The sequence below is a fragment of the Streptomyces sp. NPDC030991 genome (assembly GCF_055571235.1).
The window spans coordinates 407815-465485 of sequence record NZ_JBVIFR010000002.1; the positions used below are offsets into that span (position 1 = coordinate 407815).

At 70.9% G+C, this 57671-nt stretch carries 50 protein-coding genes (2 of these 50 only partly in view); 27 read left to right on the top strand and 23 right to left on the bottom strand.

All coding sequences use genetic code 11. The features are described 5' to 3' along the window. The 14 genes in view from ACZ45E_RS05355 to ACZ45E_RS05420 are tightly spaced (at most 17 nt apart) and all read left to right on the top strand, a layout consistent with a single transcriptional unit that may run on beyond the window. Positions 1–1108, top strand: partial view of a heparinase II/III family protein gene (locus ACZ45E_RS05355; RefSeq protein ID WP_468216786.1) — the 3' portion only. Its footprint begins 893 nt before the window's first position; 1108 of the gene's 2001 nt are visible here — the last part of the coding sequence; the start codon falls outside the window, past its left edge; it ends in the stop codon at positions 1106–1108. Positions 1109–1117: 9 nt separating this feature from the next. After that, positions 1118–2662, top strand: coding sequence for a right-handed parallel beta-helix repeat-containing protein (locus tag ACZ45E_RS05360; protein ID WP_468216788.1), 1545 nt, complete (start codon positions 1118–1120; stop codon positions 2660–2662). Position 2663: 1 nt separating this feature from the next. Continuing rightward, positions 2664–3959 carry an O-antigen ligase domain-containing protein gene (locus tag ACZ45E_RS05365; protein ID WP_468216789.1) on the top strand — a complete coding sequence of 432 codons (1296 nt, stop codon included), beginning with the start codon at positions 2664–2666 and terminating at the stop codon, positions 3957–3959. A gap of 2 nt (positions 3960–3961) precedes the next feature. Next, positions 3962–5203 carry a glycosyltransferase gene (locus tag ACZ45E_RS05370; RefSeq protein WP_468216792.1) on the top strand — a complete coding sequence of 414 codons (1242 nt, stop codon included), beginning with the start codon at positions 3962–3964 and terminating at the stop codon, positions 5201–5203. Next, entirely contained in the window at positions 5200–6435 is a 1236-nt protein-coding gene (locus ACZ45E_RS05375; RefSeq protein WP_468216794.1) for a class I SAM-dependent methyltransferase, read from the top strand. The genes ACZ45E_RS05370 and ACZ45E_RS05375 overlap by 4 nt, the downstream gene beginning before the upstream one ends. Further along, the gene (locus ACZ45E_RS05380) at positions 6432–7226 is read left to right on the top strand and encodes a glycosyltransferase family protein (RefSeq protein WP_468216796.1); all 795 of its coding nucleotides are present in this window, start codon (positions 6432–6434) and stop codon (positions 7224–7226) included. The genes ACZ45E_RS05375 and ACZ45E_RS05380 overlap by 4 nt, the downstream gene beginning before the upstream one ends. After that, positions 7223–7867 (top strand): PIG-L deacetylase family protein, encoded by a 645-nt coding sequence (locus ACZ45E_RS05385; RefSeq protein ID WP_468216798.1) that lies wholly within the window; start codon positions 7223–7225, stop codon positions 7865–7867. The genes ACZ45E_RS05380 and ACZ45E_RS05385 overlap by 4 nt, the downstream gene beginning before the upstream one ends. 3 nt (positions 7868–7870) lie before the next feature. Beyond that, positions 7871–8896 carry an NAD-dependent epimerase/dehydratase family protein gene (locus ACZ45E_RS05390; protein WP_468216800.1) on the top strand — a complete coding sequence of 342 codons (1026 nt, stop codon included), beginning with the start codon at positions 7871–7873 and terminating at the stop codon, positions 8894–8896. Positions 8897–8913: 17 nt separating this feature from the next. Continuing rightward, positions 8914–10167 (top strand): DUF4910 domain-containing protein, encoded by a 1254-nt coding sequence (locus ACZ45E_RS05395; RefSeq protein WP_468217150.1) that lies wholly within the window; start codon positions 8914–8916, stop codon positions 10165–10167. Next, a complete protein-coding gene (locus ACZ45E_RS05400; RefSeq protein ID WP_468216802.1) occupies positions 10164–11459 on the top strand; it encodes a hypothetical protein in 1296 nt (431 codons plus the stop codon). The genes ACZ45E_RS05395 and ACZ45E_RS05400 overlap by 4 nt, the downstream gene beginning before the upstream one ends. Then, complete coding sequence (locus tag ACZ45E_RS05405) at positions 11456–12403, top strand: glycosyltransferase family 2 protein (RefSeq protein ID WP_468216804.1); 948 nt, start codon at positions 11456–11458, stop codon at positions 12401–12403. The genes ACZ45E_RS05400 and ACZ45E_RS05405 overlap by 4 nt, the downstream gene beginning before the upstream one ends. Then, on the top strand, positions 12400–13650 hold the full coding sequence (locus tag ACZ45E_RS05410; protein ID WP_468216807.1) for a polysaccharide pyruvyl transferase family protein: 1251 nt from the start codon (positions 12400–12402) through the stop codon (positions 13648–13650). The genes ACZ45E_RS05405 and ACZ45E_RS05410 overlap by 4 nt, the downstream gene beginning before the upstream one ends. Next, positions 13647–14198: a dTDP-4-dehydrorhamnose 3,5-epimerase family protein gene (locus ACZ45E_RS05415; protein WP_468216809.1), complete on the top strand. Its 552-nt coding sequence runs from the start codon at positions 13647–13649 to the stop codon at positions 14196–14198. The genes ACZ45E_RS05410 and ACZ45E_RS05415 overlap by 4 nt, the downstream gene beginning before the upstream one ends. A gap of 7 nt (positions 14199–14205) precedes the next feature. Further along, the gene (locus tag ACZ45E_RS05420) at positions 14206–15528 is read left to right on the top strand and encodes a glutamate-1-semialdehyde 2,1-aminomutase (RefSeq protein ID WP_468216812.1); all 1323 of its coding nucleotides are present in this window, start codon (positions 14206–14208) and stop codon (positions 15526–15528) included. A gap of 18 nt (positions 15529–15546) precedes the next feature. On the opposite strand, the gene ACZ45E_RS05425 is transcribed toward ACZ45E_RS05420, so the two are convergent. After that, positions 15547–16197 (bottom strand): phosphatase PAP2 family protein, encoded by a 651-nt coding sequence (locus ACZ45E_RS05425; RefSeq protein ID WP_468216814.1) that lies wholly within the window; start codon positions 16195–16197, stop codon positions 15547–15549. Positions 16198–16470: 273 nt separating this feature from the next. Then, a complete protein-coding gene (locus ACZ45E_RS05430) occupies positions 16471–17169 on the bottom strand; it encodes an SDR family NAD(P)-dependent oxidoreductase (RefSeq protein ID WP_468216816.1) in 699 nt (232 codons plus the stop codon). Between the two features lie 114 nt (positions 17170–17283). On the opposite strand from ACZ45E_RS05430, the gene ACZ45E_RS05435 reads away from it, so the two are divergent. Beyond that, positions 17284–18216, top strand: coding sequence for a helix-turn-helix transcriptional regulator (locus tag ACZ45E_RS05435; protein WP_468216819.1), 933 nt, complete (start codon positions 17284–17286; stop codon positions 18214–18216). Here ACZ45E_RS05435 and ACZ45E_RS05440 read toward each other — a convergent pair. Next, positions 18198–19238 carry a DNA topoisomerase IB gene (locus tag ACZ45E_RS05440; protein ID WP_468216822.1) on the bottom strand — a complete coding sequence of 347 codons (1041 nt, stop codon included), beginning with the start codon at positions 19236–19238 and terminating at the stop codon, positions 18198–18200. The genes ACZ45E_RS05435 and ACZ45E_RS05440 overlap by 19 nt on opposite strands. A 144-nt stretch (positions 19239–19382) precedes the next feature. Between ACZ45E_RS05440 and ACZ45E_RS05445 the strand changes: the two genes are divergently transcribed. Further along, positions 19383–19901, top strand: a complete 519-nt coding sequence (locus tag ACZ45E_RS05445; RefSeq protein WP_468216824.1) for a DUF1360 domain-containing protein — start codon at positions 19383–19385, stop codon at positions 19899–19901. A 76-nt stretch (positions 19902–19977) separates the two neighbouring features. Here the strand turns inward: ACZ45E_RS05445 and ACZ45E_RS05450 are convergent, their stop codons facing one another. Beyond that, a complete protein-coding gene (locus ACZ45E_RS05450) occupies positions 19978–21636 on the bottom strand; it encodes a catalase (RefSeq protein ID WP_468216826.1) in 1659 nt (552 codons plus the stop codon). A 111-nt stretch (positions 21637–21747) separates the two neighbouring features. Next, on the bottom strand, positions 21748–21990 hold the full coding sequence (locus ACZ45E_RS05455; RefSeq protein WP_468216828.1) for a DUF6480 family protein: 243 nt from the start codon (positions 21988–21990) through the stop codon (positions 21748–21750). Positions 21991–22140: 150 nt separating this feature from the next. On the opposite strand from ACZ45E_RS05455, the gene ACZ45E_RS05460 reads away from it, so the two are divergent. From ACZ45E_RS05460 to ACZ45E_RS05475, 4 genes are all read left to right on the top strand, one after another. Next, positions 22141–22950, top strand: coding sequence for an SDR family oxidoreductase (locus ACZ45E_RS05460; protein ID WP_468216830.1), 810 nt, complete (start codon positions 22141–22143; stop codon positions 22948–22950). Between the two features lie 299 nt (positions 22951–23249). Next, a complete protein-coding gene (locus ACZ45E_RS05465) occupies positions 23250–23966 on the top strand; it encodes a nucleotidyltransferase family protein (RefSeq protein ID WP_468216832.1) in 717 nt (238 codons plus the stop codon). Continuing rightward, complete coding sequence (locus ACZ45E_RS05470; protein ID WP_468216834.1) at positions 23963–24217, top strand: hypothetical protein; 255 nt, start codon at positions 23963–23965, stop codon at positions 24215–24217. Before ACZ45E_RS05465 ends, ACZ45E_RS05470 begins: the two co-directional genes overlap by 4 nt. Further along, positions 24214–24960, top strand: coding sequence for a metallophosphoesterase family protein (locus ACZ45E_RS05475; RefSeq protein WP_468216836.1), 747 nt, complete (start codon positions 24214–24216; stop codon positions 24958–24960). Before ACZ45E_RS05470 ends, ACZ45E_RS05475 begins: the two co-directional genes overlap by 4 nt. 317 nt (positions 24961–25277) lie before the next feature. Here ACZ45E_RS05475 and ACZ45E_RS05480 read toward each other — a convergent pair whose 3' ends face one another. Then, positions 25278–25640, bottom strand: coding sequence for a DUF6479 family protein (locus tag ACZ45E_RS05480; protein WP_468216838.1), 363 nt, complete (start codon positions 25638–25640; stop codon positions 25278–25280). A 346-nt stretch (positions 25641–25986) separates the two neighbouring features. Between ACZ45E_RS05480 and ACZ45E_RS05485 the strand changes: the two genes are divergently transcribed. Beyond that, positions 25987–26649 carry a hypothetical protein gene (locus ACZ45E_RS05485; RefSeq protein ID WP_468216840.1) on the top strand — a complete coding sequence of 221 codons (663 nt, stop codon included), beginning with the start codon at positions 25987–25989 and terminating at the stop codon, positions 26647–26649. Continuing rightward, complete coding sequence (locus tag ACZ45E_RS05490; protein ID WP_468216841.1) at positions 26646–27032, top strand: hypothetical protein; 387 nt, start codon at positions 26646–26648, stop codon at positions 27030–27032. Before ACZ45E_RS05485 ends, ACZ45E_RS05490 begins: the two co-directional genes overlap by 4 nt. Before the next feature lie 172 nt (positions 27033–27204). On the opposite strand, the gene ACZ45E_RS05495 is transcribed toward ACZ45E_RS05490, so the two are convergent. From ACZ45E_RS05495 to ACZ45E_RS05510, 4 genes are all read right to left on the bottom strand, one after another. Continuing rightward, positions 27205–27738 carry a DUF5994 family protein gene (locus ACZ45E_RS05495; RefSeq protein WP_468216842.1) on the bottom strand — a complete coding sequence of 178 codons (534 nt, stop codon included), beginning with the start codon at positions 27736–27738 and terminating at the stop codon, positions 27205–27207. 266 nt (positions 27739–28004) lie between these two features. Further along, positions 28005–28442, bottom strand: a complete 438-nt coding sequence (locus ACZ45E_RS05500; protein ID WP_468216845.1) for a universal stress protein — start codon at positions 28440–28442, stop codon at positions 28005–28007. Between the two features lie 205 nt (positions 28443–28647). Then, the gene (locus ACZ45E_RS05505; RefSeq protein ID WP_468216847.1) at positions 28648–29628 is read right to left on the bottom strand and encodes a slipin family protein; all 981 of its coding nucleotides are present in this window, start codon (positions 29626–29628) and stop codon (positions 28648–28650) included. Positions 29629–29855: 227 nt separating this feature from the next. Continuing rightward, positions 29856–30293 carry a DUF5994 family protein gene (locus tag ACZ45E_RS05510; RefSeq protein WP_468216849.1) on the bottom strand — a complete coding sequence of 146 codons (438 nt, stop codon included), beginning with the start codon at positions 30291–30293 and terminating at the stop codon, positions 29856–29858. A 1208-nt stretch (positions 30294–31501) separates the two neighbouring features. On the opposite strand from ACZ45E_RS05510, the gene ACZ45E_RS05515 reads away from it, so the two are divergent. After that, positions 31502–32080, top strand: a complete 579-nt coding sequence (locus ACZ45E_RS05515) for a DUF5994 family protein (RefSeq protein WP_468216851.1) — start codon at positions 31502–31504, stop codon at positions 32078–32080. A 111-nt stretch (positions 32081–32191) separates the two neighbouring features. Here the strand turns inward: ACZ45E_RS05515 and ACZ45E_RS05520 are convergent, their stop codons facing one another. Beyond that, positions 32192–33121: a LysR family transcriptional regulator gene (locus tag ACZ45E_RS05520; protein WP_468216854.1), complete on the bottom strand. Its 930-nt coding sequence runs from the start codon at positions 33119–33121 to the stop codon at positions 32192–32194. Between the two features lie 91 nt (positions 33122–33212). On the opposite strand from ACZ45E_RS05520, the gene ACZ45E_RS05525 reads away from it, so the two are divergent. Further along, positions 33213–34076, top strand: a complete 864-nt coding sequence (locus tag ACZ45E_RS05525; protein ID WP_468216856.1) for an alpha/beta fold hydrolase — start codon at positions 33213–33215, stop codon at positions 34074–34076. 73 nt (positions 34077–34149) lie between these two features. On the opposite strand, the gene ACZ45E_RS05530 is transcribed toward ACZ45E_RS05525, so the two are convergent. Both ACZ45E_RS05530 and ACZ45E_RS05535 read right to left on the bottom strand, forming a co-directional pair. Beyond that, positions 34150–35040, bottom strand: a complete 891-nt coding sequence (locus ACZ45E_RS05530; RefSeq protein WP_468216858.1) for a hypothetical protein — start codon at positions 35038–35040, stop codon at positions 34150–34152. Further along, positions 35037–35675: an ABC transporter ATP-binding protein gene (locus tag ACZ45E_RS05535; RefSeq protein ID WP_468216860.1), complete on the bottom strand. Its 639-nt coding sequence runs from the start codon at positions 35673–35675 to the stop codon at positions 35037–35039. The genes ACZ45E_RS05530 and ACZ45E_RS05535 overlap by 4 nt, the downstream gene beginning before the upstream one ends. Positions 35676–36026: 351 nt before the next feature. Here ACZ45E_RS05535 and ACZ45E_RS05540 point away from each other — a divergent pair, with 351 nt between their 5' ends. Then, positions 36027–37214 carry a flavin-containing monooxygenase gene (locus tag ACZ45E_RS05540; protein ID WP_468216862.1) on the top strand — a complete coding sequence of 396 codons (1188 nt, stop codon included), beginning with the start codon at positions 36027–36029 and terminating at the stop codon, positions 37212–37214. Here the strand turns inward: ACZ45E_RS05540 and ACZ45E_RS05545 are convergent. The 8 genes from ACZ45E_RS05545 to ACZ45E_RS05580 all read right to left on the bottom strand — a co-directional run bounded on the left by ACZ45E_RS05545 (position 37206) and on the right by ACZ45E_RS05580 (position 48171). Next, on the bottom strand, positions 37206–37376 hold the full coding sequence (locus tag ACZ45E_RS05545; protein WP_468216864.1) for a hypothetical protein: 171 nt from the start codon (positions 37374–37376) through the stop codon (positions 37206–37208). The genes ACZ45E_RS05540 and ACZ45E_RS05545 overlap by 9 nt on opposite strands. A 198-nt stretch (positions 37377–37574) precedes the next feature. Then, a complete protein-coding gene (locus ACZ45E_RS05550; protein ID WP_468216867.1) occupies positions 37575–38219 on the bottom strand; it encodes a LysE family translocator in 645 nt (214 codons plus the stop codon). A 1146-nt stretch (positions 38220–39365) separates the two neighbouring features. Next, a complete protein-coding gene (locus ACZ45E_RS05555) occupies positions 39366–41546 on the bottom strand; it encodes a hypothetical protein (RefSeq protein WP_468216869.1) in 2181 nt (726 codons plus the stop codon). A gap of 2 nt (positions 41547–41548) precedes the next feature. Next, complete coding sequence (locus tag ACZ45E_RS05560) at positions 41549–42376, bottom strand: hypothetical protein (protein ID WP_468216871.1); 828 nt, start codon at positions 42374–42376, stop codon at positions 41549–41551. Positions 42377–42393: 17 nt separating this feature from the next. Further along, entirely contained in the window at positions 42394–43230 is an 837-nt protein-coding gene (locus ACZ45E_RS05565; protein ID WP_468216874.1) for a vWA domain-containing protein, read from the bottom strand. A gap of 204 nt (positions 43231–43434) precedes the next feature. Then, the gene (locus tag ACZ45E_RS05570) at positions 43435–47124 is read right to left on the bottom strand and encodes a caspase, EACC1-associated type (protein WP_468216876.1); all 3690 of its coding nucleotides are present in this window, start codon (positions 47122–47124) and stop codon (positions 43435–43437) included. Then, the gene (locus tag ACZ45E_RS05575) at positions 47121–47519 is read right to left on the bottom strand and encodes an effector-associated constant component EACC1 (protein ID WP_468216879.1); all 399 of its coding nucleotides are present in this window, start codon (positions 47517–47519) and stop codon (positions 47121–47123) included. The genes ACZ45E_RS05570 and ACZ45E_RS05575 overlap by 4 nt, the downstream gene beginning before the upstream one ends. Before the next feature lie 19 nt (positions 47520–47538). Beyond that, the gene (locus tag ACZ45E_RS05580) at positions 47539–48171 is read right to left on the bottom strand and encodes a restriction endonuclease (protein WP_468216881.1); all 633 of its coding nucleotides are present in this window, start codon (positions 48169–48171) and stop codon (positions 47539–47541) included. Between the two features lie 574 nt (positions 48172–48745). On the opposite strand from ACZ45E_RS05580, the gene pglW reads away from it, so the two are divergent. Both pglW and pglX read left to right on the top strand, forming a co-directional pair. Further along, positions 48746–53410 carry a BREX system serine/threonine kinase PglW gene (gene pglW / locus ACZ45E_RS05585; RefSeq protein ID WP_468216883.1) on the top strand — a complete coding sequence of 1555 codons (4665 nt, stop codon included), beginning with the start codon at positions 48746–48748 and terminating at the stop codon, positions 53408–53410. A gap of 91 nt (positions 53411–53501) precedes the next feature. Beyond that, positions 53502–57179: a BREX-2 system adenine-specific DNA-methyltransferase PglX gene (gene pglX, locus ACZ45E_RS05590; protein ID WP_468216885.1), complete on the top strand. Its 3678-nt coding sequence runs from the start codon at positions 53502–53504 to the stop codon at positions 57177–57179. Between the two features lie 51 nt (positions 57180–57230). On the opposite strand, the gene ACZ45E_RS05595 is transcribed toward pglX, so the two are convergent. Next, the gene (locus tag ACZ45E_RS05595) at positions 57231–57419 is read right to left on the bottom strand and encodes a DUF397 domain-containing protein (protein ID WP_468216888.1); all 189 of its coding nucleotides are present in this window, start codon (positions 57417–57419) and stop codon (positions 57231–57233) included. Then, a protein-coding gene (locus tag ACZ45E_RS05600; RefSeq protein WP_468216890.1) for a helix-turn-helix domain-containing protein crosses the window boundary here: on the bottom strand, positions 57416–57671 show its 3' portion. It continues 599 nt past the right edge of the window; the window shows 256 of its 855 coding nt (coding positions 600–855); its start codon lies beyond the right edge, outside the window; its stop codon occupies positions 57416–57418. The genes ACZ45E_RS05595 and ACZ45E_RS05600 overlap by 4 nt, the downstream gene beginning before the upstream one ends.

Below are 57671 nucleotides of genomic sequence, written 5' to 3' on the forward strand. Positions count from 1 at the left end.
CCTGGCCGCGGTGGCCGAGGCGGACGCCACCGGTGTGCCGGTCCCCGCGACCGTCCGGCTCGTGCTGCTGCGGATGACCGACGCGCTCGCCGCCGTCGTGGACAGCCGGCTGCGGCCGCCCCGCCAGGGCGACGCGGACGACGGGCACGGTCTGGTCCTGGACGGCGCGGGCACCGAGCGCTGGGCCTCGCTCCTCGCCACCGGGGAGGCCGTCTTCGGCCGGCTCGACTGGTGGCCCGAGGTGACCGGCACCGATGTGCGCACGCCCCTGCTCGCCGCGCTCGTGCGGCCGTACGGGAAAGAGCCGCACGGGGAGGAGGGGACGCCTCCTGCCGTGGCCCGCCCCGCGCGCCGCCCGGGTCACTTCGCCGACGCGGGCCTGACGATCCTGCGCGGGCCCGCGGGGATCTGGTGCCGCTGCGACGGCGGTCCGCACGGCTTCCTGTCGATCGCCGCGCACGCCCACGCGGACGCCCTGTCCGTGGAGGTCCGGCACGACGGGGTCGAGGTGCTCGCCGACCCGGGCACGTTCTGCTACCACGGCCGGCCCGAGTGGCGGCGCTACTTCCGCTCGACCCTCGGCCACAACACGCTGGAGCTGGACGGCGAGGACCAGTCGGTCTCCGGCGGGCCGTTCCTGTGGACGCGGCACGCCCGCAGCCGCGTCCTGGTCGCGGAGGAGACCGACGCCTCCGACGGGGGCACGGCCCGCTGGTGCGGCGAGCACGACGGGTACCAGGGTGCCGTGCACCGCCGCCGGGTGGAGCTGGCGGCCGCCGGCCAGGAGCTCACGGTGGTCGACGAGATCCGCGGGCGGCAGGACCCGGCCCGCGCCGTGCGCCTCGCCTTCCACCTGGGCCCGGCGATCGCCGCGGACCTGGTGGGGAACCGGGCGATGCTCACCTGGATCCGGGACGGCGAGGGGCGCTCCGCGGTGCTCGACCTGCCCGGGGAGCTGTCCTGGCGGGCGCATCGCGGCGAGAGCGCCCCGCCGCTGGGCTGGTACTCCCCCGGCTTCGGGCGCAAGGAGCCCACCACCACGCTGATCGGCACCGGATCCGCCGGTGGCGGGTCAGGGTTCACGACCGTACTCAGGTTCCGGGGCTAGGGGGCACACGTGGGGAGCAAGTGGGGGCACTGGGCGTTACCGGTGGCACCGGTGGCGCTGGCCCTGCTGGCGGTGACCGGCTGTGAGAGCACGCCGAGCGCGGCGCCTGAGCCGGCCGCCGCGCCCTCCGCGGCCTCGTCGGCGCCCGCGACCGTGTCGACGGCGCGGGTGTGCGCCAAGCCCGCGGCCGGTCCGGCGAAGGCGCCGGCGGGCGCGGTGACGGTCGACCCCGGGGTCGTCGGCGACCTGGCCGCGAAGACCAAGAAGAGCCCGCCGAACACCACGTTCTGGCTGCGGCCCGGCACGCACCGGCTCGACCCGGACCGCTACTCGCAGGTCATCCCCAAGAAGGGGGACCGCTATATCGGTGCGCCGGGCGCGGTGTTCGACGGCCGCAAGAAGAACCAGTACGCGTTCGGCGGCAGCGCCGACGACGTCACCATCCGCTATCTGACCGTGCAGCGTTTCGTCGCGCCGCACGACCAGGGGGTGGTCAACCACGACTCGGCCGACGGCTGGGTGATCGAGCACGCGACGATCCAGTACAACTCCGCCGCCGCGCTGATGGCCGGCGCCCGCCAGCGGGTCCGCGCCAGCTGCCTGCGCGGCAACGGCCAGTACGGCATGAACGCGTACAAGGCCGACGGCCGGATCACCGGCCTGGTGATCGAGGGCAACGAGATCGTGGGCAACAACACCGGCGACTGGGAGCGGAAGCGGGAAGGCTGCGGCTGCACCGGTGGCGTCAAGTTCTGGGCCGTCGACGGCGCCGACATACGCGGCAACTGGGTCCACGACAACCGTGGGACCGGCTTGTGGGCGGACACCAACAACAACGACTTCCGCATCGAGAACAACGTGATCGAGGAGAACGACGGCGCCGCGCTGATCTACGAGACGAGCTACAACGCGGTCATCCGGAGGAACACGATCCGCAAGAACAACTGGGTGGAGGGCCGCCGGGAGGCCGACAAGGGCGACGACTTCCCGTTCGCGACCGTCTATCTGTCCGAGTCGGGCGGTGAGCCACGGGTCCGGGCCCGCACGGACAGGATCGAGCTGTACGGGAACGTGCTGGAGAACAACTGGTCGGGGATCACCCTGTGGGAGAACGCCGACCGGTTCTGCAACAGCCCGGCCAACACGTCGTCCGGCGACTGCACGCTGCTGGTGCCGAAGACCGACCGCTGCGTGAAACCGGCGATCGCCAAGGCGCCGCTCTACGCCGACTGCCGGTGGAAGACCCAGCGGGTGGACATCCACGACAACCGCTTCGTGCTGGACAAGTCCGTCCTGGACTGCACGGCGAAGTGCGACCGCATGGCGGTGCTCGCCAACTACGGCACCTACCCGAACTGGTCGCCGTACAAGGGCGAGGGGGTGGCCGAGGCGATCACCCGCAAGCAGCACAACCGCTGGCACGACAACGACTACACCGGGCCCTGGAAGTTCGTCGCCGGCGACCCGAGCACGGTGCTCGACTCCGGTGAGTGGCAGGGCACGCCGTACCGGCAGGACGCGGGCAGCACCTTCCGCGCATCGGCGGGTGGTTGAGGTGAGCGGGGACCTGCGGCCCGGCGCTGCGGAGACGACGGCGGCCGGCCGGCCGGGCGCCGGGGAGCGCCCCGCCGGCGCACCACGACTCGTCGGGGTCGTCTGGGGCCTGCTGATCCTCAACACCCTCGGCTCGGCCGGGGCGAAGACCATCATCCCGCTGCCCCGCTCCCTCATCCAACTGGTCACCATGGGGTCGCTGGTCGCCGCGTTCACGCTGGCGCTCGCGCTCAATCTCCGGCTGCGCATCCGGCCCAGCGCGTACGTGCTCCTGCTGACGCTGCTGCTCGTGCCGAGCCTGATCTCCAGCCTGCAACTGGAGGCCGGTCTGGGCGCGTTGTTCCGCTGCACCCGGCTGGCGCTCTTCGTCGCGACGCTGTGGCTGCTCACCCGCTGGTGGGACGGGGGCCTGTCGTTCGTCCGGCACCACATCCGGATGTACTTCGCGGTGCTCGGCTCGGTCGCCGCGGGCGCGCTCGTCTCGCCGGGCGCGGCCATGCCCGAGCTCTACGGCGGGCGTCTGGTCGGCGCGCTGTGGCCGCTGACCCCGCCACAGATCGGGCAGTACGCCGCGGTGATCATCGGGCTCACGGTGCTGCTCCTGATCGACCGCCGCACCGACCGGGCGAGCGCGGCGGTGATCATCGTGCCGTCGCTGGTGCTGCTCGCGCTGACCCATACCCGTACCGCCACGCTCGGCATGCTCATCGGGCTGGCGCTGGCCATCGGTTCGCTCGTCATGACCAGCGCCGCGGCCCGGCGGTTCTTCACCTGGGCGGTGCTCATCGTCGTGGTGGCCGCGGTCGGGTTCGCCTCCGCGCTGCGGGCGTGGTTCCTGCGCGGGCAGAGCCAGGAGTACCTGACCAGCCTCACCGGCCGGGCCAAGGTCTGGGACGCCCTGCTGGCCGCGCCCCGGACGATGGCGGAGGAGCTGTTCGGCACGGGCCTGGGCGACAAGTCCTTCGGCGGGCTGCCGATCGACAACAGCTGGCTGGCCGTCTACCACGAGCAGGGCTGGACGGGGATCACGCTGGTCGCCTCGGCCATCCTCGTCCTCGGCGGCGTCGCGTTGCTGCGGCCCCCGTCGCTGGCCCGGGCCGGGGCGATCTTCCTGATCAGCTACTGCGCAATCGCCTCGTACACCGAGGCCGGGCTCGGTGACGCCTCGCCGTATCTGCTGCACCTGGGCGTGGCCGCCTCACTGCTCGCGGCGCCCGCCCCGGCCACCGCCCCGGCGACGCCCGAACTTCCCAGGCGGCGCGTCCCCCGCTGGGCCCGTAGAGCGGAGATGAGCTGAGCATGCACGTCCTCGTGGTGCACAACCACTACTCGTCGGCGCAGCCGAGCGGGGAGAACAAGGTCGTCGACCAGGAGGTGGAGCTGCTGCGCGCGGCCGGCCACCGGGTCGAGGTGTTCGAGCGGCGCAGCGACGACATCGCCGCCCGGTCCCTCCTCGCCAAGGCCGCGGTGCCGCTCCTCGTGCCGTGGAACCCGGCGGTCCGCAAGGAGCTGACCGCCCGGCTGCGCGCCGAGCGGCCCGACGTGGTGCACGTCCACAATGTCTTCCCGCTCCTGTCGCCGGCGGTGCTCGCCGCCTGCGCCGACGCCGGTGTGCCGGTCGTCGCCACGCTGCACAACTACACCCAGGTCTGCCCGCCCGGCACGCTGCAACGGGACGGGCGGCCGTGCACCGACTGCGTCGGCACCGCGCCGCTGCCCGCCGTCCGGCACGGCTGCTACCGGAACTCGCGGCTGGCGACGGTGCCACTCGCGGTCAGCCTGTCGGCGAACCGGCGGCGCTGGTGGGCCGGGGTGGAGCGGTTCCTCTGTATCTCCGCGGCGCAGCGTGATGTCCTGGTGGGGGCCGGCATGCCGGCCGAACGCCTCGCGGTGAAGCACAACTTCGTGCCGGAGCCGGACGCCCGCCGCACCGGCGACGGCGAGCATCTGCTCTATCTGGGCCGGCTCGCGGAGGTCAAGGGTGTGCGGCTGCTGATGGCCGCGTGGGACGAGATCGCGGCGGGCGGCGGTGTGGGCGTACCGCTCGTCATCGCCGGGACGGGGCCGCTGGAGCGGGAGGTGACCGCGTGGGCGGCGGGCCGGGACGACGTGCGCTACGCGGGTCTGTACGACCCGGCGGAGTGCCGCAAGGCCGTCGCGCGGTCGGTCGCCGTGGTGGCTCCCTCGACGTGGCTGGAGGCGTTCGGCCTGGTGGTCGTGGAGGCCATGGCCGCCGGGGTCCCCGCCGTCGCCGCCGGTCACGGCGCCTTCGTCGAACTCGTCGAGGACGGGGTCACCGGCCTGCTGCACCGGCCGGGCGACTCGGGCTCGCTCGCCGCCCGCATCCGGGGGATCGCGGCCGGGCAGGCCCGCAACCGGGAGATGGGCCGGGCGGCCCGGCACCGCTACGAGCGGGGCTTCAGCCCGGCCGTCGGTCTCGGGCGCCTGGTGGAGGAGTACCGCACCGCGATCGCGGGTCGGTCCGGCGGCGGGGAGAGCCCGCCGCCGACAGGGAGGGAAACAATGGGGGGAAGCAGATGACACGATGCCGACTGTGCGGCTCGGCGGCGCTGGCGAGCGTCGTCGATCTGGGGGCGACGCCGCCGTGCGAGAGTTTTCTCGCCGCGGACCGGCTGGACGAGCCGGAGCCCGCGTACCCGCTGCATCTGCGGGTCTGCACCGACTGCTGGCTCGCGCAGATTCCACCGCTGATCACGCCGGAGGAGACGTTCAAGGAGTACGCGTACTTCTCCTCGTTCTCGACCTCCTGGGTGGAGCACGCGCGCACCTTCGTCGAGGGCGCCGTGCAACGCCTCGGTCTGGGCCCTGACGCCTTCGTGGTCGAGGTCGCGAGCAACGACGGATATCTGCTGAAACACCTGGTGGACCGGGGGGTCCGCTGCCTCGGCATCGAGCCGTCGGTGAACGTCGGCGCGGCGGCGCGGGAGGCGGGGGTGCCGACGCTCACGGAGTTCCTGAGCCCGGAGACCGGCTCGGCCGTCCGCACCGAGCACGGCCCGGCCGGCCTGGTCGTCGCCAACAACGTGTACGCGCACATCCCCGACGTGGTCGGCTTCACCCAGGGGCTGCGCGCGCTGGTCGCCGATGACGGCTGGGTCTCCATCGAGGTGCAGCACCTGCTGACCCTGATCGAGGAGAACCAGTACGACACGATCTACCACGAGCACTTCCAGTACTACACGGTCGCCTCCGCGATGCGGGCGCTCGAAAGCGGTGGACTCGCGCTGGTGGACGTGGAGTTGCTGCCCACGCACGGTGGCTCCATCCGGCTCCTGGCCCGGCCGGCCGAGGTGGCGGGCGAGCCGACGCAGCGGGTGACGGACGTGCTCGACCGGGAGAAGGCCGCCGGGCTGCAGGAGCTGTCCGGGTACACCGAGTTCTCCGCCCGGGTGGCCAAGGTCCGCCGGGACCTGCTGCGCTTCCTCATCGACGCGGCGGAGCGCGGTGAGACGGTCGTCGGCTACGGCGCCCCCGGCAAGGGCAACACCCTGCTCAACCACTGCGGCATCCGCCCCGATCTGCTCGCGTACACGGTCGACCGCAACCCGTACAAGCACGGCAGGTTCACCCCGGGCACCCGCATCCCGATCCTGGCGCCGGAGCAGATAGCCGCCGACCGGCCGGACTACGTCCTCGTCCTGCCCTGGAACCTGCGCGACGAACTGGTCGAGCAGCTGTCCTTCGTGCACGAGTGGGGCGGCCGGCTCGTCTTTCCCATCCCGGAACTGAGCATTGTCGAGGTCCAGTCATGAAGGTCGTTCTCTTCTGCGGCGGTTACGGGATGCGGATGCGCAACGGCGCGGCCGACGACGTGCCCAAGCCGATGGCGATGGTCGGGCCCCGGCCGCTGATCTGGCACGTCATGCGCTACTACGCGCACTTCGGGCACACGGAGTTCATCCTGTGCCTCGGCTACGGGGCGCACCACATCAAGGACTTCTTCCTCAACTACGAGGAGACGACGTCCAACGACTTCGTCCTGCGCGGCGGTCGGACCGAGCTGCTGTCCACCGACATCTCGGACTGGACGATCACGTTCGCGCAGACCGGTATCGAGTCGCCGATCGGGGAGCGGCTGCGCCGGGTGCGGCACCACCTGGACGGTGACGAGATGTTCCTCGCCAACTACGCCGACGTGCTCACCGACGCCCCGCTGCCGGAGATGATCGAGAAGTTCGCCGGGCGTGACGCGGGCGCGTCGATGATGGTGGTGCCGCCGCAGTCCTCGTTCCACTGCGTGGAGCTGGGCGAGGACGGCCTGGTGGGGGGCATCACCGCGGTGAGCGAGCTGCCGCTGTGGGAGAACGGCGGCTACTTCGTGCTCCGCCAGGAGGTCTTCGACCACATACCGGAGAACGGGGACCTGGTCGCCGACGGCTGCGCCCAACTGGCGAAGCAGGGACGGCTGGTGGCGCATCAGCACCGCGGCTTCTGGAAGCCCACCGACACCGTCAAGGAGCGGGCCGCGCTCGACCTCGGCTACAGCCGGGGCGACCGCCCGTGGGCCGTGTGGGAGCGGGACGGCGCCGAGGTGGGCGCGTGATCCGGCTCGCCGGGCGTCCGGCGCGGATCGTCGCGCTGGGCGCGCACTGCGACGACATCGCCATCGGTGCGGGCGGCACGCTTCTGACGCTCTGTCAGGCCCGGCCGGGCCTGCGCGTCGACGCGCTGGTGCTCTCCGGCGGCGGCAGCGAGCGGGAGCAGGAGGAGCGGGCCGCGCTGGCCGCCTTCTGCCCGGGCGCCGATCTGCGCCTCACCGTGCTCAAGCTGCCGGACGGCCGGATGCCCGTGCACTGGGACGAGGCCAAGGCCGCGATGGAGGAGCTGCGCGGGCGGACCGAGCCGGACCTGATCCTGGCCCCGCGCGCCGACGACGCGCACCAGGACCACCGCGGCCTGGCGCGGCTGGTGCCCACCGCCTTCCGCGACCACCTCGTGCTCGGCTACGAGATCGTCAAGTGGGACGGCGATCTCGGCCGTATGGCGGCGTACCAGCCGCTGTCACCGGAGAACGCCGAACAGAAGGTGCGGCTGCTGCAGGAGCACTACCCCTCGCAGCGGCACCGGCCCTGGTACGACCGGGAGGCGTTCCTCGGGCTCGCCCGCATCCGCGGTATCGAATGCCACGCGCGTTACGCCGAGGCGTTCGCCGTCACCAAACTCACTCTCGACCTGGGGGAATGAACCTTGCGCGTACTGCTGACCGGACACCAGGGCTACCTCGGCACCGTGATGGCCCCGGTCCTCGCCGCCGCCGGGCACGAGGTCGTCGGTCTTGATTCCGGCCTGTTCGCCGACTGCGTCCTCGGCGACCCGCCCGCCGACCCGCCGGGTCACCGGGTGGACCTGCGCGATGTCACGGCCGAACACGTGGCCGGGGTGGACGCCGTGATCCACCTGGCCGCACTCTCCAACGACCCGCTGGGCTCCCTGGCACCGGAGCTCACGTACGACATCAACCACCACGCGTCCGTACGCCTCGCCCGGCTGGCCCGCGAGGCCGGGGTGCGGCGCTTCCTGTACGCGTCGACCTGCTCGGTGTACGGCGCCGCGGGCGGCGGAGAGCTGGTCGGCGAGGACGCCCCGCTGCACCCGGTGACGCCCTACGCGGAGTCCAAGGTGCGGGTCGAGGACGACCTGCACGCGCTGGCCGACGGCGATTTCAGCCCGGTGTTCATGCGCAACGCCACCGCCTTCGGCTACTCGCCGCGGCTGCGCGCCGACATCGTGCTGAACAACCTGGTGGGCCACGCGCTCCTCTCCGGTGAGGTGCTGGTCCTCTCCGACGGCACCCCCTGGCGCCCGCTGGTGCACGCCGGTGACATCGCACGGGCCTTCACGGCGGCGCTGACCGCGCCCCGGGAGGCGGTGCACGACCGGGCGTTCAACATCGGCAGCGAGGTCAACAACGTCACGGTCGCCGAGATCGCCGAGCAGGTCGCCGATACGATCTCCGGCGCGCGGGTGCGGATCACCGGGGAGGCCGGCGCCGATCCGCGCTCCTACCGGGTGGACTTCTCCCGGTTCCGCGCCGCGATCCCCGGTTTCGACTGCGAGTGGACGGTGCAGCAGGGCGCGATCGAACTCGCCGACGCCTACCAGAAGTTCGGGCTGACCAAGGAGAGCTTCGAGCAGCGTTTCACCCGGCTCGCCGTGCTGCGCGCGGGGACCGAGGCGGGCACCGTCGACGACACCCTGCGGCGGCGCCGGTGACCACGACGGGCGAGGAGATGCACGCTCTGGTGGAGCGGTTGTACCCGCTGTGCCGGAGCATCACGGGGGACGGCGTGCGCGCCACCCTGGACATCGTCGGCGAGTACATCCCGCTCCAGGTGCACGAGGTGCCGACGGGGACGCAGGTGCTCGACTGGACGGTGCCGCAGGAGTGGAACATCCGGGACGCGTACGTCGCCGACGCCACCGGGCGCCGGGTCGTCGACTTCGCGGCGTCCAGCCTGCACGTGCTCGGCTACAGCGTGCCGGTGTCGGCGACCATGCCGCTGGCCGAGCTCCGCCCCCACCTGCACACCCTGCCGGACCATCCGACGTGGGTGCCCTACCGCACCAGCTACTACACGCCGGAATGGGGCTTCTGCCTGTCCCAGGAGACCCTGGACGCGCTGCCGGACGGCGAGTACGAGGTGCGGATCGACTCCACTCTCGCCGACGGTCACCTCACCTACGCCGAGCACGTCGTCCCCGGGCAGGTGCCCGACGAGGTGATCGTCTCCTGCCACGTCTGCCACCCGTCGCTGGCCAACGACAACCTGGCCGGCATCGCGGTGGCGACGTACCTGGCCAAGGCGCTGGCGGAGAGGACCCCGTGGTACACCTACCGGTTCATCTTCGCGCCCGGCACCGTCGGGGCGATCACCTGGCTGGCCCGCAACGTGGAGCGGATCGAGCGGGTCAAGCACGGCCTCGTGCTGGCCTGCGCCGGTGACCGGGGGCAGCTGACGTACAAGCGGAGCAGGCGCGGTGACGCGGGGATCGACCGGGTGATGGGGCACGTCCTGCGGGCCTCCGAACGTCCGCACCGGGTCACCGAGTTCACCCCGTACGGCTACGACGAGCGCCAGTACTGCTCGCCCGGGTTCGACCTCGGTGTGGGCTCGCTCAGCCGGACCCCGTACGCCGGCTACCCGGAGTACCACACCTCGGCGGACAACCCGGACTTCGTCACCCCGGAGGCGATGGCGGACACGCTCGCCGTCTGCCGCGAGGCGTTCTCGGTCCTCGACCGCAACCGGCAGTACGTCAACCTCAGCCCCTACGGCGAACCGCAGTTGGGCCGGCGGGGGCTGTACGACTCGCTCGGCGGCCGGAGCGATGCCAAGCAGGCCCAGATGGCCATGCTCTGGGTGCTCAGCCTCTCCGACGGCGAGCACGCCCTGCTGGACGTCGCCGAGCGGTCCGGGCTGCCGTTCGACACCGTCGCCGCCGCGGCCGACGCCCTCCAGGGCGCCGGACTGATCAAGGCATGACGCCGATGACCGCCGAGGGGGAGAAGACACCACCGGCCGGGTCCGCCAGGCGGGCCCTGGTCGGGCGGCTGTCGTGGGGGCTGGCCGACCAGGCGGCCTCCAGCGTGAGCAACTTCGTGGTGGGCATCTATGTGGCCCGCTCGCTGGGGGTGACCGCGTTCGGCGTGTTCAGCCTCGCCTGGGTGACCTACGGCGTGGTGCTCAACGTCTCCCGCGGCCTGGCCACCGATCCGCTCGTGGTGCGCTTCAGCGGCGTGCCGGAGGCGTCCTGGCGGGGGGCGGTGGCCCGGTCGACGGGTAGCGCCCTCGGCCTCGGCACCGCCCTCGGGGTGTTGTGTCTGGTGGCCGGGCTGGCTCTCGGCGGAAGCGTGGGTCCGGCCTTCGCCTGCCTCGGCGTCATGCTGCCGGGGCTCTTGCTGCAGGACGCCTGGCGCTTCTCCTTCTTCGCCGCCGGCATCGGGCGGAAGGCGTTCTTCAACGACGTCGTGTGGGGCGTCGCGCTCCTCCCAGCCATGGTCGTGGCGGCCCACGTGGGCACCGTGCCCGCCTTCGTGCTCGCCTGGGGCGCGTCCGCCACGGTCGCGGCGGGGTACGGCTGCTTCCAGTCCGGCATCCGGCCCCGGCCGACCGGGGCGCGCGGGTGGCTGCGCGAACAGCGCGACCTCGGCTACCGGTACCTGGTCGAGAACGTCGCCCTCAGCGGCGCGAGTCAGCTCCGGGCGTACGGGCTCGGCGCGATCGTCGGGGTCGGCGCGGTGGGCGCGGTCCGGGGCGCCGAGCTCCTGCTCGGCCCGTTCCTCGCCGTGCTGATGGGGCTTTCGCTGGTCACCGTCCCGGAGGCGGCCCGGGTCCTGCGCCGGGCCCCGCACCGCCTCGCCAAGTTCTGTCTCCTGCTGGGCGGCGGGCAGGCCACCGCCGCGCTGCTCTGGGGCGGGGCGCTGCTGCTGATGCCGGACCGGTTCGGCGCGTTCGTGCTCGGCGACGTCTGGCACTCCTCCGCGCAGCTCGTCCTGCCGGTCACCCTCGGCGTCGCGGGGGCCGGCCTCGGCACCGGCGCGGCGGCCGGACTGCGCGCGCTCGGCGCAGCCCGCCGCAGCCTGCGCTCGCAGCTGTTCTCCTCCGCCTGCTATGTCAGCGGCGGGCTCGGCGGGGCCGCCGTCGCCGGCACGGTCGGCTCGGCCTGGGGCGTCGCCGCCGCGACCGTCGGCGGCTCGGCCGTGTGGTGGCTGCAACTGCGGTCCGCCCTGCGCGAGCGCCACCACCACACCATCCCCGAAGTGAGGACCTCATGACCGCGCACCCCAGGCTGAGCATCGGCCTGCCCGTCTTCAACGGCGAGGAGTACCTGGCCGAGTCGTTCGACGCCCTGCTCGGCCAGGTCTACGAGGACTTCGAGCTGATCGTCTCCGACAACGCCTCGACCGACGGGACCGAGGAGATCTGCCGCCGCTACGCGGCCAAGGACTCACGCATCCGGTACCTCCGGCTGCCCCGGAACATCGGCGCCACGCCGAACCACAACCGTGTGCTCGACGAGGCCCGGGGCGAGCTGTTCAAGTGGGCGTCGCACGACGACCTCTACGGCCGCGACCTGCTGCGCCGCTGCGTGGAGGCGCTCGACGAGCGGCCGGAGATCATCCTCGCGCACACCGGCCAGGCCGTCATCGACGGCGACGGCCAGGTCAAGGTCCCCTACGAGTACACGCTCGCCACCGACTCGCCGCACGCGCCGGAGCGCTTTCGCAGCCTGCTGTTCGAGCCGGGCGGCGACGACTTCTACGGGGTGCTGCGGACCGATGTGCTGCGCCGGGTGAAGCCGATGGACAGCTACCACCACGCGGACCGCACGTACGTCGCCGAGATCGCTCTGTACGGGCCCTTCCACCAGGTGCCCGAGCTGCTGTACTTCCGCCGCGACCACCCCACCCGCGCCGAGCGGGCCAACCCGTCCAAGCGCGCCCGCTGCGTCAACCTGGACCCGCGCCGGGCCGGCCCGCTGCACCCGACGCCCCGGCTGCTCGCCGAGTACGTGTGGGGCTTCGCCTCGGCGATCCGGCGTGCGCCGCTCTCCTCGGCCGACCGGCGCGCGTGCTTCCGCCACCTGGCCGCGTGGCTGACCAGCCGAGCCCGGCCGGGCGCCGGCGAGCGGGTCGAGGACCGCGCCCCGGTCGACCCGGCCGGGCTCACCGTCTCCGTCGACGCCCTCGTCGCCGGCCGTGAGGGGAGGCGCGGATGACGGCCACGGGCAGGGCGCCGGTACGCGTGGGGCTGTTCGGCCTGCTCGGCTCCGGCAACCTCGGCAACGACGGTTCGCTGGAGGCCGTGCTCGGCTACCTCCGCGCCGCGCACCCGGACGCGGTCGTGGACGCCCTGTGCGGCGGCCCCGAGACCGTCACGGCCCGGTACGGGATCCCTGCGACGCGTTTGCACTGGTACCGCGGGGAGTACCGGACCGCGTCCCGGGCGGGCGCGGTCGCGGGCAAGGGCCTCGGCAAACTCGTCGACGTCTTCCGCACCGCCGCCTGGGTGCGCCGGCACGACGTGGTGATCGTGCCGGGCATGGGCGTCCTGGAGGCCACGCTGCCGCTGCGGCCGTGGGGCTTCCCGTACTCGCTGTTCCTGCTCTGCGCGAGCGGCCGGCTGCTGCGCGCCCGGGTCGCGCTGGTCAGCGTCGGCGCCGCCGAGATCGGCAACCGGCCGACCCGGGCCCTGGTCCGCTGGTCGGCGCGGCTGGCCGCGTACCGGTCCTACCGTGACGCCCCGTCCCGTGACGCGATGCGGGCGATGGGCGTGGACACCGCGCGCGACGAGGTCTACCCGGACCTGGCGTTCGCCCTGCCGACGCCGGCGTCGAGCGCGCCCGCGGAGCAGGCGCCGGGGACGCCGGGCCCGGTCTGTGTCGGTGTCATGGACTTCCACGGCGGCAACGACGACCGCGCCCGGGCCGAGGAGATCCACCGGCGCTACCTCGACGGGACGATCCGGTTCGTCCGCGCGCTGGTCGAGGAGGGCAGGCCCGTCCGGCTGCTCACCGGTGACGAGTGCGACGCGTCGGTGGTCGCCGCGATCCTCGACGCGGTGCGCTCACCGCTGGTCACCGCCGCCGAGCCGGCCTCGCTCGCCGACCTGATGAAGGAGATGGCGGCCGCCGACAGCGTGGTCGCGGTCAGGTACCACAACCTGATCTGCGCGCTGAAGACCGGCACCCCGGTGCTCGCCCTCTGCTACGCGGCGAAGAGCGACGCGCTCATGGCGCGGATGGGTCTCGGCGCGTACTGCCATCCGGCGCGCGAGGTCGACGCCGACCGGCTCCTGGAGCAGTTCCGGGCGCTGGAGGAGCACTCGGCCGAGCTGCGCCTGACCCTCACCGAGCGGAACCTGGCCGCCGCCCGCGACCTGGAGCACCAGTTCGCCGCGCTGACCGCGGCCCTGTTCCCGACGAGCGACCACACCCACGTACACGCCCTGCGGGAGAGCCGATGAAAGCCACCGAAGTCCGGGAGATCTCCGGCGCCTACCTCTTCGAGTCGACGCCCTACGCCGACGAGCGCGGCTTCTTCTGCCGCACCTTCGACGCCGACGTGATCCGCTCGGTCGGTCTCGACCCGGCCGCCTTCGTCCAGGACAGCGTCTCCCGCTCGGCGCGGGGGGTGCTGCGCGGCCTGCACCTGCGCTCCGGGGCGGGCGAGGCGAAGCTGGTGCGCTGCTCGTACGGGAAGATCTTCGACGTCGTCGTGGACCTGCGGCCGCATTCGCCGACCTACCGGGGCCGGGCCTTCTTCGAGTTGTCCGACGCGACGCAGGCGACCCTCTACATCCCGGCGGGGTGCGCGCACGGCTTCCAGGCGCTGACCGGGACCGCCGACACCTCCTACCGGATCGACCGCCCGCACGACCCGGCCGAGGACGTGACGATCGCCTTCGACGACCCGGAGCTCGCCATCCCCTGGCCGCTGCCGGCCGCGTCGATGTCCGAGCGGGACCGGCGGGCGCCGAGCCTCGCCGAGGTCCTGAAGCACCAAGAGAACTGAGGGCGCCGTGAACGAGGACTTCCTCCTGCCCCGGTCGCGGCTGGCGAACGAGCGGCTGCACGCCCTGATCCCCGGCGGCGCGCACACCTACGCCAAGGGCGACGACCAGTACCCCGAGGGCCTGGCCCCGGTCATCAGCCACGGCCGCGGCGCCCACGTGTGGGACATCGACGACAACCGCTACATCGAGTACGGCTCCGGGCTGCGGTCCGTCAGTCTCGGCCACGCCCACCCGCGGGTGGTCGAGGCGGTACGGCGCGAACTCGACCGCGGCAGCAACTTCGTCCGGCCCTCCATCGTGGAGGTCGAGGCCGCCGAGTGCTTCCTGGCGACCGTGCCGACCGCCGAGATGGTGAAGTTCGCGAAGAACGGCTCCGACGTCACCACCGCCGCGGTGCGCCTCGCCCGTGCCGTCACCGGGCGCCCGCGGGTAGCCGTCTGCGGCGACCATCCGTTCTTCTCCGTCGACGACTGGTTCATCGGCACCACGCCGATGTCCGCCGGCATCCCGGCGGCGATCACCGAGCTGACCGTGGCGTTCCCGTACGGGGACCTGGCCGCCACGGAGGAGCTGCTCACCCGGTACCAGGGCGAGATCGCGTGCCTGATCCTCGAACCCGCCGGCCATACCGAACCGCCACCCGGATACCTCGCCGGGCTGCGCGAGCTGGCCGACCGGCACGGCTGCCTCCTCGTCTTCGACGAGATGATCACCGGGCTCCGCTGGTCCGAGGCGGGCGCCCAGGGCCTGTACGGCGTCGTCCCCGACCTCTCCACGTTCGGCAAGGCGCTGGGCAACGGGTGCGCCGTCTCCGCGCTGGCCGGGCGGCGCGACGTGATGGAGCAGGGCGGGCTGCGGCACTCCGGGGACCGGGTGTTCCTGCTCTCCACCACGCACGGGGCGGAGACGCACTCCCTGGCGGCCGCGATGGCCGTGCTCACCACCTACGTCGAGGAGGGCATCACCGCTCGGCTGCACGCCCTGGGCGAGCGGCTGGCCGCCGGTGTCCGCGCGGTCGCGGCCGGCATGGGCGTCGCCGACCACGTCCTCGTCCGGGGGCGGGCCAGCAACCTGGTCTTCGCCACCCTCGACGAGGCCGGGCAGCCGTCGCAGCGGTACCGCACCCTGTTCCTGCGCCGGCTCCTCGCGGGCGGGGTGCTGGCTCCGTCGTTCGTGGTGTCCAGCGCGCTCAGCGACGCCGACATCGACCGCACCGTCGAGGTGGTGGCCCAGGCGTGCGCCGTGTACCGCAAGGCGCTGGACGCCGGCGACCCCACACCGTGGCTGGGCGGGCGGCCGGTGAAGCCGGTCTTCCGCCGCCTGGTGTGAGACGGGGCCGACGCGGCGTCAACGCCGCTGCCGGTGGCCGGAGTCGGAGATGCGGTCGGCCAGCCGGTCGACCAGCCACGCGGTCACCGGCACCACCGCGAGCGCGGTGCACCAGCCGCCGACGGCGTCGGTCGGGTAGTGCGCGCCCAGAGCGACCTGCGCCCAGCCCATGACGGCGCCCGCGACCAGTGCCGCGCCGAGCACGAGCGACAGGCCGGCCGTCCTTCCGAGGCCGAGCCGGCCGGACGCGAGCAGCGCCGCCATGACGGCGAGCGCGGTGAGGAAGGCGGTGTGCCCGCTCGGGTAGGACAGGTTCCCCGCACCGTGGATGGTGCGTCCCACCAGGTGCTTGAGGAGCGTCGCCGTCCCCACGGTCAGACAGACGCCGGCCACGACGAGCGCCGCCGCGCGAGGGCGGCGCAGCAGCAGGCAGCACGCCACGGCGGCCAGTATCAGCACGGCCGCCCCTGCGGGCTCCCCCAGGAAGTCCGTGGCCAGCGCGGGGCTCCGCCACGGCGGCCGCACGCTGTCCGCGGTCGGTCGCACGAGCCACCTGTCCACCCTGCCGGGCTCGCCGCGGCCCGCGTACAGGACCCCGAGCGCGAGGACCACCAGCGTGGCCAGCGCCGCGGTCAGTCCGAGCCACCCGCACAGCGCCGGAGGCAGCACCGCGGGCTCGGGCCCGCGAGCCGGACGCCCACCGCGCCCGGTGTGCCCGGTGTGCCCGGTGTGCCCGGTCGGCCCGCTCCCCCTCGCGGCGACCGGCGCGGGTAAATGGTGCTCCGGATCCTGGCTCCCCGGGGCAGGGCGAGGGTGCGCCTCTTCGTCCGTCCGCCGGCCAGCCATGAATCAGCGCCTTCCTGTTCGCCCCGCTCCGTTCCGGGTCCTCCAAGAATGCCCGGTGCCGTCCGGCGACGTGGCGGCTTCCCGGAACGCGCGCTGTCAGGACCAGCCGATCTCGCCATGGCGGGAGACGAAACGGCCGGTTCCCGCGCCCGGCCCCTCGGTCGCGAGGGCGACGATCGCGTCCGTGCCCTCGGTGACGGTCTGGGGGCCGCTGTGCGCGTTGAGGTCGGTCGCGGTGTACCCGGGGTCGGCCGCGTTGACGCGGATGTCCTTGAGCGCCTTGGCGTACTGGGTGGTCAGCATCGTCAGCGCCGCCTTCGACGAGGTGTACAGCGGTGCGACGACACGTGACTCGGGGCGCTCGGGGTCGTGGGTGAGGGCGAGGGAGCCCATGCCGCTGCTGACGTTGACGATCACCGGGTCGTCCGACCGGCGCAGCAGCGGCAGGAACGCGCTGGTGGTGCGGACGACGCCGACGACGTTGACGTCGAGGACGGCGAGGGCCTCGGCGGCGGTGAGGTCACCGGGGTCGCCGGTGGGGCCGTGCACGCCGGCGTTGTTGATGAGGACGTCGATGCGGCCCTCGTGTGCGGCGACGTTCGCGGCCGCGGCGGCCACGGACGCGTCGTCGCGGACGTCGAGCGGGACGTGGCGGGCGCCGAGCGCGGCGGCGGCCTCCTCGCCCCGCTCACGGTCGCGGGCCCCGATGAGGACGGTGTGGCCCTGCTCGATCAGGCGGCGGGCGGTCTCGCGGCCGAGACCCTTGTTGGCTCCGGTGATGAAGGTGATCGTCATGCCGTCGAGGATCCGGCAGCCAGGAGGCACGGGCCAGGGAGACTTCGACGGTAGGAAGGGCGGTACCACCTTCGCGGCTGCGCCGGGGGCCGCGAAGGCGGGAGGATGAGGATCATGACGGCGAAACCCGCGACCGGCCTCGGCGCGATGATCCGCATGTGGCGCGACCGGCTGCCCCCGGCGGCGGCCGGGCTGCCGACGGCCCGCGGGCGCCGCGCGGCCGGGCTGCGCCGCGAGGAGCTGGCCGACCTCGCCGGAATGTCGGTCGACTACGTCGTGCGCCTCGAACAGGGACGCGCCAGTACGCCCTCGGCGAGCGTGGTGGCCTCCCTGGCGCGCGCCCTGCAACTGTCCACGGCCGAGCGGGACCACTTGTACCGGCTGGCCCGGCTCGTCCCCCCGGCGCCCGGCGCGGTCTCCGACCACCTTCCGCCCGGCGTGCAGCGGGTCCTCGCCCGGCTCGGGGACATCGCGGTCGCCGTCTTCGCAGCGGACTGGCAGTTGATCTGGTGGAACCACGGCTGGGCCGCGCTCCTCGGCGATCCGTCCGCCTCGCCGCCGCGGCTGCGCAACTTCGCCCGCGACCGGTTCCCGGTCGACGACAGCCCCGCCCGGCTCGCGCTGTGGCCGGTGACCGAGACGGACCGGGACGCCACCGACGCCGCCGTCGTCTCCGACCTGCGCCGCGCCACCGGCCGCTTCCCGAAGGACCCGCGCCTGGGCGCCCTGATCCGCGAACTGAACGCGGGCAGCGCGAGATTCGCCGAGCTGTGGGCCAGGGGTGAGGTGACGGCGCACCGGGAGGACCACAAGACGATCGACCACCCGTCGGTGGGGCCGGTCACGGTGGACTGCGACGTCCTGGCCGACGGCGAGCTCAAGATCGTGATCATGACGGCCGTCCCCGGCAGCGCGGACGAGACCAAGCTCCGGCTGACCGCCGTCGGCGGCCCGGGCGCGAGGACCGGGAGGACCGCGGAGAGCGCGGAGCACGCGGAGGGGGCGGGGAGGGCGGCGGACGCGGCTCCTCACTCCTCCGCCGGCTGACCCTCCTGGTCTTCCCGGAGCATCCGCAGCACCGCCCGTTCGACGGGCCCGTGGGTGGCGGGAGCGCCGGCGGTGCCCTCGTCACCGAGGTGGGCGAGGGCGTCGGTGACCGTGACGCCCTCCTCGTACAACTCGATGACCCGCGGGTTGATGTAGGAGGCGCGGCAGACCGCGGGGGTGTTGCCGAGGTAGCCGGCCACCTCGCGCGCGGCCCTGGCGACGGCCCGGCGCCGTGCGGTCTCGCTGCCCGCGACGGGCTGTGAGACGGCCAGCGCCACCGCGGCCAGGACGGTGGCGTGCCAGGTGCGGAAGTCCTTGGCGGTGATCTCCAGTCCGGCCAGTTCCCTGAGGTAGGTGTTCACGTCGCCGCCGGTCACCGCGTGCCAGGAGCGCTGTTCCCAGTAGGCCAGCAGCCGCTCGTCGCCGCCGCGGCGCCGCAACATCGCCGTGAGGCTGCGGCAGGCGGCCGGGTCCGTGATGGCCTGGTCGATCTCCTTGCCGTGTTTGCCGGTGTAGGTGAACGTGGCCGCCCCGCCCCGGTAACGGCACTGTTCGCGCAGCAGCGTGGTGAGGCCGTAGCTGTTGTTCAGTTCGGTGTAGCGGTCGCTGCCGATGCGGAAGAAGCCGAGGTCGAGCAGGCGCACGGCCGTGGCCAGCACCCGCTGCCGGGTCAGTCCGCGGTCGTTCAGATGCCCCTCGACGGCCTCCCGTACCGCGGGCAGCGCCTCGGCGACGTCGAGCACGTGCTCGTGCTTGGCCCGCTCCTGCTCCCCGCGGAACTGTGGGTGGTACAGGTACTGGCGGCGGCCGGCGGCGTCGGTGCCGACAGCCTGAAGATGCCCGTTGGCCCGGGTGCAGATCCACACGTCCTGCCAGGCCGGCGGGATGACCAGGGCCCGGATCCGGTCCAGCTCGGCGGGGTCGCGCAGCGGCTCCCCCTGCGCGTCGAGGTAGCGGAAGCCCCGGCCATGGCGCAGTCGGCGCAGCCCGAGGTCGGTGGGACGACTGTGGTAGAGACACATCCGACCTCCTGAACGGGTCCCGCCGCGGTGAACGGTGGCGCCGTCTCGAACACTGTTACCTTCCCCATAGGGGCTTTTGGCCATTTTTCGACCGATAACAACCGATATCTACCGTTACACCCACCACAGCCCGCTGGAGGAACCATGACCACCGAGCAGTCCGCCGGGCACGAGTGCGCCGCCGGGCAGGAGTACGACGAGCGTGGCGCGGTGCCGCTCGCGGGCTACGCCGTCGTGGCGACGACGTTCGTGGCAGCGGCCGGGGCCTTCGTGGCCGTGGCGCGCCGGCGCGGGGTGACCCTGCCGGAGCAGGTGCCGCCGTGGGACGTGGCGCTGCTGGGTGTGGCGACGTACAAGACGGCGCGGCTGCTCTCCAAGGACAAGATCACCAGTTTTCTCCGGGCTCCGTTCACCCGCAGGGTGCGGGACACGACCGCGGGCGAGGCGATGGACGAGCCGCGCGGCAGCGGCGTCAGGCTGGCGGTGGGCGATCTGGTGGCCTGCCCGTTCTGCGTGTCGGCGTGGACGGCGGCGGCCCTGGTGGGCGCCTACGCCGTCGAGCCCCGGGCCGCGCGGCTCGCGGGGGCCGGTCTGGCCGCGATGACCCTCGCCGACTGGTTGCAGTACGCCTGGGCGTGGACGCAGCAGAGCGCCGAGGGCTGAGCGCTCCGCGGCCGGCCCCGTGGAAGGGGCCGGCCGCGGATTCGTACGGCACGCGGAGCTCTCGGCGCGCGGGTACTCAGCGGGTGACGACGTGCCGCTCGTCGGGGACGCAGTGCGTCATCGTCAGGCCGCTGACGTCGCGCGGCGGATTCTCCCCCAGGTGGGGGAGGCGCTCGCGGTCCTCCTCGCTCAGGTCCTGGCTGGCCAGCGGCTGGAGGTCCGCGACGTCCTTCGGGCCGATGCCGAGCCCCTCGCCGACCTTGAGCCCCAGCTCGTTCTCCACGAGGAGGAAGTGCCAGACCATCCGCTCCTGGACGGGCCGGTCGCACTGCGACAGCAGGTCCACGAAGTTCGCCACGAGATCGTCGCGCTCCCACTGCTCCATCAGGAGGTAGCGCTGCCCCGCCTGGAGGTAGTCGTTGGTGCGCGGGATGCGCTTGCGGGTGAGCCGGCCGTGGATCTCGGGGCCCACCTCGTCGTGGGTGGGGTACTGCGCCTCGCGCAGGCCACCGGTGATGGACGGCTCGTAGTTGACGATGGGGTTCTCGCCGCCCCCGTCGACGTGATAGGTCATCAGGCCGTCGCGCTGGTTGGTGCGCACGTCGGCGTTCTTGGCCTGGTTGACGGGGAGTTGCAGGTAGTTGGGGCCGACCCGGTAGCGCTGGGTGTCGCTGTAGGAGAAGGTGCGGCCCACCAGCATCTTGTCGTCGGAGAAGTCGAGACCGTCCACGAGGACGCCGGTGCCGAAGGAGATCTGGTCGTTCTCGGCGAAGTAGTTCTCCGGCATCCGGTCGAGGACCATCCGGCCCACGGCCTTCGGCGGGAACTGCTGCTCCGGCCAGACCTTCGTGTCGTCGAGCGGGTCGAAGTCCAGCTCGGGGTGGTCGTGGTCGTCCATCACCTGGACGAGCAGCTCCCACTCCGGGTACTCGCCGCGGCCGACGGCCTCGTACAGGTCCTTGGTGGCGTGGCCCAGCCCCTTGGCCTGCACGTTGGCCGCGTCCTCCTCGGTCATGGAGCGGACGCCCTGCTTGGGGATCCAGTGGTACTTCACGAGGAGGCTCTCCCCGTCCTCGTTCACCCACTTGTACGTGTTGACGCCGAAGCCCTGCATGTGGCGGTAGTCCGCGGGGATGCCGCGCGGGCTGAAGAGGTTGATCAGCATGTGCATGGACTCGGGGGTCTGCGACATGAAGTCGAAGATCCGCCGCGGCTGCTGCTCGAAGGTCACGGGGTCCGGCTTGAGCGCGTGGATGACGTCGGGGAACTTGATCGCGTCCCGGATGAAGAACACGGCCAGGTTGTTGCCGACGAGGTCCCAGTTGCCGTCCTCGGTGTAGAACTTCACCGCGAAGCCCCGGGGGTCGCGGGCGGCTTCGGAGGAGTCACGGCCGCCGATGACGGTCGAGAAACGCACGGCGACATCGGTGCGCTTGCCGCGCTCCTGGAACAGCTTGGCGCGGGTGAAGCGGGCGATCGGCTCGTCGCCGAAGGTTCCGTACGCCTCGAAGTAGCCGTACGCGGTCACACCGCGCGCGTGGACGACGCGCTCCGGGATGCGCTCGCGGTCGAAGTGGCTGATCTTCTCCAGGAACTGGTAGTTCTCCAGCGTCGCAGGGCCGCGGGCGCCGACGGTGCGCTGGTTCTGGTTGTCGTAGACCGGATGGCCCTGCCGGTTGGTGAGCGTCTCCCGGTCGTCGTCCGGGGCGGGACCCTTGCTCGATACGTCCGTCACGTTCGTCGACTCCTTCGACCCGTGTGCGTTCCTTTTGCTCCGGTTTATCAAGTTGTTGTGCCAGGCGTCGGCCGCGAAAGCCGGGCGTTTCCCTTCACGTCACACTTCACGTCACAGCAGCAGGACGAGCGCGTAGACGAGGAAGAACGCCGCGATCAGCACCACGAGAGCGATGATCACCGCCAGGGGACCCTTCGCCCAGCCCTTCGGCGGATTGTGCGTCTCCTGGGGGCCCGCCCCGGGCATGCTGCTCTCGGCGGGCGGGGTCTCCCCCGGCGGCACGCTTCCGCCCGGTTCCAGTCCTGTGGAGCTGCTGGGGTCCGGATCCGGGTCCGGAGGGTGGGAAGAGGTCATGCCTCCCAAGTTCCCACGACACGCCAGGACTCACCTCCCGTCCCGGCGCGACCCGCGACCGCGCGGCACGGTTGGTTCCGGCTCCCCGGGAGACCCGCGAACCCGCACGGCCCGACCAGGGGCCGGGGCCGCCGAACGCAAGGAGACTCCATGACCGTCCCCACCGGATCCACCAACGGAGTGGCCGTCGTCACCGGATCGGACTCCGGCATCGGCCGGGCCACGGCGGTCCGGCTCGCCGAAGCCGGGATGGACATCGGCATCACCTGGCACAGCGACCGGGAAGGCGCCGAGAGGACGGCGCGGGAGGTGCGCGGCCACGGCCGTCGCGCGGCCGTCGCTCGGATGGACCTGTCCCGGCTGCCCGATGCCGCGACCGTGATCGACGATCTCGCCGGAGAACTCGGCAGGCTCGACGTCCTCGTCGACAACGCCGGTACGGGGACCGCGACGCCCTTCCTCGATCTGACGCACGAGGACATCACGCGCGTGCTCGACGTCGACCTCGTCGGCCCGTTCCTGTGCGGCCAGCGCGCCGCACGCCACATGATCCGGCAGGGCGGGGGCGGCCGCATCATCCACGTGACCTCCGTGCACGAGCACCAGCCCCGGGTGGGCGCGGCCCCCTACTGCGCCGCCAAGGGCGGCCTCGGGCTGCTGACGCAGGTGATGGCCCTGGAGCTGGCCGAGCACGGCATCACCGTCAACTCCGTGGCGCCCGGCGAGATCGCCACGCCCATGACCGGGCAGGAGGACACGGACGTGCACGGCGAGCGCCGCCCGGGCATCCCGCTGGGCCGGCCCGGCGACGCCCGGGAGATCGCCGCCGTCATCGCGTTCCTCGCGGGCCCCGACGCCTCGTACGTCACCGGCGCCTCCTTCGTGGCCGACGGCGGCATGCTGCGGATGGGCCCGCAGGCCGGATCCCACCTGCGGAGCGACGAATGGCGGCGTCCCTGAGCGCCGCGCCGCCCGCACCACGCGCTGCATGCTCTTCGCCCGCGCCATCCGCACCGCCCGCTCCGCCCGCGCCATCCGCGCCATCCGCTCCGCCCGCTCCGCCCGCTCCGCCCGCTCCGCCCGCTCCGCGCGAAGAGGTGGCCCACGCACCCCTGCGGTATAAGGGAAATCCACGTACGGACACTGGCCCGTGTCGAAACCGGCGGACCGGGTACCGGTGCTGCCTGGAGCAGGGATCGTCGAAGACGGCCGCCCCGCACGCCGAGTGCGGCAGCCGGCGTCCGGAAACGGAGCGACAGGTGACGCGGAACGCAGAGAACGCCACGGAGGAACGACCCGAGCTGCCGGTGACGAAGCTGCGTCCCGCCGTCGGCCCCGCCGGGACGCCACCACGGCACGACATCCCGGCCACCGAGCTGCCGCCCGACCTCAACCAGGCCATCCTGGAGGCGGCCAAGCAGGTCGGCGCCGTCCTCAAGCGGAACGGCCACGCCTTCGCCCTCGCGGGCAGCGTCGCCGTCTACGCGCACGGCGGCACCGGCAACCTCCAGCACGACGCGGACTTCTGCATCAAGCCGGAGGACGCCGAGGCGGTCGCCGCCACCCTGGCGGAGGCGGGCCTGACGGTGTACACGCCACCGGAGGACTGGCTGTTGAAGGCCAAGTGCCTCGGCCAGGACATCGACCTCATCTTCCAACTGGCCCACCAGCCGGTCACCGACGAACTCCTCGGCCGGGCCATCCAACTGCCGGTGGACTCGGTGCGCATGCCGGTCCTCGCGCCGACCGACCTGATGCGGTCGCTGCTCGCGGCCTTCTCCGAGCACCACTGCGACTTCGGCGCCGTCCTGCCCATCGCGCGCCAGCTGCGCGAGAAGGTCGACTGGCAGGCGCTGCGCCGGGAGTCAGGGGACGGCCCGATGCCGGCCGCCTTCCTCTTCCTGCTGGAGCGCCTGGGAGTCATCGAACCGCAAGGAGCAGCACCTCAGGGAGCACCGCAAGGAGGAGACCGATGACCGACCCCGCCAACGTCGAGTACCGCATCGCCCACCTGAAGGAGCGGCTCGCCGCGGAGGAAGTGGGCGATCTGGGCATCCGCGTGGAGCACCGCGGCGCGTCCGTGACGGTCATCGGGACCGTGCCCTCCGCGCACTGCCGTGAGGAACTCCTGCGCACCGCGCACGAGGAACTGGACGGGCTGACCGTCCACTTCGACATCGTGGTGGCCGAATCGGCGGCCCCCGACCACCCGGAGGAAGTCGCATGATCCGCGTCGCGGCAGTGGGGGACATCCACATGGGCGCCGACAGTCAGGGCGTGCTCAGGCCCGCGTTCGAGACCCTGCCGGACTGTGCTGACCTGCTGCTCCTCGCCGGTGATCTCACCCGTCACGGCACCCCCGAGGAGGCGCGGGTCGTCGCCAAAGAGGTGGCCGGCCTGCCGGTGCCCGTGGTCGCCGTCCTCGGCAACCACGACCACCACGACGAGAAGCCCGACGAGGTCACCGCCATCCTGCGCGAGGCGGGCGTACGCGTGCTCGAAGGGCAGGGCACCGTCGTCGAGGTCGACGGGGCGCGGGTGGGCATCGCGGGCACGAAGGGGTTCGGCGGCGGGTTCGTCGGCCGCAGCGGCAGCGAGTTCGGCGAACCCCTGATGAAGGAGTTCATCCGCTACACCCGCCGCTGCGCCGAGGGCCTCGGCGCCTCCTTGCGGGAGCTGGCCGACGACCGTTGCGACACCCTGGTGGCGCTCACGCACTTCTCACCGGTGGCGGACACCCTGGCGGGCGAGCCGCTGGAGATCTACCCGTTCCTCGGCAGCTATCTGCTGGCGGAGGCGATCGACTCGGCGGGCACCGACCTGGCCGTGCACGGCCACGCGCACGCGGGCACCGAGCACGGCATGACCAGCGGCGGCGTACCGGTCCGTAACGTCGCCCAGCCGGTCATCCGCAAGGCGTTCAACGTCTACCACCTGCAGGCCCACGCCCGCGCCGCCCAGCCGTCGTAGCCGAGCGGGATCGGCAACGCGTGACCACCGTTCTCCCGACCATTTGCCGGAGCATTTCCGGAACGAAACGCGGTGGGCCCGCAGCAGCCGTCACGGCTGCCGTATCCAGTCGTATCCATCCGCATCCATCCGCATCCTTCGGTGAATTCCGGTGAACCTCCCGAATCCGGTGGCCCTCCCAGAATGACGCAGGGCGCATGGCCGCCGCACGGCCTGTGATCACGCGCGGGTGCCGGGACGGACCCGGCGACGCCCTGCCGGGCCCCTGACAGCGCTTCCGACAGCGCCTCCGGCGGCCGCACCCGCCCGCGGTCGCGTCAGCTGCCGAGGCCGCCGCTGCCGAAGCTGCTGCCGTCGTCCTTCCGGTGGTCGGCAGGGTCCTGCGACGGGCTCAGGTGCGTGCTCGACTCGCCGTACCCGTTCTCGAGCTCATGCGGCAGCAGCCGGCCGCCGTCCCGCGGCACCTCGTCCGCCTCGCGGTACTCCCGGACCTCGAAGACCGGGCCGCCCTCCGGCATCTTCGGCTGCTCCTCCGGCCTGGGCCGCCGCGACTCACGGTTCTGGATACGCCGCCCGAGAATAAAGGCGCCGATAAGGACCAGGACGACGACGACGCCCGCGATCCACATGAGCAAAGCAGCGGTCGACGAAATAGCGATTTCCCACTCCATCTTTTCCATAGAAGTGTTGTACCCGTCCTGATCAAAAATTAGCTCACGCTTACGCCTGCCAGTTCACCAGCGAATGGCGCAATGGCGGTCGCAGCGACACAGCGACACGGATGCTGCCCGACCAGGCGGTCGTCGTGGATCCGGACGCTGATCGCTGGACAGGCGGCCCCACTCCCCAACCCATGTACTTCCAAGGGCCGTTGACAAGGGAAGTCGCAGGGCGTTGACTGACGGCACGGCGTAGGGCTATGTGAATACCGGGTCCATCGGGTGAAGCATCGCCACTTCCCGCTTCGCCCGGGCCCCGCGGAAACCAGCGGCACTTCCGCGTTCCAGAGGCCGGGCGAGGACAGCCATGATCACGGTCGTCATCATCATCGTGCTCGTCATCGGGGCAGCAGCTCTCTTCTACCTCGGTCGCGGCCGAGCCCGGAGCGGAGGCAGAGGCGCTCTGCAGCGCCGCTTCGGACCCGAGTACGGCCGCGCCGTCGCTCTCCACAACGGTGACGTCCAGGCGGCCGAGCGGGAACTCACCGAACGGGTGAAGCGATACGGCTCCCTCCAGGAGCGGCCACTGTCACCCAGGGCCCGTGAGCAGTACGCAGCTCGATGGGCCGCCGCCCAGGAACAGTTCGTCGAGTCGCCGCACAAGGCTGTCATCGAGACCGACGCGCTGCTGTCGCGGCTGGCCGACGACCGGGGCTTCCCCGGCGGCAAGCAGTTCGAGGAGCGGATGGCCGCGCTCACCGTCCACCACTCCCACCATGCCCATGGCTACCGCGTCCTGCACGCGGCGGCCCGCAGCCAGACCAGCGGCCAGACCAGCAGCCAGACCAGCGACCGGAGCGGAACCGAGAGGATGCGGGAGGCCATGACCGAAGCCCGCGGTCTCTTCGAGGCCCTGCTCACCGGGCCACCCACCGCCCCGGCCCGGCGCGCTCCACGATCCGCCGACGACCGCGGCCGTGCGCCGCGGACACCGAGTCGACGCCATGCGAAAGGAAGCGACACAGAATGATGTACGACCAAGCACGCGCACAACAGCCTCGGAGCGAGGGCCCGGACCCCGCGAGGCGGCACGGCCCCCAGCCGTCCCGCACCGAACCGGCCCGCCCCGGCCGCACCCCCGGCCCGCCGCTGCTCCCCCAGGACGAGCGGGACAAGCTCGCCACGGGGCTCCAGCACGCCCTCGACACCTTCGGGGAGAGCCCGCGTCAAGCGATGACGGAGGCCGAAGGGGTGTTCGACGAGGCCGTCGCCCGCCTGACCGAGACCCTCGCGGAGCGGCGCCGCGTCCTGCGCGCGAGCTGGCAGGACAAGGACGCCGAAGCGCAGACCGAGGAACTGCAGCGCGCCCTGCGGCAGTACAAGGAGACGATGGAACAGCTGCTGCACATGTAGCGCCCCGGGCGGTGGGGGCCGCACGCCCGCCGCACGGAAGCAACTCCGCCGCCACCGGCCTGGTGCACAGCCGCCACCCGGCCCGGTGCGCGGGCGCGTCCGGCCCGGCGCGCGGCGGCTGTGCTCCGGTATCCGTAATCGGCCGGATACCGGGGCCGTGACGGCGCTCGCCTCACCGGTCAGCCAGGAGGCGTCCGCCACGTGCTCCGCGGCGGGCCGGTCCGGCCGGCCGGGTGACGCCGCTGACGCCGCTGACGCCGCTGACGGCCAGAATCCGGTCGGCCGACACGGCGTTCTCATCCTCTACAGCCATGCCCATCGCGGCATGCGCGGCACCGGGGCCGGCCGACGACGGGATCACCAGGAACAGGAAGTGGTCCCGGTCGCCACGGGTGACGATCATGGTGCTGTCGCTCACGGCGGACCAGTCGATGCGGACCATGTGCCCGTCGACGAAGAGATGACCGGGGGTCTCGTCCCAGTCGCTCGCGTCGAGGCCCACACGGGCGAGGGGGCCCAGGCGGGCCGTCAGCGCGGCGAGGAGACCGGACAGCTGGCTCCTGAGGTCGCGCGTCCGAGGCCACCACGCGCCGTCGAACGTCCCCGCACGCTTGGCTGTCGTCTCCATCCGCAGGACCGCACTGCCGGGAAGTACCGCCTCGGCGCTGGTGTCCGCCAGGAGCCTGACGGTGTTCATGGCAGTCATGACGCGAACCTTGCTCCGGGCCGACCGGAGTCGGCCCGGCATGATCAGATCGCCGAAAGCGGTGACGACATCGAAGCCGTCGCACGAACTACCCTCGGTAACACCAGCGTACTCCGCTGACGACCCGGGCGGATGCGCTGCGCGCGCCCCGCAAGCCGCAGAGCCGCGGCAGGGCCGTAGGGCGGTCTCAGCCTGATGGGCGCGCGGACGGAGTCAGAACCGCAACCGGGGTCAGACCTCGGACGGGGTCAGAACCTCAACCGCGGTCAGACCTCGCGGACGACGACCACCGGACAGGCCGCGAGATGGACGCAGTGCTGGCTCACCGAACCGAGGAGGGCCTGCGTGAATCCGCCGTGTCCGCGATTGCCCACCACGAGCAGGTCGGCTTCCCGCGCCGCGGTGATCAGGGTCTCGGCCGGGTTGCCTTCCGTCACGGTCTGCCGCACCTCGACGCCTGTCTCATCCTTGGTGATCTGCGCCACCGCTTCCGCCAGGATCTTGCCGAAGGTGCTTTCGAAGTCGTCGGGGAGAGGCAGTACGGGCCAGCCCGCAGTCGTCGGGTAGTCCCACGCGATCACCGCCTCGACAACGCTGTTCGTCAGCCGGGCCTGACGCACCGCCCACCGCAACGCCGCGCGGGACGGGGGCGATCCGTCGACCCCGGCCACGATCCTTCGCTGATCTCCTACCGGAACGTCCATGGCAAACCTTCCTTGCGGTCCTGGGTTGTTCGAGGGACGGTCGACACGAGCCCGGGCACGGAGGGAACCCGCGCCGTACGCCGTTGCCCGCGCCGTACGCCGTTGTCCGCCCGTGTCCGGCGGCGGCCGTTCGCGATGCGCAGCTCAGTGCTCTGCGGTCCGGGCCGACCGAGACGGTCGCGTCGTCCCGGGCGGCCCGGATCGATCAGCCGCCCAGGGCCTCCTCGGCGTCCCGTCGCGTCGGCCAGTTGTCCCGTCGGCCCCGGGCCACCTCCGCCCGGCTGCCGGCCGACTCACCGGGCACGGAGACCGACCGGGCGAGCGCGGGCGCGGAGGTGACGGGCTTCTGTGTCACCGCCTCCGCGGAGAGCACGGCCTGCCTGTCGCTCCGGCGCGCGAGCCGTTCGTCGGACTCGCCGCCGCTGTCCCTGCTCTGGTGCTCGAAGAAGCGGAGCATCTCCACGGGGAACGGCATCACAAGGGTGCTGTTCTTCTCGGCGGAGACGTCCACCACGGTCTGCAACAGGCGCAGTTGGAGCGCCCCGGGCGTGTCGGCCATGGTCGCGGCGGCATCGGTCAGCCGCTGGGACGCCTGGAACTCTCCGTCGGCCGCGATGACCCTGGCCCGACGCTCCCGCTCGGCCTCGGCCTGCTTCGACATCGAGCGCATCATCGACTCCGGAAGGGCGATGTCCTTGATCTCGACGCGCTCGATGCGCAGCCCCCAAGGCTCCTCGGTGGGGGCGTCCATCACCTTCTTGAGCTCCGCGTTGATGTGGTCACGGTCGGAGAGCAACGTGTCCAGGTCCGCCCTGCCGATGACCGAACGGAGCGACGTCTGGGCGATCTGGGAGACGGCGGCCCGATAATCCCGCACGTTCACCAGAGCCTTGACCGGGTCGATGACCTTGAAGTAGACGACCGCGTCGACGGTGAGGGTCACGTTGTCGGCCGTGATGGACCCCTGCGGCGGGATGCCGAGTACCTCGGTCTGTACGGAGACCTTCCGCATCCGGTCCCCGATCGGCCGGATGACCCGCAGGCCCGGCCCGCGGATGTCCGGCAGCAACCGTCCGAAGCGGAACACCACGCCTTTCTCGTACTGCTGGACGTTGCGCACGGCGAGCGCGAGCAGGACCAGCCCGGCCACGGCGCACACAGCCAGCACGGTGATCAGAACACCCATGGTTCTCACATTCCTTACGTGGATGACGGCCCGGACCCGAACGGCCCGGGTGGCACACGGCCCGGGTGGCACACGGCTCGGGAGGGACTCCCGGCCCGGCGCCCGCGACGCGGCCGGGAACAGGGCCTGCTGCCGAGGCTCGGGCGGCCGCGGCTCCGAGGAGAACCACGAAGTCCGAGGTCCGGCAGCGCGACCGCAGAGCACCTGCCCGCCACGGCCGTCGGCCGTCAGTGGAGTACGGCTCCGGGCCCCATGCTGTCCTGCGGAGTGATGGCCATGCTCTCCATGAGGAGCCCGGCCTCCGCGTCCGTTGCGGTGGGCGACACCACCAGCAGGTCCCACCGGCCGCGGCCGGGCGCCAGCAGGCAGGCGGTGGACGGGGAGCGCTGGGTGGTCGTTCGGCGCAGGCGGACCACCTGGTTGGCGACGAGCAGCCGGCCCGGGAACGGGGACCACACGTCCTCGTCCACGAGGACGCTGGTGACCTGACCCCAGATGTGCGGCAATCCGCCCAGCAGCTTGGGCAGTTCGGATGCCAGATCGGACGAGCGGGGCCACCAGACGCCGTCGATGCGCCGGGGCATGCGGCCCTGGGCCGGCTGGGGCACCAGGCGCAGACGGAGGGCGGACGAGGAGGAGAGCGGGGGCGGCGGGGCGAGTGTCATGGTGACTCCTGGAGGGGGTGCGATCGCCCCGACTCGTGCGCGGGCGGGCGGCGATACGGTCCGATGTGGGGCGGTGCGCGCCCGGGCCGAGGCGTGCTAGGCGGCGGAACACGACGACGGGCGGATCCGCTCGGCGGCGGTCCACGCCGTGCCGGACGCGGACGGGGTCGGCGTGGTGCCATGCGGGAGGAGGACGGCCGGGCCCGTGGCCCCCGGGAACAGCCGCTCGCTGCCGGTGCGTTCGGCCCTGACCACCGCGCGCGAGGTGCGCAGCGGCCGTACGGGATCGGGCCGCGGTGGAGGTCGACCGTGATGCCGAGGCCCATGCCGGTGTGGAGCACGACGGGTACCGCGGCGAGCGAGACGCCGGCGGGACGGGCCGGCAGCCAGGGGCGGCGCACGGGAGGCGGAAAATGGGGAGCGACATGCGACGCCGTCCTTGACCTCGGTGACGACAGTGCGGCCGGGGTCTTGGGCTGCGCCTTTTGGACAATGAGTGCGTACGGCATCGGTGAGACCGGATGCGCGTGGCACGGGCGGAGAAACGGGGGAGCTTGGACCGGCCAGCTCAGGGCCCGTGGGGCGGCAGGACCGTCAGGCGGTCGTGCCCCGAATCGGGCGGTGCGCGGGAGCCGAGCCGGGAACGGGGCGGGCCGACGGTGTGCGGGGCGCCCCGCGTGAGGTCTCGGACGTCATAGGCCGAACCTGACCCGGACCTTCAGCGGCCCGCTCTTCATCACCCGGCGAGGACGAGGCCGGCTCAGTCACCGGCGTACGACATGCCCTCGATGAAGCCAGCCTACTCCTGCCGCTCGGGGCAGCCCGGCGCTTTCCGGGCGATGGGTGGCGGCCGGCCCCACCGGACGACGCCCGGAGGCGGCAAGAGGCGGCAAGAGGCGGCAGGAGAGTCGCACGGGCGAGTGCCCTCATGCCGGTCGGCGGGCCGAGGAGTCTCCGTGCTGCGAGCGATCGACGAGCCGTCCCTGTTGCCCGGCTGGGTGGCGAGACCGGCCCGAGCCCCCCCCCGACGGTCCCGACGCCCGTATGTCTGGTCCCCCAACACCACGGCCGCCTCAGCCAGATGACCGAAGGAGTACGGTGAAGAGACCGAGGGCATTTCGCACACCGGCTTCCACGCCGGGTCGTCCTCGGAGAGAGACAAAACCCGGGCCGCACCCTCAGGGACGGCCCGGAGACGGGTCCGCATCATGACCGCGACCTTCGAAGCAACCCTGCCGCGACCCGCACCCGTCACCGACCTCCCCGCCCGGCTCGTACTGAAGCCGGACGGCCCCTCCCGTGGTCTCCTGGACGGCGCCTGGTGGCCGCGCTCGCGCGACCTGCTGCGTGAACTCCCCGCGCTGACCGCCGTGTTGGACCCCGTATGGGGCCGCATCACCCGCGTCGCCGTCAACCCCGAGCACTGGCCGGTCATCCCGCGCAAGGTGCCCGTCCACGGCCATGTCGTCAAGGTCGGCTGGTTCACGCCGGAGATCGACCCGCACAAGCTGCTGCTGCTCTCCTACGGCACCGGACGCTGGGACCTGCTCATCATCCCGCCCGAGACCGGTACCGAGGCGGCCGCCCGCCTGATGACCGCCGCCTCCGCCTACGACGGTCCGCCGCTGACCGCGAGCGCGCTCATCGCCGCGGACCACGCCGGGCACGCGGCCTCGACGCCCGACCGGCCACTCGGCCCGGACGAGACATGGGAGTACGAGGGCGGCGCCTGCGCGGCGTCACCCGCCGGGGCCGGTGACGTCAGCCGCCTGATCATCGGCGTGTAGGACAGCCGTCGGTCGACGTGAACGGCCGACGCCGGACGGGCCGGCCCGACCCTGCTCCGAAGGCGCCGCGGAACGAGCATCACGGCCCTGAGCATCCACCGGGTGCGGTACTCATGCGGGGCCCAGCCGCACATCGAGTGCGGCGCCGACGTCAGGGCAGTTTCCGCGGACGGTGTCGAGGAAGGCGCCCAGCGCCGGGGAGCGGTCCCCGTCGGCGAAGGACAGGACCAGGTCGGGCAGCGCCGTCTCCGGGGTCACCTCGCAGAACCGGATCCCCGGCCGCTGAGCCGACCGCATGCGAGAGGGCCCGAGACCCACGCCGGCCCCGCAGGCCGCCAGGCCCATGATCGTGTGCACGTCCCGGGCCACGGTGGCACCCTCCAGCGCGGCGGCGTCCTCGCCCAGCAGGACGCGCAGCCCGGCGGCGACGGCGGGTTCGTCCTCCCCGGCGGCCACGATCAGCGGCTGTCGTCGTAGCTGGTCCACGCTCACCGACGCCTGTCCGGCATAGGGGTGCGCGCTGCCCACCACGGCGATCAGATGGTCGTGCCCGACCGGGGCGGAGACCAGATGCTCGGCCCCGGCGCCCTGGGGCGGTCCGAGGGTGACGGCCACGTCCAGTTCTCCGGCGACGAGAGCGGCGGTGCTGCGGCGGGACGCCATCTCGTGCAGCTCCAGCCGTACCCCGGGCCGCTCGCGGCCGAACCGGCCGAGGACGTCCGGGAGCGGGTCGAGCAGCGCGGAGGCGATGAACCCCAGCCGCAGCCGGCCCGTCTCGCCGCGTGCCGCCCGGCCGGCGTCGACCGTGGCCGCCGCCATCTCGTCGAGCGCCCGCCGCGCCCGGGCGAGGAACGCCTCACCCGCGTGGGTCGGGAAGACGCCCTGGCGCGTCCGGTCGAACAGCCGGGCCCCGATCTCGCGCTCCAGGTCGGCGATCTGTTTGGAGAGCGGAGGCTGCGCGATGCCGAGCGCGCGGGCCGCGCGCCCGAAGTGTCCGTGCTCGGCGAGGGCGAGCGCGTACCGCAGATGCCGTGCTTCCATGGCCGCCCCCTCCATATACACAAAGTATCGCCACTCGGCTTTCCATATCTTGCACTGGATCGAACACCATTTCACCTCTGGGATGAGGGTCATGCACCCCTCTTCGAACAGCGTGAACCCCGATCCGAACGACACCGTCTTCGTCCTGGTCCACGGCGCCTGGCACGGATCGTGGCAGTGGGCGGCGACGCAACGGGCGCTCGCCGGTCTCGGTACCGCGAGCGTCGCCGTCGACCTGCCCGGGCACGGCTTCGGCGCTCCCCTGCCCAGCGGATACCTGCTGCCCGGCCGCCCCGGCCTGCTGACCGAGAGGTCGCGACTCGCCGGGGTGACGATGGACGACTGCGCCGACGCCGTCCTGGACACACTGCGCCGGGTCCGCCGCTACGGCCGTGTCGTGCTCGTCGCGCACAGTGCGGGCGGCGGCCCTGCCTCACTGGCCGCGGAACGCGCGCCCGAGCTGGTGGACCGCGTCGTCTACCTCTCCGCGTTCGTCCCCGCCGGCCGCCCCCGGTTCTTCGACTACCTGAACGCGCCCGAGAACGCGACCGCGGGCGGGCAGAGCCTCAACCTCGGCGATCCCGGGGAGCTGGGCGCCGTACGCATCGACCCGCTCTCGCCGGACCCCGCCTACGTCGAGGAGCTGCGCCGGACCCACTACCACGACACACCCGCCGACCGCTTCGACCGCTGGCGCTCCGCGCTGAGCCCCGATCTGCCACTGGCCGTCCCGACGACCCCCGTCCCCCTGACCGCGGCACGATGGGGCCGAATCCCGCGTACCTTCCTGCGCTGCGCGGACGACCGGGCGCTACCGCCGGCCACGCAGGATCTGATGATCGCGGAGGCGGACCTGGCCCTGCCGGGCGAGCCGTTCACCGTCCATACCCTGCCGGGCAGCCACAGCCCGTTCGCCGCCCGCCCACGGGAACTCGCGGCGGCTCTGGTCCGGTGAACACCCGACGCCGCTGACAGCCGCCGCGCTCAGTTCCCCGCCGGCGCACGGCTGCATGCTCAACTCCTGAGCCTCATCCGGCCGGATGGAACCCTGCACAGCCCGTGCCACAGCCGCGTCCTTCCTCCGACGAGCAGCCCGCGCCTGCAGGCGGTCGTCGCAGCACGGCAGCGATCACCTGCCCGGATCCCGTCCTGCGGAACACCGGGGCGCGGGAAGGGCGGTGGGTGTGGAGGACGAGCAGGGCCAGGGCGCCGGTCGCCGCGGACCAGGCGAGGGAGAGCAGGCCGTGGGACCAGGGGAGGTGCGGGGTGAGGGCTGAGCTCAGCGCCAGCTGGTTCACGCCGTACAGAGGGAGGGCGGACACGCCTGCCACATCCATGAGGGTGTTGAAGACGGGGTTCTGCAGACCGGTGTCGACCAGACTGAGCATGATGATGATGAAGAAACCCTCCAGCTCGCCGCGGACCAGAGAGCCGAGCAGAAGGCCGATGCCGCCGTAGGCGAGGCCCGCGCCTGCGAGGGCCAGTCCCAGGGGGACCGCGTGGCGCACGGGCAGGGAGACCCACAGCAGCGTCGTGGTGTAGAGGGCCAGCAGGGCGGCGGTGAGGGCGACGGCGGCGAGTTTGGCCAGCAGCATCGGGAGCCGGGGGTAGCCGGCCAGCAGCAGACGGCGGTCCATCTGCCGGGACTGGAAGGTCTCCGTGAAGGTGACGAAGCCCGCGACGATGGTGACGGCGCCCAGCGCGCTGGCCACCTGGGCCACCCGGCTCGCCGGGACGGGGACGGAGGCGCTGATGGCGTCGAGCGGGATGCGCACCACCGCGTCGGAGGTGCACAGGCGTGCCACGGCGATCCAGAGCGGGATGAACGCGACCGCCAGCGCCAGCGCCAGCCGGTTGCGCAGGTTGCCCAGCAGAGTGCAGCGCAGCAGTTCGGTGAATGCCGTCCAGGTGAGCCTCAACGGTCGGTCTCCTCGAAGTGCAGACGGCCCTGGCGCAGGTGGGCGATCGAGTCGAAGTGGCGCCGGTCGTGCAGCAGGTGCGACACCACGATGATCGAACGGCCCTGATCACGCAGACAGGCGGCCAGAGTCCAGAACCGCTGATGCGTGTCCCAGTCGAAGCCCTGGTAGGGCTCGTCCAGGACCAGCAGCTGCGGATCGTGCATGAGAGCGACCAGCAGGTTCAGCTTCTGCCGCGTCCCCCCGCTGAGTTCACCGACTTGTTGTCGCCGACAGCCGGTCAGTGCCAGCAGCTCCATCAGCTCGGCGACGCGTTCTTGCGTAGGCAGTCGGTAGGCCATCTGGAACAACCGCAGATGCTGTCCGACGGTGAACGCGTCGTTCAGCACCGCTCGTTGCGGGCAGTACCCCACCGCCCCGGCCCGTGTCACCGTTCCGCGGTCGGGCGCGAGGTGTCCCACGGCGATCCGCAGCAGAGTGCTCTTGCCCGCCCCGTTCTCACCGACGACTCCCACCAGCTTCCCGGCGGGCACATCGAGGTCGACGTCGCGCAGGACCTGCCTGCCGCCGTATGCCTTGCAGACTCCGCTGATCCGCAACCGCGGAAGGTGGTGGCGCGTCGTCACTGCCTGCACATGAGCCCCTCGAAAGATCGGACAGGTGCAGCGAGCCGCCTCCGAGTCCACCGCGGAGGCCGGGCCGCGCGGGCTCATGTCCCCTCGCCTCTTTGGCTCATGGCCGCTCGGCCGCGCTCGGCCGAAGGGGTGCGGGCCCTGAGCGGCCCCCGGGCAGGGCAGGCGTGCTGCTGCCCGGTGTGCAACGAGTCCGTACCGCCGGTGTAACGGCGGCCACCCGCTGTTCCGGCCAACAGGGCATCGCCCTCCAGCGGCTCATGCCTTCCCGTCGAACGTGACGTGAGCCGCGGTCTGCCGTTGTAGAGGCCGATGCTCTCGACACCACAACCAGACGTCCACGCTCCCACGATCGTGATCGGAGCCGGTCCCCACGGCCTGGCGGTCGCCGCGCTACTGCGCCGCTCCGGAGTACCGGCCGTGGTTGTGGAACGGTCGGACCGAGTCGGGGCGAGCTGGGCGCAGCGCTACGACCACCTGAGACTGCACACCACCCCCGGCACCTCAAAACTCCCCGGCCTGCCGGTGCCGCGCCGGGCGGGCCCCTGGGTGAGCCGGGACGACTATGTGCGATACCTGGAGGAGTACGTCAGCCATCATCGACTCGATGTCCGGGTGAGCACCCCGGTGCAACGCATCGAACGGGGCGAGGCCGCTGCGGGCGCCCGGTGGCTGGTCCGCACCCCCGACGGTCCGGTGCCCGCGGACGCGGTGGTGGTGGCCACCGGCCGCTGCCACACCCCGAACCTCCCCCAGTGGCCCGGGAGTTCGCGCTTCACCGGCACCCTGCTGCATTCGGCGCACTACCGCTCTCCAGCCCCCTACAGCGGACAGCATGTCCTGGTGGTCGGCGCAGGCAACAGCGGTACCGAGATCGCGAGTGTCCTGGCCGGGGCCGGAGCGGGGCGGGTACAGATCGCGGTCCGTACCCCGCCCAACATCCTGCCCCGCTCCAGCGCCCGATGGCACGCGGCCGGCCGGCTGACGGAGGCCCTCCCCCTCACGTGGCGCGATCGCACCTCCCTGCTCACGCAACGTCTCGCGGTGCCCGACCTGACCTCCCGAGGGCTGCCCCGGCCCCGCACGGGCCTGTACACCCGCAATATCCGTGACGGGGTCAACCCGGTGCTCGACCACGGCTTCGCCGACGCCGTCCGGTCCGGGCGGGTCGAGCCGGTCGCGGCCGTCCAGGCGTTCGAAGGCCCCGAGGTGGTACTGGCCGACGGCACACGGCTGCGACCCGACACGGTCATCGCGGCAACCGGCTATCGACCCGGCCTGCACGACCTGGTCGGCTCCCTGGGCGTACTCGACCAGGCCGGGCGCCCCCTCGCCGTAGGGGCACAGACCCACCCCGAAGTCGCGCGCCTCTACTTCGCCGGATACACCAACCCCCTGACGGGCGTCCTCCGTCAGGCGGGCATCGAAGCGCACGCCATCGCCCGCGCACTACGACGCGAGACAGCGCGGGCACCTCTTCCCGCCGCCCGCGTCGGCGACCGCACGGCCGACACACCCCACAGAGGACACGCTTCACGTTGACGGGACCGCGAAAGCTCGACCCGTCAGCGGCGGGCCCCCGCAGGACGAGGGGATGGCGTCGCGTGCCGGGCCGGTGTCGGGGATACGGGTCGAGCCGCCGATGTCGGACGCGGAGGCGAGCGTCGCCGTACCGGCCGCGACGTGCAGCTCGGGTGGAGACACCGAAGAGAGCGATGCTCCCGTAAGCGAACTGGGTCCCGGAGAAGGCGGAACCGGCAAAACGAACCGGGCTGTCCGAAGGACCGCGACCAGGCCGTGGCAGGTGCTGCGCCGGCCGGCCCAGTCCGCCGCGAAGCCACCCAGGAGTGTGCCCAAGAAGTAGCCGACATCGCGTCTCCCCGAGAGCGACGAGGGGCCGGCTCAGGTGGAGGCAGCGGTGCGGGACAGTGCGGTGTGCAGCGCGAAAGCGCCGAGCAGGCCGCCTGCCGTGAACCGCTGGGCGGTCAGGACGCGGGGGCGGGTGGCCAGAAACTTCGACATGCGCGCCGCGCCCAGCATGATCAGCGCGTTCACAGAGACTCCCACGATGATCTGCACGGCACCGAGCTGAAGCAGTTGCCCCCAGGCCGGGCCGGCCTGCGCGTCCAGGAACTGGGGCAGTAGTGCGGCATACATGAGAGCGATCTTGGGGTTGAGCAGGTTGGTCAGCAACCCCATCGAGAACAGGCGGGCGTCGGAAACCGGAGGCAGGTCCTGGGCCGGGGCGAAGGGCGAACGCCCCCCGGGCTTGAGCATGTCCCAGGCGAGGTACGCCAGATAGGCGGCCCCGGTCAGCTTGACCACCGTGAATGCCACCGGCACCGCGGCGAACAACGCGGACAGGCCCGCAGCCGCGGCCAGCAGGTAGCACACGAATCCCACGGCGGTCCCACCGAGGCTCACCAGACCCGCCCTGCGGCCTTGGGTGATCGCCCGGGAGGCGAGGTGAATCATGTTCGGCCCGGGAGTCAACGCCATGCCCAGTTCGATGAGGGCCACTCCTCCGACTGCGGTCAGAGTGATCACCGGTCGACCTCCGAGAGTTCATCGGGAGCCCCCGCCGAAGTAAGGCCACCCGGTTACAGAGAGCATGGTCACAGCACGAGCTGCGCCTGCCTCGCCCGGCCCAGCATATGACTCCGCCGCTCGGTATCCCTATGCACCCTGTTGCCGGCCCGACATCAAGATGAGCCCGCATTTGCCACAAGGCTGACCGATCGGGTCTGGCCCTCGTAGGGTCCACCCGCCGCGCCGTGGCGGCTCTTCCGTATGCAGCACCGTGGCGGTGGTGGTGCGGGTCGCTGTCCGGCCGAGGACAGGGCCGAAAGCGACCCGAATCCGCAGGTCAGTCGCCCTTCTTCACCGGCTCCAAAATCGCCACGCACTCCACGTGATGCGTCATCGGAAAGACGTCCGATCTGAGGGCACCTTGGGAAACTGCAGGTCAGACCGCATCACAGCATCCCCTGACATGCCTCGAAGGGGGCGAGCGTCAAACGAGCGCCGCGGGTCCAGGCTCCGTACGTCGCACCTCTGCGCCCCAGTCCCCCACCGTCCTATCGTGGCCCCATGAACACGCGCCGTCCAGGACCATCCATGCGGGAGAGCAGCGCGGAGTCCGGCAGGCCGAGGTCCGACGTCCCGGCCGGGTCCCGACCTCAATCAGCTGCCGACCGACCGTCCGACTGACCGTCCTCACCAGCGGCACCGTGATCCTCCCCCTGCACCTCGCCTGTTCCGGCCCGCGTACGTTCGCCCTCTCGGACGCGACTCTGGGCCTCGGCACGTACCGCATCGTCCTGAACACCGGCCTGTACGAAGACCACGTCCGCTACCTTGACGGCGACCTGCTTGCCCGCTCTGACCCCGGCTGCAGAACATGGCCGGGCCCTATCATCACCGGCGGCTCTTCACCGAAACCTTCGACCTGGGACTCCCCTGCGGGCTGGCCCTCGAGGGCAGCTACACGGTCCGGACCCACGGCATCGTCCACCGCCCCAGGCCAGGGCCTCGGCTTCTCCACCTCCCACCCGGCCAACCTGGCGCACAGCACTGTGCGCTCCTCCATGGTCTGCGCCACCGCGATCCCGCGTACGGAGCGATGCGCGCCTTCGACCGTATGCAGCACGAGGTCGGCCGTGGATGCGACATCACGCCTTTCAGGGGCGCGGTTCAGCGACCGGTGTAGAGGAATAGCAGGTAGCGCACGAGGGACAGCCTGCGCCGGTGTGCCTCCGCAATCTCGGCAGCAGAGCTCAGTGCCGCATGGCGCGCACTGTTCCGTTGGAGCATGACCGCGCGCCGGCTGAACTCCTGCCGCTGTCGGCGGGCCCGGTCGCCTGCCAGGGTGTTCTCCCGGGTGAGCTGCGCCTGGCCCTCCTCCATCTCCTTCTGTGCCTTCATCCGTGAGGCTTCAGCTGCCGCGTCCACGGAGCGGAGCTCAGCGGTGAGGAGGGTGCGCCGGACCTCGATGCCCTGGTCGATCGACTGTCGTTCCTGTGCGGTGAGCGCGGTGGGCTGACCGGCTTCGGCAGCGGCGACCAGTTGCCTGCGCCAGACATCGAGCGCGATGGCCTTGGCCTCACCGATACCCGGGACGTCGATACGGCGGCCGTTGCTGAGCACCAGTTCGGCACCGACGCTGTTGTAGTGCGCATTGTGCACGGTTCGGTATCCGGTGAAGTCGGCTGCGGTACGGACTCCCGCTGCCGCGAGCCGCGCGGCCAGTTTCGGTCCGATGCCGTACGGCGGATTCCGGGCGATCAGCTGTCGCCCGAGCCGGTCCCGCACGTAGGCGGACTGCCGGGCCGCAAGCGCCGTTCTCAGGGCCTTCCCTCGTTCCTCCGAAAGCCCAGCGATCCTCTTGTCCAGCTCCTGCCGCTTACGGACCCGGCGCTTCTCGATCTGTTGGAGCTCGCCGTGGTAGCTCGCGGTGAGCTTGCTCTGTGCTCGCGGGTGGTCCGCAGTGCGCTTCGCCTCTGCGGCGTCGAACTTCGCCCGGTCCTTGCGTAGCTTCCCCTCGGCCTTGACCGGGTCGTCGAGCTGGTCCAGTTCTGCTGTGAGCCCGGAGAGGACGGCCCGTATCTGAGCCCGCTCCGTGCGTCGGGCCCGCCCGAACACCGAGAACACGGCAACGGCCAGCACCGGGACTGCCGGACCGAACGGGACCGTCGTGAGGCCCACGACAAGAGCCAGTGCAGTCACTGCCAGCATCAGGGGCCAGACGACAGCTACGGCGACGTCCAGTGGCGTCCTGACCTGGAATCTGTCCGGCGAGGCGACCGAGGGCGCGGGCTGCGTCGGCGACGCCGCAGAGGCGACGTGTCCCGCCATCCAGCCGGGCAGACCGCCCGTACCCGGGGCGGCAGCCCCGGTGTGAGCAGTGGTGTCCGTGATCACCGTTGCGGCCGGCCGCTGCCTGGGCAGGGCCATGGTGAGCGGCGGCAGCATGTCCAGGGGCTGGCAGGCCAGGGTCCGCACCTGGTCGGCGAGTCCGCTCACCATACGGTCGGGATGAGTGAGCAGTGTCTGCAGTCGTGCAGACCCGGCCGGACTCGTGAAATCGTCCTCGGTGAGCAGGAGGAACTCGCCGCTGGGCTCGTGCAACCGGGACCACAGGGCCGGTTCGGAGGCGATCGCTTTCAACGAGAGGAGGATGACCCAGGCGGAGAACCGGTCAAGCTCCACTCCGAAGTCGTCGTTCCCCCGCAGGGGCGACTGATAGTTCCGGTGCCCTCGCTCGGTCCCGCCCATACCGTCCAGTGCCGGAACGTACATGCCGTCGTAGTCGACCAGCCGCAAGGTGTCGTCGCTCGCCACGAGCAGGTTGCCGTGCTGCAGATCGCCGTGGGCGATCTGGTGGTCCGCCAGGTCCCGGGTCAGTTCCTCGAACCGGTCGGCCAGGCGGTCGACGGCGATCCGGTCTGCATGGTTTTCGTCGAGCCAGGAGGACAGGGTGACAGCCTCGGCCCACTCCATCTTGAGCACCGGGTAGCGTTCCCGCCCGACGCTTATGGCATCGGGAAGGTACTCGAAGCCGAGGTTCCACGGTTGGGAGAGTTCCGCCGGATCGAGCAGGGCGAGTTGGGAGCTGATGGCCTCGTACCGGCGTTCCTGGTCCGGGACGTGACGGGTGAAGCATTTGACCGCGTACCGGCGGCCGGATGAGGGCGAGGTCAGGGAGAAGACACTGGCGAAGGCGCCGGAGATGGGGCGCGGCAGGCCGAGTCCGGTCAGCTCGGGCCGGGCTCCCTTGAGTTCCGGATGATGGAAGCACAGCTGGGTGTGCTGCAGGGCTTCCGCGTACTCGGCGCCGCTGGGGAACCGGCGCTGCGAACCGGTGGCCGGGCCCATGTTCACCGTCCCTCGAAATCGATCCGTACGAATGCCACGTCGTCGTTGCGCAACTGCCGGCTGTCCCGTAGCCCGTTCAGCCAGTTGTTGAAATCGTCCAGATCGTCGGGCCCGGCGTACTCGAGGAGCTGGCCGACGGCGTCGGCCTGGTCCGGAGCCGACATGAGCCAAGCAGCCAGGGCATCCGTCATCAGGAGCAGGCGGTCTCCCGGGCGACAGTCCCCTCCAGTGAATCTCGTGCGGTCGGCAAGGAGCGCGGCGTCACGGTTGCGGCTGCCGAAGAGATCGGGAGTGGTGCCGAATTCCTCGACGGCCGACACTGGGAACGTTTGTATCAGCTGGTTGTCGCGCAAATGGAACAGGCAGCTGTCCCCCAGCGCAGCGGCACGCCACCGCCAGGACGGTGCCGCTGCGTCGTCGTGGGCACCGCTCTCTGGGTCGACGCGCACCGTGAGCAGCGTCGCGTAGGCACCCTCCGCAAGTTTGGTGTGCTCGTACCACTTCAGTGGACGCCCTTGAGCCTGGCGAGCCAGTGTGTAGTCGGCCAGCCAGGGATCCCACCGGTCCACCACGGCTGCTGCGAACTGCTCGAAGGCGGTTCCGCCCGCCAGCGCGTCCGGCAGCGCCATGGCATGTTCGGCCGCGACGCGGGACAGCAGCCTGGCCCAGTCCTTGGCCAATGCGCTTTCCGTGGCTCCGTCGCAGACACCTACCGCAAATGGCTCCCGCAGCATGTGATCGTGCGGATGCCCGGGAAGCACGGCGACGGCGTCCTCACATTCCGCTGCCGTGCTTCCTTTCTTGGGGGCCACCAGGTGCGTGACGTACACGCAGGAAGTGGAAGTCGTCACCGCAGTTCGGTGGCCCGGGTACCGATGTCGAGGAACTGGACGACCGTGGTGATGTCGGCGTTGTAGACGAAACCGCGAGTGGTCTCGCTGACCCGCTGCCCCTGCGAGGCCGCGTACGAGCGCATGTGGCTCGGCAACGGGCTGGACATGCCGAACAAGGTTCGGGCGTAGCTGTCCGGAAGGCTGTCCGCCGAGTCGGGGAACGCGGTCGGTGTGCCGCCTGCTGCGGACACATGCAGGTTGAACAGCAACGCCGCGCCGTCAGCTGTGGCATGGGAGGTGACGGCCTCTGCGGCCGCGGTGGGGTCGCCGTCGGTCGACTCGCCGTCCGTCAGGTTGATGACGATGGGCGGGAATCCGGCCGGATACCGCTCGGTCCAGCCGGCGACGAGTCCCTCCGCGTACTGCAACGCACGGTTCATCGGGGTCCCGCCATGGGCGACCGGATCCATCCACAGAGGAAAGTTGACGGTGGTCTCCGCCAGGCCGCCGGCACCGTCAGGGACCTTCTTGCTCCGCTCGTCGATGCGGGCAGGGTTGTCCGCCACCTCGCTCAGGGGGACGAGGTCCCGTCCTTCGAGCGGCCCCGCGAGCGCCGAGCCCACGGTGGCTCCGTAACCGATGACCGCGACGTGGAAGTAGTCGCGTACGCCCTCTTCCTTGGCGCACTTGACGGAGAGTTCGGTGAGCAGGCGGTTGATGGCATCGGCGACGACATCGGCCTTCTGTTGCGGTACTTCACCACCGATGGGATCGCTCATGGAGGTCGACTGGTCAACGAGGAAGATGATGCTCGTCGGGTTCGAGCGGCTGATCTCTGCCGTGTACGGCACGGTGAACTCCTGGCGGAATGAAAGGAAACCGGTCGTCGGAGAAGCTCGTACGGCATGCCGACGCAGCGGTCTCCGGCGTGCGGGCCGGGACACCGAGATCCCCCGGTCCGATGATAGGGACAGGCTTCGGCCGTCGCAGTCGTATCGCGCTTCGCGCTCATCCCGGTCCGTTCGCCAGCGCTGCCAGTCCCTCCCTGCGCATTTTCAATTGTCGAGCCGGCCCACCACCCGTTCCGTCCGCCCGTCCCACACCTGCCAGGCAGGGATTCGCACGCCGTTGGGCAGCAGGGCCGTTCGGCCGAGTGCCAATCTCAGGTGCCGTGCGGCCTCTGCGCCGGTGGACGCACCGTGGTCGAGTCGGATCTGAACGCTCTTTGAGCTGCGGCGGACGTCGAAGTCGTAGGGATAGCCGTCCACCGAGGCATTTCGGTCGATCAGGACTCCCGGAATCTTGTCCGTCAGCAGGTACTGCAGCCGGTCACCGACGTCTTCGTCGGAATGTTCCGGGTGAACGCCGAGCGAAGGGAGGCCGTCCTTCGCCTCTGCCGCGTCGAGAAGTGCGTGCGGCATGCCGGGTCGGACCGACCAGAAGTCGCGGTCGCCGAACACGATGAGATGTGAACGAGCCCGTGTGATGGCCACGTTCCAGAGGTTGACCTCGTGGGAGAGCCAGTTGACCGCGCTCGGACGCATCCGGTCGGACGCGACGAGGGACAGGAGGATCACATCCTGCTGACCTCCCTGGAAGGTGTGCACCGTGCCGACCCTGACCCGTGGCTCGTGCTGCCAGCGGTCGGCGATCAGTTCCTTCTGGGCCCGGAAGGGAGTGACGACGCCTACGGTGGAGCCGTGCGGAAGCCGCTTGAGCAGGCGCTCCACCGAGAGATGAACGCGGTCGGCCTCGTCCTGGTTCAGCCACGATCCCTGGTGGCCCCTGCGCGCCGTTCCCTTCACGTCGAGCCACTGCACGGCGTCAACTCCCTCGATGCGCCGCAGCGACCGGGGGTCGGTGAGGACGGTCAGCCGGCCGCCATAGCAGTGCCGGTTCGCGATGCCGACGATGTCGGGGTGGCAGCGGAAGTGTTCGTCGAGCAGCAGCGTCTCCCCTGCCGCATGGGCAGCCGCATGGAAGGAGGAGTAGCGGCGGTGCTCGAGCCGGTGCTCGTCGAGCCAGCTCGCCCGCAGTCCTGCTCCCCGGTGCGCCTCCGCCTCTTGGCGTGGCTGCAGTGTGGTGATGTGCTGCAGCTGCATGGGGTCGCCGATCACCAGGGCACGCCGGGCGCGGAAGAGCAGCGGCAGCACATCCGGTGCGGAGCACTGACTGGCTTCGTCAACGATGACCAGGTCGAAGAGGGCGGCCCGGTCCCGGAACCGCCGTGCGGACCGCGCGGTGACGGCCCAGCCCGAGACCTGCGGCAGAATGCGGTCCAGGGTCGACCACTGCCTCGGTGATCGTGCCCGCACCGCCTCGATGCGCTCGTGGATGGCAGCGCGGGCGGTCATCGCCTGCTCCGCCACCGACGATTGCAGCAATGCTGTCGCGGCCTCACGGACTCGTCGGTCGGCATCCTGGAGCGTGGCGTGGAGCTGGGCGTCGTCGAGCGCCGCTTCGGCTGCGGTGCGCATCCGCCGCCAGTCGGCTTCCGCTTCGGCGAACATCAGCAATTCGGCGAAGTCCTGACGATCCGCGACCTGGACCGGCACAGGGTCGAGCCTGCGCACGCACCGGCCGCGCAGCCATCCCCCGAAGATCCCGAGACGGGCGGCCGTACGGGCCCGGCGCAGCCACCGACCCAGGGAGACATCGTCGCCCAGCACGGTGGCGAGTGTCTGGGGGTCCTGGTGGCGCTTCTCCGCATAGGCGGAACGCAACCGCCCGAGGTCGGCGAGTTCCCGCTCCCGGCGGGCGATCTCCGCGAGCTGGTGCCGCAACGACTCCTGTGTCCGGAGATGGTTCCGGAGTTCGCCCCGGTACGTCTGGGAGGACTGCCGGGACCGGACGCTGCGAGCGAGTTCCTCCAGTGTGCTCACCTCCTTGTCGACGACTGACTGCGCGCCTGTCCGCACGAGAAGCCCGGGGGTGAGTTCCTCGCACCGCTGCCAGACCTCGTCCACCGCCTTGTTGTTGGTGGAGGCGACGAGCACGGTCTGTCCGGCCGCCCTGGCGGTGGCTACCGTGTTGACGATGAGCTGGCTCTTGCCTGTGCCGGGTGGTCCGGTGGCGACCGTGAGCCTGCGGACCATGGCGGCCCGGATGACGGCTTCCTGTCCTTCGTTGAGTTCCAGTGGCGCGACGATCTGCACGTCCTGTTTGGCGCCCGGATCCGTTTCGCCCTGTGCGGTGAACGCTCCAAGTGCCGTGTCCGGGAACTGCCCGATGCTCCGCTGCAGCGTCGTGTAGTCCTTCATCAGCTGCGCTGTGGCCGCACTGTCCGACCGGGCCGCATAGACGACCGCCACATTGCGGGCGCCCTCGTGTGCCGCGCGCAGCGAGCTGCCGTCGCCGAGTGCCCCGGGGTCGAGGTGTTCGGTGTCGGGCAGCCCGAGTTCTTGCAACAGACTGCGCAGGTCGCGGATCATGTCCTCACGGAATCCCGGCCGCCAGTTGGGCTGGTAGACGGTGAGCAGTTCCCGGCCTTCATCCTTGCCCAGCCGGTTCAGGACGAGTTCGGGGTGGAGGACGATCGGTCCGGAAGGCGTGACGACGCTCCGTCCCTGTGGTCCGCGTTCGACTTCGATCCGGCGCATGGCGAGCGGTGCGCACACCTGTCGCGTGCCGTCGTACAGCACGGCGACGGGATATCCGTACCAGAGATCGGCGCCGTCTTTCTGCGCCTGTTCGGCGAGGTCCACGACGCGCTGTGGTGCCTGCACACTGGATTCCGTGCCGGAGAGAAGGAGTTCCTCCCCGGATGGCCAGACCGTTCGCGGCGGGTCGCTCCCCGCCAGCGGCAGCAGTTCGCCGGTACGGCCCTCCACCTCCAGGCATTGCTGGTAGTAGACCAGCAGCCGGGCCCATTCGGTCTCGGTGAAGGCGGAGTCGTCGTGTGCCGCCTCGGTGGGCTCGACCGGTGCCGGCGACTTGTCCCCTGCGGGGTCTGTCACTGCGGTGAGCTCGGCGGGCAGTGGCTTGAGCGCGGGGATCTGACGGCCGGCGGCGGCGCGCGCGAGATAGATGTCGCCGGTCACGGACAGGGCGGACTGGGTCGGCGTCTGCCGACGGCCGTCCGGGGCCTTCTGCAGATCCCGACTGATGTGACGGAACAGGTCGTTCGCGGAGATCTGCCCGTCACCGTCCAGGTCCGCTCGTCCCGAGTGCAGGCCTTCGACGATCGCCCGGGTGAACTGCGAAGGCTGGTCGGCATCCGTGGTGAACGCCTTCTCCCAGTGCTGGGAGGCGGTGATGACGTGTACCCCTCCGGCTTCGACCACCGGCGTGGCGGCCGTCGCGGGTGCCCCCTTGCTGCGGAAACCCTGCACCGCGCTGCCGCTGAAACAGCAGTCGAGCAGCAGCACCTTTCGGCGGGCCGCGCACTTCTCCAACTGGTCGATGACAAAGGCTGCTTCGAGGGCTGTCTGCCGCTCCCGGCCGGCCTCGGTGTCCGTGGTGACGAAGTAGAGCTGACCGTCCTCGCGGTCGTACGCCCCGTGGCCGCTGAGGTAGACCACCGCCAGTTCATCGGGTTCCCGCGCGCCAAGGAATGCCTCGATGGCCTGCTTGACCGCCACTTTCGGCGAGTCCTCGACCCGAAAGCACTTCTCGTACCCTCCGACGGCGGGCATCTCCAGCACCTGGCCCAGGAAGTGAATGTCCGCGCGCACCGAAGGCAGGGCGGGGAAGCTCACGTCCTGGTGGGTGGCGGTACCCACGAGCAGGGCATGCTTTCGGCTCACCGCCCGGCTCCGGGACCGGGGCCCGAACTGCCGTTGCTGCCACCGTCCCGCAGCTTCCTGATCTCGCGCCCGGAGACGCCGCCCTGGAACTCCGTGACCGTGCCGTCCGGGTGCAGGACGCGCACCTTGCGGCTCTTGCGGACGGCGACCCACGCTTTGATAGCGGTCCCCGTCAGCGTGAAGGATCCTCCCGTGAGAACGAGCACGACCTCCGGGGTCAGCAGCGCGGGCCCCTTCGTGCCCTCCGCGTCGTGTGCTGCTTCCGGTGGGGCGAAGCGCACCTCGGTGTCGTCCAACCGGCGCAGAACGTCGCGGAGTTCTCGTGCCTCCAGTTCCGCGTGACGCGGGTCCGCCCCGGACACCTGAATCCGTACGGACTCGATCTGGCCGGTCATACTCCTCCTCGGTCGTAACTCATTGGTCTATGCGGCGAGTTGTGCTGTCCGCTGACGCGGTGTCACCCTGGCGATCTTCTTGCGAGCCAAGGTCCGGGGCCTCGATTTCGGCTCCGTGCCTGCTCATCGGGGATTCGGAGAATTCGGTACAACGGCTCCCCCAGGTCGGCCCACCGCTCCAGCGCGTCTCGGTCGACCAGATGGATCCCGTAGCGCGGGCCACTCTCGCGGCTGTCGTGAACCCTCCGGTGGTGACGATCACAGCGAACTCGGCACCATGGTCGTGGCGGTAGGTTCCGTTGACCCGCTGGACGTCCTGGTCTCCGACCTTTCGGTCCGGTCGCAGCCGCTTGCACTGCACGACCACCCGTCGCCGGGACCCGTCGACGACCAGTACGTCAGCTCCCTTGTCCCCGGCTCGGCCGACATGCTGCGCAGCCAGTCCGTCCCTGCGCAGCAGGGAGCAGACCGCCAGTTCGAACGCCGTGGGGTCCAGTGAATCGAGATGTGCCAGCGAATAGCGCACGGGTACTGCGGCAAGCGCCGAGCGGCCGGCCCGCGCCAGCAAGGCCGATCGCCCCGGCTTCAGCGCCAGCCCGACGGCTGCGGAAGCCAGCCCGAACCCGGTCCACACCGGCCATTGCTGGGCCACCTGCCACAACCCGATGAGCCCTACCAGGCCTCCGAGCCCCCACACCCACCAAGGAATTGCGGCCCACCCTCCTTGGCTGCGGCTACGCCGCATCAGCCGGCTGCCCCGAAGAGCGTCCACACTCCGAAGGCCAGGCCGAACAGCGCGAGTCCCGCCAGGTCGGTGACCGTGACAAGCGTGAAGCCGTGATCCTGGCAACGGGCGAATAGCCCTTTTCGCCTGCGGCGGCACGGCCGGTGGTACTGCGTCGGTCCACCGCAACGGGACACCAGCACGCATCCGCCTATGCCCAGTAATCCCACGACAAGCAGCACTGAACCCCCCGATCCCCCGCTCAATCCTTCATATGTATCGGAGAGTCGTGCGTTCCGACCAGTACGTCTTCGGACGAACCACAGGGCCCGCGTTCCGGTCACTCGCCCACGCTCGTATGGCCGCTGTCGCTGCTGGGCCGCCTGGTGTCAGTGTCACCGTCTAGGATTTCTTCCAGGGAATTCAGCCGGGTTGCCTGGGTCGCACCAGCAGGAATGCGACCGGCACACACGCACATGAGCTGAGACGGGGCAGGAGCCGCATGGAGGATGGCCGGTGGACGACGGTCACCGAGTCCGAGTTCGAGCACGAGCGCCGCGGTCTTGAGGCGATCCGCAGGCTCCTGCCGAACGAGGAGCCTTGGCGCGCCTGGTCAAACTTCACCTTCACGGCGAACAGTGGGCACGTCCGCGAGATCGACCTCATGGTCACCGCGCCGGCCGGTGTGTTTCTGGTCGAGCTGAAGGACTGGCACGGGTCGGTGAGCGGCGGGGGCAACAGCTGGGTGCAGACGACCCCCGGCGGCACCCAGCGCCGGCACGGCAATCCGCTGCATCTGACCAATCAGAAGGCCAAGGAGCTGGCTGGCCTGATCGGGAACGTCGTGGGGCGGGGCCCCGGGCGGCCGAGGATCTGGGTGGGCGAGGCGGTCTGCTTCACCGACGACAGGTTCCAGGTGAACCTGACAGGCGCCGACCTGAATGGCGTCTTCAAGATCAAGAAGCTGGTCGAGATGCTCGCCGTTCCGCCGGAGGGCGCCCGGGGGCAGGTGACCGCCGGGGTCTCGCGCCAGGTCGACGCGGCCCTCAAGCAGCTCGGCATCGCGTCCGTCCGCCGGCAGCACGAAGTCGGGTCGTATCTCCTGGAGACGAAGTCGTTCGACTCCGGCCCCACCTGGGCCGACTATCTGGGACGTCACACCCAGTTGCACGACCTGGCGCGGGTGCGGGTCTTCCTCAGCGAGCGGGGTGCTTCGGACACCGAGCGCGCCTCGGTGGAGAAGGCCGCCGCGCGCGAGGCCACGGTGCTCAGCCGGTTCCGGCACCCGGGCGTCGTCCAGCTGAAGAGCTACCTGCCGTCGGGGCATCCCGCAGGCCCGACGATCCTCTTCGACTACCACCCGGAGACCCTCAGACTCGACGACTACCTGGTGGAGCACGGCGAGCGACTCGGCCTGCCGGGCCGCCTCGCGCTGGTCCGCCAGCTCGCCGAGACGCTCCGCTCCGCGCACTCCAATCGGCTCCATCACCGCACGCTGTCGGCGCACGCCGTGCACGTGATCCCGCGCAACCGCGGTCCGCGCGGGCGCGACCTGGGTGAGGAGCAGCGCTGGATGAGCCCCCGGTTGCAGATCGCGGACTGGCAGATCGCTTCCGGGCACAGCGCCAGCCAGGGCAAGCCGCTGACGCTGGCCACCTCCCATGTGTCCGGTCTGCACGTCTCCCAGCAGGCCGACCCGTATCTTGCCCCCGAGCTGCGGATCCCGAAGGCGGACCCGGTCCGGCTCGATGTGTACGGACTCGGTGTTCTCACGTATCTCCTGGTCACCGGGCAGGCGCCGGGTGCGACCCAGAGCGAGGTCCTGTCCCGCTTGGAGGCGGGTGAGACGCTCGCCCCGAGCGCGCTGGTGGACGGTCTCAACCCTGACATCGACGACCTGGTGGAGGCGTCCACCGCTTACGAGCCGAACCGCCGTCTCTCCACAATCGACGACTTCCTGGAGATGCTGGAATTCGTCGAGGAGACGTTCGCCGAGAAGGAGCCTTCAGGCGGAGAGCCTGCTGCCGCCGCAGCCCTTGAGACCGGCGAGGAACAGACCGAGCCGGAGAAGGACCCGCTGGAAGCCGTGGCCGGTGATGTGTTCGCCGGGCGCTGGGAAATCGTGCGCCGTCTCGGTACGGGCTCGACGTCGCGCGCGTTCCTCGTCCGTGACCTGGCCGGTGAGCCCCGTCGCAGCGGCAGCCTGCCGGTCGCGGTGCTCAAGGTCGCGCTCAGCGAGGCCAAGCACGCGGTGCTCGACCGGGAGGCCGATGTCCTGGGCCGGATCCACCGGGATTCCAGCATCATCGCGCTGTACGAGCGGGAGCCGCTGACCCTCGGGGGCCGCAGGGTGCTCGCCCTGGAGTACGTGGGCGACATCCGCGCACTGGACACAGAGGGCACGGGCTCGGGCAAGGCCGCGCGCAGACGCGAGGACACTGTCGCCCGTCAGCTGCGGGACTACGGCCGCCTCCGCATGGACCAATTGGAGACGTACGGAAAATACCTGTTCGGCGCGGTGGAGCATCTGGAGGCGGAGGGCATCTGGCACAGGGATCTGAAGCCGGACAACATTGCGATCCGGATCCGTCCCAACGGCACCCGCCAGCTCGTGCTGATCGACTTCTCGCTGGCCGGGTACCCCACGAAGGAGATCGAGGCAGGCACCGAGGGTTATCTCGACCCGTTCGTCGGGATCATCACGCGCGGTTCGTACGACGGCCACGCCGAGCGGTACGCGCTGGCTGTCACGCTGCACGAGATGGCGTCCCGCGAGCTGCCCCGCTGGGGCGACGGCTCGGTCACGCCCCGGCAGACCGATCCGAAGGAGTGGCCGTACCCGCAGCTGGCCGCCGACGCCTTCGACGACCCGGTGCGGGACGGCCTGGTGGCCTTCTTCCGCAAGGCCCTGGCCCGGGACGTGAAGAACCGCTTCCCGGACCTGAAGCCGATGGAGCGCGCCTGGAACGCGATCTTCCTGGACGCCCAGCGGACGACAGCGCCGAGCTCCGGGCACGGCAACAAGGTGGTGGCGGTAGAGAGCGCCGCGCCACAGATCGGCCAGGGCGACGACGACACCTCGGCCGAGGAGATCCGCGACGAGCAGGCGGAGCGGGCCGACCGTTCCACGCCGCTGTCGGTGGCGGGCCTGACCCTCGCCGCACAGTCCCAGCTGTTCGACCTGGGCCTGAACACCGTGGGGGACGTCCTCGACTACTCGTTGCGGAAGTTCCTGACCGCACCGGGCATGGGCGCACGGACCCGCACGGAGATCCAGAACCGGCAGAAGCAGTGGAACCTGCGACTCGGCAAGACACCGGCGCCGATGAGCAAGGAAGCGCTCAAGGCCGCCCGCGAGGAGGTCACCGAGCTGGAGGAGGCGGTCGCCGAATCGGTCGCGGCGGGCGGCGACACCGGTCCGGAGGTGCTGCGCGCGCTGAGCCTGGACGCGCTGGCGTCCCGCCTGGTGCCGCGCTCGTCGGGCGGCAACGCCCGTTCCAACGCGAAGGAGCGCGAAGCCGTCCGGTTGCTGCTCCGGCTACCCGATGAGAACGGTGACCTGCCCGAGGGACTGCCCTGGGTCCGGCAGACGGACGTCGCCAAGGCCCTTGGCCTGACGTTGGGCCGCATCCCCCAGATCGTAAGGAAATCGCGCGAGCGCTGGTACAACGATCCCGCGCTGAAGCTGCTGAGCGACGAACTGATCGACCTGGTCGCCGAGCGCGGCCGGGTCGTGCCGGTGCTCGAACTCGCCGATGCGCTGCTCGCCCAGCGGGGCAGCAAGGTCGCCAAGCGGCGCGACCGGCGTGCGCTGGCACTGTCGCTGCTGCGTGCCGTGGTGGAGCGAGAGCAGTTCCGGGAGCAGTACGAGGAGACGCCGCCACGGTTCCGCTACTTCCACGCCCGGCTGCCCAAGGGCGCCGAACCGGTGCTCGGTCTTATCGTCATCGACGTCCGCGACGGAGAGGACAGTGACGACGGGGCGGACACCCCGTCCCTGCCGGCCCTCCGGGAGTACGCGCTCAAGCTGGGCACGCACGCGGACGAGCTGGCGGCCCTGGAGTCCCTTCCGACGGCAAGCACGGTCCTCACCAAGCTGGCCGCGGTCCGGCAGCCGCCGGGGGCGCTCGGCTGGGACGAGCGGCGGACGGCCGAGATCGCGGTCGCGGCTTCCCCGGGGGCCGCGCTCACACCCCGCCTGGAAATCTATCCACGCGATCTGGATCTCGTACGTGCACTGCGCATCACTCAGGCCGGTGTGGTCGCCGTGCAGCCGGGTGTCGAGGAGGAGCGTCAGCCGGGGCTCACCATCGACGCCCTGCACAAGCGGGTCACGACCCGGTTCCCGGAGTTGGGCGAGGATCCGCTGGTGCCGCGTGAGCTGCCGACGGGCAGTGCGCTGGTGCGGTTGTTGAAGGAGGCCGGTTTCGAGCTGAAACTGGCGACCCGTTACGACAAGATCCTCCGGCTCGTCCCGGACCGGCCCGCCGGGGAGTTCACCGGCGGGCTGACGTCCGCGAGTTGGGGCGTCGCGGCCTCGGAGGCGCGGCGATCCGCGCCGACGCGGTACGACGCGGATGCGGCGGTCGCGGCGGCGGTGAAGGCAGAGCAGCGGCTCGTGCACTCGGCACGGCAGGACGGGTTCCGGGTCCTGACCGTGCCGCACCAGGGTGCGGAGGCGGCGGCACGACGGCTGGCGGGCCAGCCCTACGGGGCGACGGTGGTGTCGCTGACAGGACTGTTCCTGGCGGAGTTGCGCGGCGTGATCGCCGAGGCGGCCAAGCCGACCTGGGAGACTGTCCTCAAGGCGGACGCCGCCGAGGCGGGCACGCGGCCCCATCAGCAGTTGCGGGTCCGTACGGACAAGGCGTGGGGGCGCGTCGAGCCGCTCCTCCGCGAGCGTCTGGCGGGCACGGGCGGCGGTCCCCTCCTCCTCACCGACACGGCGGCACTCGCCCGCTACGACGCGTTCGACCTCCTGGGCCGGCTCGCGGAGGAGTCGCGGCAGGGCGGCAGCCCGCTGTGGCTGCTCGTCGCCCAGTCCGACCCGGCGCGCGCGCCGAGGCTGGCCGGGCAGAGCGTTCCGTACCAGGCTGGGTTCGACGAGTGGATCATCGTGCCGGACGCGTGGGTGGCACGGAAACATCTCGCGCCGGACGCCGTCTGACGTAGGGCGGATCGTCGCCTCTTCTCTCCTCCTTCTCGTCTTTCTCTCCGCCTTCTCGTCTCGCTTTTAGTCACAACTTCGGGAGCAGTCCGTGATCGACCGCAAGAGCCTCCTCAGCGACCTACAGAAGCAGGTCAAGGCGGCAGAGACCGACCTGGATGCACAGGTCAAGGCGGTTCCCGAGGTCGGGGCGCGCCTGCGGAGTGAGTACGAACAGGCGAAGAAGCTGGGGCGGACGGCGGCGACCTGGAACTCCTGGCTCGGAGAGCGGGTCACGCAGGTCGCGGTGGCGTGGGTGCTCGGCACGGTCTTCGTCCGGTTCAGCGAGGACAACCGGCTGATCGCGGAGCCGTACATCACAGCGCCGGACGTGGCGGGGCGCGAGGTCGCTCAGGCACGGTACGAGGAGTACATGGCGAAGGACGCCGACCCGACGTACCGCGGGTGGCTGGAGACGGCGTTCGCGGAGCTGGGGGCGGGGCAAGCCGGGCGGCTACTGTTCGACCGGAATCACAATCCGCTGTACCAGATCCCGCTGTCGCACGACGGGGCGGGCGCGCTGCTGGCGTTCTGGCGGAAGCAGAAGTTGGTGGAGGCGGGGGCAGAGGCGGAGGACGGCTCCGGCAGCACGTCGGTGCTGGTGCACGACTTCACGGACCCGCTGAGCAAGGACGGCACGGAGGGCTGGGACACGCGGTTCCTGGGCGACCTGTACCAGGACCTGAGCGAGGCGGCGCGAAAGACGTACGCGCTGCTCCAAACGCCGGAATTCGTCGAGGAGTTCATCCTCGACCGGACGATGACGCCGGCCGTGCGGGAGTTCGGCTTCGAAGAGCTGCTGATGATCGACCCGACGTGTGGGTCCGGGCACTTTGTCCTGGGCGCGTTCCGGCGGCTGGTGCGGTTGTGGGCCGAGGAGCGGCCGGAGGTGGGCCCGTACGAGCGGGTGCGTGCCGCCCTGGAGTCGGTGCACGGGGTGGACCTGAACCCGTTCGCGGTGGCGGTGGCGCGGTTCCGGTTGCTTGTTGCGGCGATGGCGGCGAGCGGGATGCGGACGTTTGGGGCTGCGCGGGAGTATGAGTGGCCGATCCAGTTGGCGGTTGGCGACTCGCTCATCAAGGACCGGCAGTTGGAGCTTCAGCTGGGCCTCGGGGAGGAAGGTGCTGCTGGAGACCCGCTGGCCGAGTTCTCGTACGCGACGGAGGACGTGCACGAGTACCCGGGGATTTTGCAGCAAGGGCGGTACCACGTGGTGGTGGGGAACCCGCCGTACATTACGGTCAAGGACAAGAAGCTCAACCAGCTTTATCGGGAGCTGTATGACGCGTGCGCGGGGACGTATGCATTGTCCGTGCCGTTTGCCCAACGGTTCTTCGAGCTGACGAAGCAAGGCGGGGGTGAGGGGAACGGCTACGGCATGGTCGGCCAAATTACGGCGAGCTCGTTTATGAAGCGGGAGTTCGGCGCAAAGCTGATTGAGGAGTTCTTCGCACACAAGATCGAGCTGACCGAGGTCATCGATACGTCGGGGGCCTATATCCCGGGGCACGGGACACCTACGGTAATCCTGGTGGGGCGGCCGGTGGGGGGCTCCCCACGGCATACCACAATCCGGACGGTAAGGAGCGTTCAGGGAGAACCCTCGGCCCCGGTGAAAGCTGCGGATGGGTTCGTCTGGCGGGCTATCCTGGAGCAGATCGATAGGCCGGGGAGCGCTAGCCGGTGGGTCTCGGTGGACGATCTGGAACGAGGACGGTACTTCGGAAAGCAGCCGTGGATCTTGGCTGACGGCGGACTTGAGATGACTGAGCAGATCAATACTGAAGCCACGACCCAACTCAAGTTGGTAGCCGATGAAATCGGCGCAGGCGCTGTCACGCGCGAGGACGACGCATACATGATTGGCTCAGGAGCCTTGAGGCGCGCCCAAATCGCTAGCCCATACGGGCGCGACCTCGTTGAAGGAGTAAATGTTCGCGACTATCTCATCGATGGAGCCGAGTGCTCCTTGTGGCCGTACGACGAGAAGTCCCTGCAGCCTAGTGCCCCTGAGTCCGTAGGCCGATTCCTTTGGCCTATGCGTAAAAACCTGATCAGCCGAATTGCGTTTGGGCAATCTCACCTGGATCGCGGCCTCCTGTGGTTCGAATACTCAATGTTCTTCACAAAGCGTTACTCTACACAGCTTTCGATCGCATTTGCCGAGATTTCGACGCACAACCATTTCACGCTGGACCGCGGCAGCAAGGTGTTTAAGCAGACCGCTCCCGCGATCAATCTCCCGCAGGGAACGACAGAAAAGGAGCACCTTCGACTGCTCGGGCTCCTGAATAGTTCTACCGCTGCACTCTGGCTCAGACTAAACTGCCATCAGAAGGGCGGGAGTCCGGAGTCCGGCGGTGGCGAATCTGATCAGCCGTGGTCATGGAGCTACCAGTTCAACGGCACAAACGTCGGCAAGTTCCCTCTGCCTTCTGCCTACCCCACCGCCCTCGCCTCTGAGCTCGACGCCCTCTCCCAGGAGCTCTCCAAGGCAACCCCCCTCGCACTTACCGCCGAAGCCCTCCCCACCGCTCCCGCGCTCCGTGACGCCCAGGTACGTTATGCCTCCACGCGCGCCCGCATGATCGCCCTTCAGGAGGAACTCGATTGGCAGGTCTACTCCCTCTACAACCTGCATTCCGAGGACCTCCGCCTGCCCAGCCCTTCCGCCGTCCCCGAGCTCGCCCTCGGCGAGCGCGCCTTCGAAATCGTTCTCGCGCGCCGGGTCGCGGCAGGCGAGGCCAGCGGCGAGTGGTTTAAGCGCCACGGCTCCACCCCTATAACCGAGATCCCCACCCACTGGTCCCCCGAATACCGCGCCCTCGTCCAGAAGCGCATCGACGTCATCGAGTCGAACCGCGCCATCGGCATGATCGAGCGCCCCGAGTACAAGCGCCGCTGGGCGTCCGAGGGTTGGGATTCGATGCGGCAGAAGGCGCTTCGCTCCTGGCTTCTCGACCGGGTCGAGGACCGCTCGTACTGGTTCGACGCTAACGGCAACCCCACCATCACCACCCTCGCCCGGCTGACCGAAGCCCTGTCCGCCGACGAGGACTTCACCTCCGTCGCCGACCTCTACGCACCCCGCCAGGACCTCGCCAAGACCGTCCGCGAGCTGCTGTCCGAGGAGCACGTCCCGTTCGTATCGGCGCTCCGGTACAAGCCCGCCGCGCTCAAGAAGCGGGCCGACTGGGAGCACGTATGGGATCTCCAGCGGGAGGAGGACGCCGCGCCGGACGAGCCCGCCAAGCGGAAGATCCGGGAGCGGACGCCCGTACCGCCGAAGTACACCTCCGCGGACTTCCTCAAGCCCAGCTACTGGCGCGCCCGGGGCAAGCTCGACGTGCCCAAGGAGCGGTTCGTCTCGTACGGCACAGTGAACGCGCAGTCGCCCGAGCTGTACGGGTGGGCCGGCTGGGATCACCTGGAGCAGGCGCTCGCGCTGGCCTCGTACATCCAGACCGCCGGTCTCGGCAGCGAGGAGATCGTGCCGTTCCTGGCCGGGCTGCTTGAGCTCCAGCCGTGGCTGGACCAGTGGTACGGCGAGTACGACGCCGAGTTCGGCGCGTCCCCGGCTGCCGAAATCCTCGCCTTCCGTCAGCAGAAGCAGGGCGAACTCGGCCTGACCGACGACACGTTGCGCGCCTGGCGCCCCTCCCCCGCCACCCGCGCGAAGAAGGCCGCCGCCCCAAAGAAGAAGGCAGCGTCCTCCGCAGAGTCCGACTGAGTAGTGCATGCGTCTGTGGGGCGGCCGATCTGCCGCCTCACAGACGGCAGTTCAGGATCCTGAAACGTGCGCGGTGAACGCAGCCCAGGCGTCGGAGGCAACGGCGAACGAGTCGCGGCCAAGATCCTTGGAGTCCCGGACGCGGACCACTTCGGCGTCCAGCGCGACCTCGATGCAATTGTCGCCTTCGCTTCCGCTGTAGCTGCTCTTGAACCAGTCCAGGTCTTCCGTGGTGCTCATAGCGCTCCTCGCATCTGTTCCAGCAAGCTCACCGTAGCCCGGCAGTCCAGGGCCTGGGAACGCAGCTTGCCATAGCGTTGGAGGAGAACGCTCACGTCGTTCGGGGCGGCGATCAGGCTGCTGGAGCGCTGGCCTTCGACGTAGCCGATCCACTGGTGGCCAGGCCGCTCGGCCAAGTACATCTGGCCGTCGACGCCGGTGTGATCCTCCTGCCGAAGCGGCATCACCTGGATCTCCACGTTGCGCTGACTC

Coding starts and splice junctions, on each gene's coding strand:
- ACZ45E_RS05510 (WP_468216849.1), bottom strand. CDS start 30,293: ATGACACTCGCCCCGCCGCCCCCGCTCTCCTCCTCGTCCGCCCTCCGT.
- ACZ45E_RS05375 (WP_468216794.1), top strand. CDS start 5,200: ATGACACGATGCCGACTGTGCGGCTCGGCGGCGCTGGCGAGCGTCGTC.
- ACZ45E_RS05445 (WP_468216824.1), top strand. CDS start 19,383: ATGACCACCGAGCAGTCCGCCGGGCACGAGTGCGCCGCCGGGCAGGAG.
- ACZ45E_RS05435 (WP_468216819.1), top strand. CDS start 17,284: ATGACGGCGAAACCCGCGACCGGCCTCGGCGCGATGATCCGCATGTGG.
- ACZ45E_RS05400 (WP_468216802.1), top strand. CDS start 10,164: ATGACGCCGATGACCGCCGAGGGGGAGAAGACACCACCGGCCGGGTCC.
- ACZ45E_RS05480 (WP_468216838.1), bottom strand. CDS start 25,640: ATGGAAAAGATGGAGTGGGAAATCGCTATTTCGTCGACCGCTGCTTTG.
- pglW (WP_468216883.1), top strand. CDS start 48,746: ATGGAGGATGGCCGGTGGACGACGGTCACCGAGTCCGAGTTCGAGCAC.
- ACZ45E_RS05485 (WP_468216840.1), top strand. CDS start 25,987: ATGATCACGGTCGTCATCATCATCGTGCTCGTCATCGGGGCAGCAGCT.
- ACZ45E_RS05515 (WP_468216851.1), top strand. CDS start 31,502: ATGACCGCGACCTTCGAAGCAACCCTGCCGCGACCCGCACCCGTCACC.
- ACZ45E_RS05410 (WP_468216807.1), top strand. CDS start 12,400: ATGACGGCCACGGGCAGGGCGCCGGTACGCGTGGGGCTGTTCGGCCTG.
- ACZ45E_RS05495 (WP_468216842.1), bottom strand. CDS start 27,738: ATGACTGCCATGAACACCGTCAGGCTCCTGGCGGACACCAGCGCCGAG.
- ACZ45E_RS05415 (WP_468216809.1), top strand. CDS start 13,647: ATGAAAGCCACCGAAGTCCGGGAGATCTCCGGCGCCTACCTCTTCGAG.
- ACZ45E_RS05595 (WP_468216888.1), bottom strand. CDS start 57,419: ATGAGCACCACGGAAGACCTGGACTGGTTCAAGAGCAGCTACAGCGGA.
- ACZ45E_RS05505 (WP_468216847.1), bottom strand. CDS start 29,628: ATGGGTGTTCTGATCACCGTGCTGGCTGTGTGCGCCGTGGCCGGGCTG.
- ACZ45E_RS05525 (WP_468216856.1), top strand. CDS start 33,213: ATGCACCCCTCTTCGAACAGCGTGAACCCCGATCCGAACGACACCGTC.
- ACZ45E_RS05395 (WP_468217150.1), top strand. CDS start 8,914: ATGCACGCTCTGGTGGAGCGGTTGTACCCGCTGTGCCGGAGCATCACG.
- ACZ45E_RS05500 (WP_468216845.1), bottom strand. CDS start 28,442: ATGGACGTTCCGGTAGGAGATCAGCGAAGGATCGTGGCCGGGGTCGAC.
- ACZ45E_RS05370 (WP_468216792.1), top strand. CDS start 3,962: ATGCACGTCCTCGTGGTGCACAACCACTACTCGTCGGCGCAGCCGAGC.
- ACZ45E_RS05575 (WP_468216879.1), bottom strand. CDS start 47,519: ATGACCGGCCAGATCGAGTCCGTACGGATTCAGGTGTCCGGGGCGGAC.
- ACZ45E_RS05405 (WP_468216804.1), top strand. CDS start 11,456: ATGACCGCGCACCCCAGGCTGAGCATCGGCCTGCCCGTCTTCAACGGC.
- ACZ45E_RS05460 (WP_468216830.1), top strand. CDS start 22,141: ATGACCGTCCCCACCGGATCCACCAACGGAGTGGCCGTCGTCACCGGA.
- ACZ45E_RS05555 (WP_468216869.1), bottom strand. CDS start 41,546: ATGGGCCCGGCCACCGGTTCGCAGCGCCGGTTCCCCAGCGGCGCCGAG.
- ACZ45E_RS05490 (WP_468216841.1), top strand. CDS start 26,646: ATGATGTACGACCAAGCACGCGCACAACAGCCTCGGAGCGAGGGCCCG.
- ACZ45E_RS05455 (WP_468216828.1), bottom strand. CDS start 21,990: ATGACCTCTTCCCACCCTCCGGACCCGGATCCGGACCCCAGCAGCTCC.
- ACZ45E_RS05520 (WP_468216854.1), bottom strand. CDS start 33,121: ATGGAAGCACGGCATCTGCGGTACGCGCTCGCCCTCGCCGAGCACGGA.
- ACZ45E_RS05475 (WP_468216836.1), top strand. CDS start 24,214: ATGATCCGCGTCGCGGCAGTGGGGGACATCCACATGGGCGCCGACAGT.
- ACZ45E_RS05440 (WP_468216822.1), bottom strand. CDS start 19,238: ATGTGTCTCTACCACAGTCGTCCCACCGACCTCGGGCTGCGCCGACTG.
- ACZ45E_RS05430 (WP_468216816.1), bottom strand. CDS start 17,169: ATGACGATCACCTTCATCACCGGAGCCAACAAGGGTCTCGGCCGCGAG.
- ACZ45E_RS05380 (WP_468216796.1), top strand. CDS start 6,432: ATGAAGGTCGTTCTCTTCTGCGGCGGTTACGGGATGCGGATGCGCAAC.
- ACZ45E_RS05470 (WP_468216834.1), top strand. CDS start 23,963: ATGACCGACCCCGCCAACGTCGAGTACCGCATCGCCCACCTGAAGGAG.